The sequence below is a fragment of the Paraburkholderia sp. EG286B genome, assembly GCF_040965655.1.
Lineage (GTDB): Bacteria > Pseudomonadota > Gammaproteobacteria > Burkholderiales > Burkholderiaceae > Paraburkholderia.
The window spans coordinates 452610-509377 of record NZ_JBFRCF010000004.1; the positions used below are offsets into that span (position 1 = coordinate 452610).

Here is a 56768-nt window from a genome sequence, read left to right on the forward strand (position 1 = left end):
CCCGCGCGCAGCGCGATCTCCACGCGCGCGCCGAGCAGCCTGCCTGCGTCGTCGTAGCCCGCTTCGTATGTGTAGAGCGCATCGTGGCGCTTGCCGGTGATCATGAAGTCGTCGTCGCGATCCGCGCGCAGCTTCACGGGGCGCTGCAGCTTGTGTGCCGCGAGCGCCGCGACGCACGCGAACAGCGCCGACTGCGATTCCTTGCCGCCGAAGCCGCCGCCCATGCGCCGGCATTCGCAGGCGACGCGATGCGCGGGCCAGCCGAGCAGATGCGCGACGACCTGCTGCATTTCGCTCGGGTGCTGCGTCGAGCTGTAGACGAGCATGCCGGTCTGCTCTTGCGGGAGCGCGTAGGCCACCTGGCCTTCGAGATAGAACTGCTCCTGGCCGCCCACGGCAAACGTGCCCGCGAGGCGATGCGGCGCAGCGGCGAGCGCCGCATCGGGCGCGCCGCGCACGAGACGCAGCGGCGGCAGCACGTAGTGCTGGCGCGTGCGGGCCTCTTCGATGCTGAGCACGGGCTCGAGCGGCGCGTAGCGCACGACGTCTTCGCTCGCGGCGAGCGCCGCGGCGCGGCGCGCGAGTTCGTGGCTCGTGGCGATCACCGCGAACACGGGCTGCCCGAGATATTGCACGACGTCGCTCGCGAGCACCGGATCGTCGTGCACGACCGGGCCGCAGTCGTTCTCGCCGGGGATGTCGGCGGCCGTCAGCACCGCAAGCACACCCGGCGACGAGCGCACGCGTTCGAGATCCAGCGCGACGATGCGCGCGTGCGCATGGCGCGCAAGGCCGAGCGCCGCGTGCACGGTGCCGTGCAGTTCGGGGATGTCATCGGTGTAGCGCGCCTCGCCGCTCACGTGTGCATCGGCGGATTCGTGCGGCAGCGGCGCGCCGAGCGCGCGCTCGTGGGCGTGCTCATCGCCTTTCCGCGGGCGCATGACGAGCGCTTCGGCCTGATCGTTCATGGCGTGACTCCGGCGGCAGCGTCGACGAGGCCGTCGTCGTCGCTTTCGGTGAAAGCGAACGCGTTGACGTCGCACAGCGCGAGCGGAGCCTCGTCGCGCGTTTCGAGCCAGCAGCGCCACAGCAGATTGCGCGCGACCTTCAGGCGGTACGCGCCGCTCGCGCGCATGTCCGTGAGCGGCTGATAGTCGGTGGCGAGCGCATCCATCGCGCGCTGGGCGCTGGCTTCGTCCCAGCGTGCGCCGGTGAGCGCGGCTTCGGCGTGCGTGGCGCGCTGCGGGATCGCGGCCATGCCGCCGTAGGCGATCCGCGCGCTCGCGAGTGTGCCGTCCTCGCGCACGTCGAGTGCAAATGCGGCGCATACCGCCGAGATATCCTGGTCGTAGCGTTTCGAGACCTTGTAGGTGCGAAAGCGCAGTGTCGGCGCGGGCCGGGGCACGCGGACCGCTTCGACGAATTCGCCGGCTTCGAGCGCGTTCTGCTGGTAGCCCGTGTAGAAGGCCGCGAGCGGCAGCGTGCGCACGCGCGCCGCGCGGCGCAGCACGAGCGTGGCGTCGAGCGCGAGCAGCGCGGGCATCGAGTCGCCGATCGGCGAGCCGTTCGCGACGTTGCCGCCGAGCGTCCCCGCGTTGCGGATGGGCAGCGAGGCGAAGCGCGCCCACAGTTCCGCGAGTTCGGGGTAATCGATGGCGAGCGCGGCGTAGGCCTCTTCGAGCGAAACGGCCGCGCCGATCGTGAGCGTCTGGGCGTCGCGCGAAACGCTCGTCAGTTCCGCGACGTTGCCGGTGTAGATGAGGTCGCCAAGGTCGCGGAACTGCTTCGTGACCCACAGGCCGATATCGGTGCTGCCCGCGAGCACGCGCGCGTCAGGATGCGCGGCACGCAGCGCCGCGAAGTCGGCGAGCGTGCGCGGCGCGTAGAACGTGCTTGCGCCGTGCACGGCGCCTCGCACGTCGGGGCCGCGATATTCGAAGGTGCCGGTGCGCCGCAGCGCGCGCAGCTGCGCCTCGACGCGAGCGCGATCGAGCGCCACGCGTGCATGGCAGGTTTCGTCGAACATGCGCAGCGCCGCTTCGATGATCGGACGGTAGCCGGTGCAGCGGCACAGGTTGCCCGAGAGCGCCTCGTTGATCTCCTCGCGGGTCGGCAGGCCCGCGCCGGCAGGCTGGTTCTCGTACAGCGCCCACAAGGACATGACGAAGCCCGGTGTGCAGAAGCCGCACTGCGAGCCGTGGCAATCGACCATCGCCTGCTGGACCGGGTGCAGTGCGCCGTCCGGCTGGCGCAGGTCTTCGACGGTGTAGAGCGCGCGGCCGTCGAGGGTCGGCAGGAACTGGATACAGGCGTTGACGGCCTTGAGCGTGAGACGGCCTGCGCTGTCGAGTTCGCCCACAACCACGGTGCACGCGCCGCAGTCGCCTTCCGCGCAGCCTTCCTTGGTGCCGCAGGCATGCAGATCCTCGCGCAGATGCTGAAGCACCGTGCGCGTGGGAGGCAGGTCGCGCACTTCGTGCACGGCGCCTCGGTGGAGGAAGCGGATGGTTTGCGTTGTCATGGTGAACCCGGGGACATTGCGGATCAGGCGCGCGTTACGAGAGGGGCGCGCCAACACCGGCCTCGCGCACGTAGATCGCCATCCAGTTCCGAAGATAGCACCGCTTGCCGCAGGAAAGTATTTCCCCCGCAAGATGGGGGTTATGTGAGTTGGGTCATGACGCCGTCACAGCGTGTATGGCCGTGCAAGGCCACCGCGTGCGGCGAGCGCGCCGGAAGGGCGGGGGAAGGTGCGGAAGTCGTGCGCGATTCGAGCCTGCCGTGCGAGCCTGACGCGCAAATCGCGCTGTCGGGGCGCGCCGCCCGATGGCCGGGCGGCGGATGAGGCGGGTGAGCCGGAAGGGCCAGTGGAGCTCGACCAGGCGCGGCGCGCCTGCGCCGTGCGCTCTAGCCGGTCAGCGGCGGATGCCGGGCCACGACACCTGGCGGCGCCGGTTGCGCCACAGGCTCAGGATCACGGCCAGGAACACGATGATGAAGGCGAGCAGCGACCACACCGGCATGGTCAGGCCGAGCGTCGGCGGATAGGTGGTTTCGCAAAGACCCTGGACCTTGAACACGCCGGGCAGCCAGTGCGCGAACGGCAGGCCATCGACGATGGGCTGCAGCGTGTCGAAACCGCAGCTGTAGTTGGGGAACGCCTGCACCCAGACGAGCTTCGCGGACGCAATCGCACCGCCCACCGCCGAAAGCACCACGAGCGCTTCGAGCACGCGCACGCCGCGCCAGCTCGTCATACGCGCGCCGAGAAAGGCGAAGACCGCAATCAGGATCAGGAAATAGCGCCCCAGGATACACAGCGGGCACGGGTCCTGATGTTCGACATACTGGAAGTACAGGGCGCCGCCCAGCAGCGCGAGGCAGATCAGGCCAAGGAGGACCAGCAGGCCGCGCTCGCGGCGCAACAGCGCGTTATCGTCGTTCATGAGGCTCGTTCGTTCGGGTTATCTGGCGCAGCGCACAGGCGGCTGCGACGGCGTGACGGGATTCTAGCGCGAAGGGTGCGCGCGGCGCGGACGTGTCCTCGCCCGCGCGCAGGGCGTGCTCGAGTGACTTCCGCTCAAATCAGCGCAGCGGCGCGAGCACCGCTTCGACGCCGCGGCCGATGGCGAGCAGCGCGTCATCGTTGTCAGGTGCGCCCGCGAGCATCATCCCGACGGGCGCCGCGCCGTAGTGGTGGCATGGCAGCGAGAGCGCGCAGGCGTCGAGGAAGTTGAACGCGCTCGGGTTGCGCAGCACGAGCGCGTTGGTGCGCGCGAAGACATCGTCGTCGGCGGCAAGCGGGGCGACGGGAGGCGGCGCGATGGGGACGGTCGGCGCGATCACAGCGTCGAAGCGCGACCAGAGGGTCGCCTGGGCCTCGGCCATGACCGCTGCGCGCGCGGCGATCAGATCCAGATAGTCGGCGGCCGTGGCGTGCTCGCCCTTCAGGATACGCACCAGCACGCGCGGGTCGTACTGGTCCCGATGCTTCGCAATCAGCTCGCGATGCCACGCATACGCCTCCATCGGCGAGAAGCCGATGCGGTTGATTCCCGCGAAGCGCTCGAAGGCGCCAAAGCGGACTTCGCTCACGATCGCGCCGGCCGCATCCAGATGCTTGAGCGCCGTATCGATCGTTTCCGCGACTTCGGGGTCCACGTCGTCGGTCACGTAGTTGGTCAGCACGCCGAGGCGCACGCCTTCGAGGTGGCGAGCGGCCGGCACGTGCGGCGCGAGCCCGGCGAGCACGCGGTCCGTGAGCGCGCAGCACGCCACCGTGTTGCCGATCGGGCCGAACGAGTCGAGCGTGGGGGAGAGCGGTACGCCGCCCGTTTTCGGAATCCGCCCGGCGGTGGGCTTGAAGCCCGTGAGGCCGCAGAACGCGGCGGGGATGCGGATGGAGCCGCCGGTGTCGGTGCCGAGCGCGACGGCGGCCATGCCGTCCGCGACCGAGGCCGCCGCGCCCGAGGACGAGCCGCCCGCCACGCGCGCGTCGCCTGCCACGCCGCGGCGCCAGGGCGAGAGCGGCGTGCCGTAGTGCGGATTCAGGCCGAGCCCCGAGAACGCGAACTCGCTCATGTTGGTCCGGCCGACCAGCACCGCGCCCGCATGGCGCAGCCGCGCGACGGCGGTGGCGTCCTCTTTGGCGGGCGCGGCGTTCGCGAGCGCCGTGGAACCCGCGCGCGTGACTTCGCCCGCCACGTCGAACAGATCCTTCACCGAGACGGGAATGCCCGCGAGCGGCGAAAGCACCGTGCCGGCCGCGCGCAGGCGGTCGTGCGCGTCGGCGGCGGCGCGCACGCGCGCGGCATCGACGTGCGTGAAGACGGTCGCGCCCTGGCCGGCCGGGTCGGCGATGCGTTCGAGCGCGGCTTCGGCGAGCGCACGGCTCGTCGTGCGGCCCGCGGCGAGATCGGCCGCGAGCTGGGCGAGGGGAGGGAACGGGGTAAAAGCGGTGGTCATGGCGGCGGAAGACTCGGTCAATGCGCGGCGGCGCGCTGCGCGAAGTTCAGCGGAGCAGGCGGGCGGGCCGCCGGCGAAGGGCGCCGAGGGTGGGCGGCGCCTGCAAGGGTCGCATCATTGTAGGTCGGCTTTTTTCCTTGCGTGCGATTTGGCTCACGCCGCGCATCGGGTAACATGCCCAGAATCGATAGCTATTTGTAAGGAAAGATCTTCATGCACCACGGAATCGGCTTCATTCAGGATCTGGCAGTCGTGATGGCGCTCGCAGGCGTCGTCACCGTGCTGTTTCATCGCCTGAAGCAGCCGGTCGTGCTCGGCTATATCGCGGCGGGCGTGATCATCGGGCCGTACACGCCGCCGTTCCAGCTCATTCACGACGAGCAGACCATTCAGACGCTCGGCGAACTCGGCGTGGTGTTCCTGATGTTCTCGCTCGGCCTCGAATTCAGCCTGCGCAAGCTTTTCCAGGTGGGCGCAACCGCCATCGTCGCGGCGCTCTCGGAAATCGTGCTGATGCTGTGGCTCGGCTACGAGATCGGCCGCGCGTTCGGCTGGGCCACGATGGATGCGCTGTTCCTCGGCGCGATTCTCGCCATCTCTTCGACCACCATCATCGTCAAGGCGCTCTCCGATCTCGGCGTGAAGCGCGAGCCGTTCGCGCAGCTCGTGTTCGGCATCCTGATCGTCGAGGACATTCTCGGCATTGCCATGCTCGTGCTGCTGGGCGGCATTGCGCAGACGGGCGAGCTCTCGCCGGGCATCGCGCTCATCACGCTCGGCAAGCTGCTGCTCTTCATGCTGGTCTCGCTACTCGCGGGCATCCTGATCGTGCCGCGCGTGCTCGGCTATATCGCGCGCGTGGGCAACGACGAGATGCTGCTCGTCTCGGTGCTGGGCTTTTGCTTCGGCTTTTGCCTGCTGGTCGTTAAGCTCGACTATTCGATCGCGCTCGGCGCGTTCCTGATCGGCGCGGTGATGGCCGAGTCGCGCCATCTGCATCGCATCGAGCATCTCGTCGCGCCGCTGCGCGACGCGTTTTCCGCCATCTTCTTCGTGACGATCGGGCTCATGCTCAACCCGCTCGTGCTGGTCGATTACGCCTGGCCGATCGCCGTGATCTCGCTTGCCGTGGTGCTCGGCAAGCTCGTGTCGTGCGGCCTCGGCACCTTTCTCGCGGGCCGCGACGGGCGCACCGCCATGCGCGTGGGCATGACCGTCTCGCAGATCGGCGAGTTTTCGTTCATCATCGCCTCGCTCGGTCTCACGCTGAAGGTGACGAGCGGGTTTCTCTATCCGATCGCGGTGACCGTCTCGGCCATCACGACGCTCACCACGCCTTATCTCATCCGCATCGCCGATCCACTCTCGCAGCGCCTCGCGCGCGCCATGCCGCCCGCCGTCTCGAACGTGTTCGGCATGTACGGCCAATGGCTGCGCTGCCTCGTGCCGCGCTCGGACGGGCCCACGATCTTTTCGCTCACGAAGCGCATCGTCGTGCAGATTGCCGTGAATCTCGCACTCGTCTCGGCGATCTTCATCGGCGTTTCGTATGGCGCGCGCTACGCCTCGCCGTTGCTTGCGCACTGGATCGGCGACGAGCGCATTCAGCGCGTCGTCCTGTGGAGCGCCGCGCTCGTGCTCGCGATGCCGTTTCTCGTGGCGGTGTGGCGCAAGACGCAGTCGCTCGCGCTGTTGCTCGCCGAAGTGAGCGTGCAGCCGGAGAAGGCCGGGCGCTTTACGCGCGCGATCCGCCATGTGATTGCGGAACTGGTGCCGGTGGTCTCGATGTTCGGCGTGTTCCTGCTCGTGGCGGCGCTCTCGGGGACCATCCTGCCGCCCACGGGCTTCCTCGTCGGCGTACTGGTGTGCGCGGCGGCGCTCACCATGCTGCTGTGGCGCTGGTGCGTGAAGATCCACGCGTCGATGCAGATTGCGTTGCGCGAGACCTTCGACGAGCGGCCGGATGCCTGACCTGAACGTGTTCGAGGCACCGCTGTGACGGGATGTGAGCAATTGTGTGCGGGGGTGGCGGCGGCGTGCCGTGCGACGGATAATCAAAGCCTGTTCATTCGTTCGCGCGCCGCGCGCCTGACCCCACGTCATGAGCGATAACAAATCAGACCAACCCGAGGTCCCTGACGGCGCAAGCCGTCCTGCCGATGCCGGTCCTGCCGGCGCCCCCGCGGCCTCGTCCTCTCCTCCCGGTTCTCCCGGCGCTTCTGCTGGTTCTCCCTCTGCCTCGCCCTCCGCTTCGCCCTCTGGGGAAGCCGCGCAACGTGCCTCGACCGATGCGCCCGAAAGCGCTTCGACCGTCACGCCCAGCGCCGGAGGGGCGGCAGCGGCTTCCACGCCCGGTGAATTGCCGAAGCAGCCGCCGACGGGGACCACGCCGAGTATTCCGATCAGCGAAACCGCCGAGGCCGGCACGGCCGCGCCCGCGCCGGCCCCGCATACCGAACCGGCCAGCACTGGCGAGGCGGCCGCGTCTGCTGCGCCGCAACGTCCCGGTGCGGCGCCGGCCGGCTTCGGCCAGGCGCCCGACTTCACGGCGCATCACCCGCCGCCGCCCGGCGCCATTCCGCCGGAACCGCCGCGCTATCTGCGCCCGAGCGATTCGGCCTGGGCCGTGTTCGGCCGCATCGTCGCGGCGCGTGCGCGGCAGCTGTTCGACCGCGCCGGTCAGCGCATCACGCAGCGCACGCTGCGCATCGGCGTCTCGGCGCGGATCTTCCACCCGGAGCCGGGCGCACACGGGCTGCGCGGCAAGACGCTGCAATACCTGGAGGAATCGATCGCGCACTGGGTGATGTCCCGGGACGTCATCGTGTTCATGATCCCGACGGTCGGGCACCAGGGGATGCTGCATCCGAGCAATATCCGCCTGCGCGATTACGCGAAGCATCTCGACGGCCTGCTGCTCCAGGGCGGCGCCGATGTCTCGCCGCAGACGTATGCGGAAATCTCGCCGCGCCCCGAATGGCCGGGCGACCGCGTGCGCGACATGTACGAACTCGAACTGCTGCATGAGTTCGTCGAATCGGGCAAGCCGGTGCTGGGCGTGTGCCGCGGCTGCCAGCTCATCAACGTGGCGTTCGGCGGCACGCTCTATCAGGACATCGCGAGCGACGTGCCGACGGCCGGGGTGCACGTGAGCGAGCATTACGACCAGCATCGCCACGCGGTCACGTTCCCGGAGGGCTCGACGTTCGCGACCCTGTTCCCCGGGCGGCGCGAGGCGATCGTCAACTCGATTCACCATCAGGCCGTGAGGAATCTCGGACGCGACCTGACCGTCGAGGCCGTGTCGGCCGGCGACGGGCTCATCGAGGCGGTGCGTTACCGGCGCTCGCCGTTCGTCGTGGGCGTGCAGTGGCACCCCGAGTTCCATCGCGCGGGCGGTCCCGAACTGCTCGACTGCACGCCGCTGCTCGACACCTTCTTGCGAGCCGCGCGCGAAACCCGCTTCTGATTGCCAACCACCGGCGATCACGGCGAATCACAGCAACGCCATCCCGGCCGCGCGCGACCTGCGCGCGGCTTTCTCAATTCGATCTCCTTCCCCGCCGTCCTGCGTGCCTTGCGCCGGCTTTATCCGGCATCTGCCGGGCTTTTTTATGGTGCAACGGCGGGTGGCTCTGCGAGTCACTGTGCGAATCGGTCGGGCACCTCGGTGATGCGACGTTGCGAAACGTGATCGACCCACTCCGTAATGTCGACCGGCACGGCCGGCGAATTCGATGCGCGTGCAGGGACGTACGTTCTCGCATAGGCAAGGACGGACGCATAGTCGTCGGCGGGATTCGCGCCGGTTGGCCGTGGCGCATAGCCTTGCGCTTGCGGGGAGGCGCCATGCGCGCGATGTGACGTTACCGGACGCGCTTCGCGATATGGCGCAAACGTGCGGACGTCGCGACGTTGGTTCGTGCCGGTTTCTGCAACGCGCTGACTGGCACTGCGCTCGACCGCACGCACATTGCTGAGCGTCTCGCGCTCTGCCAGTCTCGCGGGCGCTGCTTGCTGTAAGCGCGCATCGGCCAGGCGCTGCGAGGTGTCTTGAACCGTGCTCGCATTTGCGCGTAGGGTCGCGTTGCTGCTTGCGCGTGCCGACTCACGCGGCGCATGACTCGCGACGATCCATGCCAGCAGTGCGGCGCTGCCAATCGCGACCGCGCCGCCGGTGAGCCTGCGCTGCTCGAACGGCGATGTACGCTCAGGCGCGCTCCCCGCGTCTGCGGCTCGCCCGGCGGGTGCGGCAGCAGGCGCTGCAACGGGCCTGGGAGGCTGCGAAGCCGGACGTTGATCGTCGCCCCAGCCGACCGCGGCACGAAACGCTTCGGCGCTCAGACACACCGTGCGCATGATGGCGGCATAGAGCGCGCGCAGTTCGGCGCGCAGGCTGAAATGGGGAGGCGTAAGCGCCCATTCCCGGCCAAACGACGCGGGCAAATGGGCCAGCGGGCGAATATGCGGCAACGCGAGCGCGCCTTCGACCTGAACGAACTGAAATGTTGACATCGATCTCTCGCAACCCCGGTCTGGCGACGGCGCCGCGCGGCAATGTCATCGATGGGTCGCCTGCGGCGCATGCAATTAAAGGGATGCCGCCGATCATGACCGTCGCCATTTCGCCGTTCCATCGGAAATGGCTTAAAAGCCCGGATTCCTTGCGCTGTGTCTCGCGGATTTCACTGGCCGCCCAGCCGGTACACGTAACGCAGTGCCGTGATGTCGATGCCGCCCATGCGGTCGGGTTCCGAGCCTGAGTAGGTCCAGCCCTGGCGCTCGTAGAACGCAATCGCGGGCGTGTTGCCGTCGAGCACGTACAGATACAGCTGCGTTTCGCCCTGGGCGCGCGCCCAGTCCTGCGCCGCGCGCATGAGCCGCTTGCCGACGCCGGTGCCCTGATGCGCCGGCAGCGCATGAAGATTGTCGAGCAGCACGCCCCAGGGGGAGCCTGGCTGGCGTTCGACGCACACGAAGCCCACGGCCGCACCCGATGCAAGCTCCGCGATCAGCACGAGACGCCGTTCGCCGCCTGGCGCCTCCATGCGCGCGCGCCAGTAAGCCGCTCGCTCGGCGTCGACTTCGCGTTCGAGAAACGCGGCGGGCAGCAGCGCGCGATACGTGGCCTGCCAGCTTGCGGCGTGCATGGCGGCGAGCAAGGGAGCATCGGCGACGGTGGCCGGGCGCAGTGTGAGGGCTGGGATTTCGGTCATGCGGATGGAGGACGTGCGGACGTCCGGATCAGGGCGCGCGTCGGGGGCCGCGCGCCGAGCCCTGCTGCAAAGTATTTTGCCCGATTCGAGGATATTCGCGGCGGGCTTGCCACTCATGAAAGCGTGACGAAGTGTAATCGCAATAAAAATGAAAGAAATGACTTCCGTTGATGTTTTTTGCTAGCCTCTTTTAAGGAAATGCCCGAATATCTGAGTCCCGGCGCGTACCGCACAATAAAATGCCCGCGCGCGCGCCCGCGCGACCCTCGCTGACCGCGAGTGATTGTTTTTCACTGTCCCGCGAGCCGCTCAGGCTTCCCGGACAGTCTCTTCAGAGAGTGTCATGTCTACCGCGTCCCACGCATCCCCAGGCGAATCAAAGTTTCGGACAGTTTTCCGCGTCGTCAGCGGCAACTTCCTGGAAATGTACGATTTCATGGTCTACGGCTACTACGCTTCGGCGATCGCCCGGACCTACTTCCCGAGTGACAATGCGTTCGCTTCGCTGATGCTCACGCTGTCCGTGTTCGGCGCAGGCTTCCTCGTGCGTCCGCTCGGCGCCATCATCCTCGGCGCGTACATCGACCATCACGGCCGCCGCAAGGGCCTCATGCTCACGCTCGGCCTGATGGCGTTCGGCACGCTCGCGGTCGCCGTCGTGCCGGGCTACGCGACCATCGGCATACTCGCGCCCGCGCTCGTGCTGCTGGGGCGCCTGCTGCAGGGTTTCTCGGCGGGCGTGGAATTGGGCGGCGTCTCGGTCTATCTCTCCGAGATCGCGACCAAGGGCAACAAGGGCTTCTACGTCTCGTGGCAGTCGGGCAGCCAGCAGGTCGCCGTGGTGTTTGCCGCGCTGCTGGGCGTGCTGCTGCATCGCCTGCTGCCCGTCGAGCACATGACGAACTGGGGCTGGCGCGTGCCGTTTCTCATCGGCTGCCTGATCGTGCCGTTCCTGTTCATCATTCGCCGCTCGCTCCAGGAAACGGAGGAGTTCGCGAAGAGGAAGCATCGTCCGTCGATGGGCGAAATCATGGCGTCGATGCTGCAGAACTGGGGCGTCGTGATCGCCGGCATGGGCATGGTCATCATGACCACCGTGTCGTTCTACCTCATCACCGCCTACACGCCGACCTTCGGCAAGGAAGTGCTCAGGTTGAACGAACTCGACACGCTGATCGTGACGGTCTGCATCGGCTTGTCGAACCTCTTCTGGCTGCCGGTTTCCGGCGCGGTTTCGGACCGTGTGGGCCGCCGCCCGATGCTGATCACCTTCACCGTACTCACGATCCTCACCGCCTATCCCACCGTGCAGTGGCTCGTGGCGGAACCGTCGTTCGGCCGCCTGCTCACTGTCGAACTGTGGCTGTCGTTCCTCTACGCCTGCTACAACGGCGCGATGGTCGTGGCGCTCACCGAAGTCATGCCCGCCGACGTGCGCACCGCCGGCTTCTCGCTCGCCTACAGCCTCGCGACGACGATCGGCGGTTTCACGCCGGCGATCTCGACCTACCTCATCCACGTGAGCGGCAACAAGGCCGCGCCGGGGGCGTGGATGGGCGTCGCGGGCGTGTGCGGCCTCGTCGCGACGCTCGTGCTCTATCGCACGCCGGAAGCGCGCAATCAGTACAAGGCGGCTTGATTTGCGGATCGGGTGATCCGCGATTTCGCGGCAAAAGCGAAAAGAACGGGGCGCTCAGGCGCTCCGTTTTTCATTGTGCCGCTTACGCGTCGCGCAGTTCGCGCGCGACCGTATCCACAACTTCCGCCCATGCACGCGGGCGCGGCTGACGCACGAGCCGCGCGCGTGGGTACCAGGGGCTTTCGTCAGTGCCCGCAAACCAGCGCCAGTCCGCGGCGAACGGCAGCATGACCCAGAGTTGCGCGCCCAGCGCGCCCGCGAGATGGGCGATCGAGGTATCGATCGACACGACGCCGTCCAGACGCTCGATCACGGCCGCGGTATCCGCGAAGTCCTGCAGCTTGCCGCCGAGCCGGTGGATCGAGCGGGCTCGCGGATGCGCGTCGAGCGCCGCGTGTTCCGCGGCGCTGAGTTCCGGTTGCAGGACGATCCAGTCGATGCCGTCGAGCGCGAAGAGCGGTTCGAGCGTGGCGAGCGCAATCGCGCGATTCTCGTGCTTCTGGATGCGTCCGGACCACGCGAGGCCGATCTTGCGCCGCGCCTGGCCGCCCAGCGAGCCGCGCCACTTGCGCCCGTAGGCCGCGCTGGCGTTGAGGTAGGGCGTGCGCGCGGGCAGTGTGTCGAGGCTCGTGCCGAGTGCGAGCGGCAGCGAGAGGAGCGGGCAGTGCAGGTCGGCGGCGGGCCGGGGCGCGCCCTGCTCGACGAGCGTCACGCGCCAGGCCTCGGCCGCGGGCGCGATGAGCGGGAAGAGCGCGCGCTGCACTTCGAGCACGACGCGCGCGCCGGTTTTCTGTGCGGTTGCGACGACTTGCGGCACGAAGCGCACGAACTGAAGCGTGTCGCCGAAACCCTGCTCGGCCTCGATCAGCAGCGTGCGGCCGTTCAGGGGCTCGCCGTGCCAGCGTGGCAGCGTGCTTTGCGGCGTGCGGGGCGCAATCGGTGCGCTCACCTGCGGGGGCAGGGCGTAGCCAGCGCCGCGCGGTGCGTTGGCGTGCGCCTCGTCGCGCGCGGCCGGATCGAGCCGCCATTCGTACTCGGGCAGTCCGCGCCGAAAATCGCCGAGCGTGAGCCACGTGAGCGCGCGATTCAAATGCGCGGCGGCCAGATCGGGCCGCACGCGCAGCGCTTCGTCGTAGGCCCGCAGCGCGGCCGCATGGCGGCCGAGCGCGTGATGCGCCACGCCGAGCGCGAGCCAGGCGAGGGCGAATTTCGGATCGAAGCCGATCGCGCGCTCGTAGGGTCCGATGGCAGCGTCGTGGCGGCCGAGCGCGGCGAGCGCATTGCCGAGCCCGAAGAGGGCAGGCCCGAAATGCGGCTGCAGCGCAAGCGCCGTTTCGAAGGCGGCCACGGCCTCGCCGTGATGGCCGGTCGCATCGAGCGTATTCGCAAGATTGAAATGCGCGGCGACGAAGCGCGGCTGCACGCGCAGCGCCTTCTGGAAATGTTCGACCGCGCTCGCGCTGTCGCCCAGCGCATTGAGCGACATGCCGAGGTTGTTGTGCGCCCCTGCGTGGCCCGGGCGGATCTTGAGTGCGCGGCGAAACGAGTCGGCGGCTTCGGCATGGCGGCCGAGCGCGTGCAGCGCGTTGCCTAGATTGTTGTGCGACGAGGCGTCGCCGGGCTGCAGGCGCACGGCCTGGCCGAACGCGTACATCGCGTCCTCGTGCCGGCCGATCGCCGCATAGGCGTTGCCGAGGTTGTAATGCGCGAGGGCAAAGGCGGGCGCGAGCGTGAGCGCGTTGCGAAAGCGCTCGATCGCGCCTTCCAGTTCGCCGAGCGCCTTGAGCGCGTTGCCGAGGTTCAGCTGGAGCGCGGCGTCGTCAGGGCGCAAGGCGACCGCGCGGCGCACGAGGTCCGCGGCTTCGGCGTGCTGGCCTCGCTGATGCCGCAGCACACCGAGCAGATGCAGCGCATCGACGTGCACGGGATCGGCGGCGAGCGTCGCGCGGTAGTCGCGCTCGGCGTCGTCCAGCCGGCCGTCGCGATGTGCGGCGTACGCGCGGACAAAAAGCTGTTCCATGACTGAAGAAGCAAAGCGTTCGAGACACAAAGGCGGCATTTTCCCACACTCGCGGACCCGTTCCCGAAGTTGGCCGAATGTTGATCGAAAGTTGACCGGCATCCGTTGCTGAACTAACATTTGAACACTTGTTCATATGTGTAGTGTATCGTCATGACCCCAGTTTCCGATGACGAGCGCGTCGTTCCGCTCGCCGACCTCTTCCGTCTGCTCGGCGACGCCACGCGTCTGCGTATCGTGCTCGCCTGTGTGCAGGACCGGATCGCCGTGGGAGCGATCGCCGACACGCTCGGTTTGTCGCCGTCGCTCGTGAGTCACCATCTGCGGCTGTTGCGCGCCGCGCGCGTCGTGCGCGCCGAACGCGAGGGCAAGCAGGTGTTCTACACGGCCGCGGACGCGCATATCAGCGCGATGATCGCCGGCATGCTGGAACATGTGGCCGAGCCCTCGGCGCAATGGCAGGAGGGCGCATGAGCGCAGCGGATCACGAACACGCCCATGACGCCGAAGACGCCGGGAAGCACGAGGGCGAGCACGGCCACGCCCACGGCCACGCGCACGACGCCCACGCGCCGCACGAACACGCTCACGCCCACGGCCACCATCACCATCATCACGCGCCCGTCGCGGGGCACGGCCGCGCGTTCGCCATCGCCGTCGCGCTGAACGTCTTCATCGTCGTCGTGCAGACGGTGTACGGCGTGCTCGCGCATTCCACCGCGCTGCTCGCCGATGCCGGCCACAATCTCTCCGACGTGCTCGGCCTGCTGCTCGCCTGGGGCGCCGCGTGGCTCGCCACGCGCCGTCCGTCGGCGCGCTTCACATTCGGGTTCGGCAGCTCGTCGATCCTCGCCTCGCTCGCCAACGCCGCGCTGCTCCTGCTCGCGTGCGGTGCGATCCTCGCGCAGGCGCTTGGCCGGCTGTTCCATCCGGCGCCGGTCGCGGGCTTCGACGTGTTCGTCGTGGCGACCATCGGCATGGTGGTCAACGGCTTTTCGGCGTGGCTGTTCATGCGCGGGCAAAAGGACGACCTGAACATTCGCGGCGCCTTCCTGCACATGGCCGCCGACGCCGGCGTTTCCGCCGCCGTGGCCGTGAGCGGTCTGCTGATCCTCGCGACCGGCTGGAGCTGGATCGATCCGCTCATGTCGATCGCGGTCGTGCTCGTGATCGTGTACGGCACCTGGGGACTGCTGCGCGAGTCGGTGCGGCTGGCGCTTGCCGCCGTGCCCGAGAACGTCGACATCGTGCGCGTGCGCAGCTTCCTCGCGCAGCAGGAGGGCGTGCTCGATGTGCACGACCTGCACGTCTGGGCGCTTTCGACCACGGGCTGCGCGCTGAGCGCGCACCTCGTGATGCCGGCGGGGCACCCCGGCGACGCCGCGCTCGATCATATGGTCGAGTCGCTCCAGCTGCGCTTCGGCATGCGGCACGTGACGTTGCAGGTGGATCTCGGTACGAGCGAGCATCGCTGCGCACTGGACATGCCGGACGGCGTGCACAGGCACACGCCAGCGCACGGGCATCCGCACGCGCACTGAAGCGCGGCCATCCGCGCAGCGGCTTCCCGCCCGATTCAGAGCGCATTTGATGCGCTGCCGCGCGACCGGTGCGGGCGCGGGCGATACACTAAGGGCCTGCTCACATGAATAACAGGCTTGCGCTGGCCACCAGAAGGGCCGAGCGCAAGGATTGCGACGAAGCGAATACTCAACGTATTCGTGAGGAGCATGACGCAGCGATCGGCCCTTCTGGTGGCCAGCCCCTGTAATGCAATTAGTTGGTTTGGGGAACGTGCCTTGCCGGCCGCATTGCAGCGTCGCGCGTCGCTTGTTTGGCTCGGCCAAACGGCGCGACGCCCTCCTTGCACTGCAGCCGGCAAGGCGCGTTCGCAAGCCTGTTGTTCATGTGGGCAGGCCCTTGTATCGTGTCGAGCGCATGGAGGTCTGCATGGCCGTGGCTTCTTCTCTCGCGCCCGTGCTCATCGTGGGCGCGGGACCCACCGGGCTCGCCGCCGCGATGAGTCTTGCGCGCGCGCATATCCCCGTGCGGCTGATCGATCGCGCGCCGCAGCCCGGACGCCACTCGCGGGCGATCGGCATTCAGGCGCGCACGCTCGAACTGTTCGAGCAGCATCGCATCGTCGAGCCGTTTCTCGAACTCGGCCACCGCGCCCATATCGCGAATCTCTATTCGAACGGCCAGCGCCGCGCGCGGCTCGACTTCGATCCGCTCTTCACGCGCTATCCCTATCTGCTCTTCATTGAGCAGACGGTTACCGAACGCATCCTCGGCGGGCATCTCGCGACGCTCGGCGTGGAGATCGAGCGCGGCTGCGAGCTGCTGGAGTACACCCAGGGCTCGGCCGGCGCGAGCGCGGAAGTGCGCCGGCCCGACGGGCGCGTCGAGTCGGTGCGCTGCGCTTACGTGATCGCCGCCGACGGCGCGCACAGCACCGTGCGCCATCGTCTCGACATGAAGTTCGACGGCGAGACGATGGCGCAGTCGTTCCTGCTCGCCGACCTGAGCGCGAGCACGCCGTGGTCCGACGACGAGTTCCACATCTTCGCCTCGGGCGACGGTCTCGCCGCGCTTTTTCCGTTCGGCCACGGCCGCTACCGCCTGATCGCCGATCACAAGGCCATGCTGCCCGCCGCGCCCGAAGGCACGATCCCCGTGCCGACGCTGGCGGAATGCCGCGACATCATTCTGCAGCGCGTGCACCATCCGGTGTCCGTCTCGGACATGAGCTGGGCTTCGTACTTCAGCGTGAACAGCCGGATGGTGCGGCAGTTGCGCGTCGAGCGCACCTTCTTTGCCGGCGACGCCGCGCACGTGCACAGCCCCGCAGGCGCGCAGGGCTTGAACACGGGCATTCAGGAAGCCTTCAATCTGGGCTGGAAGATCGCGCGCGTGCACGCGCGCGGCGCGCCCGAGCGCCTGCTCGACACCTATCACGCGGAGCGTTATCCGATCGAGCGGCTGGTGCTGCAGCAGACAAGCTTCATGACGCAACTGGTGGAGGCCGATCACGGCCCGCTCAAGCTGCTGCGCGAGCGCGTGATGCCGGCGCTCGTCGCGCTTGGGCCGTTGCGCGACGCGGCGCGCCAGGCGGTGAGCGAGCTGTCGATCCAGTATCGCCGCAGCCCGCTCACGCTCGAGCGCGTGCTGGACGGCGGCCCGCGCGCGGGCGAGCGCGCCCCGGACGCCTTCGTGCGCGTGGTGGACGGACCGCTCGGCAAGGCGCCGGGCAAGGGGCGCATCTTCGATCTGCACGACCCGGCGTGCTTTTCGTTGTTCCTGCTGGTCGAGGGCGACGCCGACGCGGCAGCGGCGAAAAACGGCGCAGAGGTGAGGGCAACGCTCAAGCGTTTTGCCGAAGCCGTCGAGCGGCTGTTTCCTCAGGCGTTGCGGGTCTGGTGGATCGCCGAGCTGGCCGACGGCGAGACGCCGCTGGCGGGCGAGGGCGCGGCAACGCTCACCGAATCGTACGGGCGCACGCGGCCCGCGTTTTATCTGATGCGGCCCGACGGCTATATCGGCGCGCGGGGGCGTCCCGCGTCGGACCTCAATGCGCTGCTGCGCCACTGCGAGACGTGGTACGCGGCGGCGGGCTTTGGACAGGCGCCGCCGGTCTGAACCGTGCGGCGCCGTGCGTCTCGTGTGACGGGCCGGCTGGCCCAGCTCAAGCCGCCGCGGGCATCAGCGCCTCGCGATGCTTCGTGAGCGAGGCGAGCACGATCTCCGTGAAGCCCGCTTGCTCGCCTTCGCCATCGAGCGCCGCGAGCAGCGTGCGGCGCATGCGCGGCTCCCAGAACTTGCGGATGTGCTCCGCGATGCCCGTGAGCGCCTCCTCGCGATCGGGCAGCGAGTCGAAGAACATGCCTATCTGGTTCGCCATCTCGATCAAGTGATCAGCTTTCATCGCTTTATTTCCCTGAGGTTGTAAGCGGTTCGCGCTTGCTGTGCAGCTCGAGCTGGGTCGTGTTGAAGCGAGAGTATTCGCGCTGCCACTCGGAGGGCTGCTGCACGTGGCTGACCTGCACGGCCGTCACCTTGTACTCGGGGCAGTTCGTGGCCCAGTCGGAGGCATCCGTGGTGATGACGTTCGCGCCCGACTCGGGGAAGTGGAACGTCGTATAGACCACGCCCGGCTGCATGCGCGTGCTGACCTTCGCGCGCAGCACCGTATGCCCCGCGCGCGATTCGATGCCCACCCAGTCGCCGTCGCGGATGCCGCGGTCTTCGGCGTCCACCGGGTGAATCTCGAGGCGGTCCTCCTCGTGCCAGCGCGAGTTCTCGGTGCGGCGGGTTTGCGCGCCCACGTTGTACTGCGAGAGGATGCGGCCCGTCGTGAGCAGGAGCGGGAAGCGGCGCGTGACCTTCTCCGGCGAGGCGATGAACTTCGTGATGACGAACTTGCCCTTGCCGCGCACGAACTCGTCGATGTGCATGATCGGCGTGCCGTCGGGCGCTTCTTCGTTGCACGGCCACTGAATGCTGCCCATCTCGTCGATCTTCTTGTACGAGACGCCGTGGAAGGTGGGCGTGAGGCGCGCGATCTCGTCCATGATCTGCGACGGATGCGTGTAGTCCATCTCGTAGCCGAGCGCGCGCGAGAGCAGGATCGTCGCTTCCCAGTCCGAGTAGCCGGCGATCGGTGGCATGACCTTGCGCACGCGCGAGATGCGGCGCTCGGCGTTGGTGAACGTGCCATCCTTTTCGAGGAACGACGAGCCCGGCAGCAGCACGTGCGCGTACTTCGCCGTTTCGTTCAGGAAGATGTCCTGCACGACGATGCATTCCATCGACGAAAGCGCCGCCGCCACGTGTTGCGTGTTCGGGTCGGACTGGACGATGTCCTCGCCCTGGCAGTAGAGGCCCATGAAGGTGCCGTCGAGCGCTGCTTCGAACATGTTCGGAATGCGCAGGCCCGGCTCGCTTTGCAGCGCGACGTTCCAGGCGTCTTCGAACAGGCCGCGCACGGTCGAGTCGCCCACGTGGCGATAGCCGGGCAGCTCGTGCGGGAACGAGCCCATGTCGCACGAACCCTGCACGTTGTTCTGGCCGCGCAGCGGATTCACGCCCACGCCTTCGCGGCCGATGTTGCCCGTGGCCATCGCGAGGTTGGCGATGCCCATCACCATCGTCGAGCCCTGTGCGTGTTCCGTGACGCCGAGGCCGTAGTAGATCGCCGAATTGCCTTGCTGCGCGTAGAGGCGCGCGGCGGCGCGAACCTGCTCGGCCGGCACGCCGGTCACTTCGGCCATCGCTTCGGGCGAGTTTTCCGGCAGCGAGACGAAATCGCGCCATTGCTCGAACGCGCGCGTTTCGCAGCGCTCCGCCACGAACGCTTCGTTGACGAGCCCTTCGGTGACGATCACGTGCGCGATCGAGTTGATCATCGCGACGTTGGTGCCCGGGCGCAGTTGCAGGTGATGCTCGGCCTTCACGTGCGCGGTATCGACGATGTCGATGCGGCGCGGGTCGACGACGATCAGCTTCGCGCCCTGACGCACGCGGCGCTTCAGGCGCGAGCCGAACACGGGGTGACCGTCGGTGGGGTTCGCGCCCACGACCATGATCACGTCGGAGTGGTCGACGGAAGCGAAGGTCTGCGTGCCCGCCGATTCGCCGAGCGTCGTCTTGAGACCGTAGCCCGTGGGCGAGTGGCACACGCGTGCGCAGGTATCGACGTTGTTGTTGCCGAACGCGGCGCGCACGAGCTTCTGCACGAGATAGGTTTCCTCGTTCGTGCAGCGCGACGACGTGATGCCGCCGATCGAATCGCGCCCATACTTCGCCTGGATGCGGCGGAACTCGCTCGCGGCGTAGTTGATCGCTTCGTCCCAGCTCACTTCGCGCCACGGATCAGTGATCTTCGCGCGGATCATCGGCTTCTTGATGCGGTCCTTGTGCGTGGCGTAGCCCCACGCGAAGCGGCCCTTGACGCAGGCGTGGCCTTCGTTCGCCTGGCCGTTCTTGTGCGGCACCATGCGCACGACTTCGTTGCCCTTCATCTCGGCCTTGAACGAGCAGCCCACGCCGCAATAGGCGCAGGTCGTCACGACCGAGTGCTCGGCCTGGCCCAGCATCACGACGGTCTTTTCCTGCAGCGTCGCGGTCGGGCACGCGGCGACGCAGGCGCCGCACGACACGCATTCCGAGTCCATGAACGATTCGCTCGCGCCGGCGGCCACGCGCGATTCGAAACCGCGCCCGGCGATGGTCAGCGCGAACGTGCCTTGCGTCTCTTCACAGGCGCGCACGCAACGATTGCAGACGATGCACTTCGACGGGTCGTACGTGAAGTACGGATTCGATTCGTCCTTCTTGTCTTTCAGGTGATTCGCACCGTCGAAACCGTAGCGCACTTCGCGCAGGCCCGTCACGCCGGCCATGTCCTGCAGCTCGCAGTCGCCGTTGGCGGGGCAGGTGAGGCAGTCGAGCGGGTGATCGGAGATGTACAACTCCATCACGTTGCGGCGCAGCTTCTGCAGCTGGTTGCTTTGCGTGCGTACCTTCATGCCCGCTTCGACGGGCGTCGTGCACGAGGCCGGATAGCCGCGGCGGCCTTCGATCTCCACGAGACACAGGCGGCACGAACCGAACGGTTCGAGCGAATCGGTGGCGCAGAGCTTGGGCACGTTGATGCCGGCCTCGATGGAGGCGCGCATCACCGACGTGCCGGCTGGCACGGTGACGGACTGGCCGTCGATTTCGAGCGTGACGTCCACGTCGGCGTGCACCAGCGGCGTGCCGAAATCGGTATCGTCGAACGGCGAGCGTTGCTTCTTTGCCTGGGACTTGCAGGCGCAATTGCCGGAACCGCAACCGCCGGCCTGGTTCATGAGCATGTCGGACATGGTGGTTCCTCGTTCAGGCGGCCGCTGGTTGTTGGGCGACGGGTTCGAGACCGAAATCTTCAGGGAAATGGTTGAGTGCGGAGATCACGGGGTAGGGCGTCATGCCGCCCATCGCGCACAGCGAACCGGACACCATCGTGTCGCACAGGTCGCGCAGCAGCGTGACCTGCTTTTCGGACGTGTCGCCCTTGCGGATTTTCGCGATCACCTCGACGCCGCGCGTCGAACCGATGCGGCACGGCGTGCACTTGCCGCACGATTCGAGCGTGCAGAACTCCATGGCGTACTGGGCGAGTTCGGCGAGATTCGACGTGTCGTCGTGGACGACGAGGCCGCCGTGACCCACGACCGCGCCAACCGCCGCATACGCCTCGTAGTCCATGGGAATGTCCCACTGGCTTTCGGGCAGATAGGTGCCGAGCGGGCCGCCCACCTGCACGGCGCGTGCCGGCCGGCCGCTGGCGGTGCCGCCGCCGTAGTCGACCATCAGCTCGCGCAAGGTCACGCCGAACGCAAGCTCGACGAGCCCGCCGCGCGCGATATTGCCCGCGAGCTGGAACGGCAGCGTGCCGCGCGAGCGGCCCATGCCGAAGTCCTTGTAGTACGACGCACCCTTCGCAAAGATGATCGGCACCGTGGCGAGCGTGATGACGTTGTTGATGACCGTGGGCTTGCCGTAGAGGCCGGCGAGCGCGGGCAGCGGCGGCTTGGCGCGCACGATGCCGCGCTTGCCTTCGAGCGACTCGAGCAGCGCCGTTTCCTCGCCGCACACGTAAGCGCCCGCGCCCTTGGCCACGAACAGCTCGAAGCGCCTGCCGCTGCCGAGCACGTCGTCGCCGAGCCAGCCCGCTGCGCGTGCGCGGCGAATGGCTTCTTCGAGCGCTTCGATCGAATGCGGATACTCGCTGCGCACGTAGATATGGCCAACGGTCGCGCCCACCGCGATGCCCGCAATCGTCATGCCCTCGATCAGCACGTACGGATCGCTTTCCATCACGAGGCGGTCGGAGAACGTGCCCGAATCGCCTTCGTCGGCATTGCAGACGATGTACTTCTGGTCGGCTTGCGCATTCGCGACCGTGCGCCACTTGATGCCGGCCGGGAACGCCGCACCGCCGCGGCCGCGCAGGCCCGACTCGACCAGCGCTTCGCAGATATCGGCGCCGGTCATCTTCAACGCATTGCGCAGTCCTTCGAGGCCACCGTGGGCGACGTAGTCGTCGGTGGAAAGCGGGTCGGTGATGCCGATGCGCGCGAACGTGAGGCGCTGCTGCTTGCGCAGATACGGAATCTGCTCGACGAGGCCGACGCTGCGTGCGTGCTGGCCGCCTTGCAGGAAGCCGGCGTCGAAGAGGGCGCCGACTTCATCGGCGTCGACGTTCGCGTAGCCGACGCGGCCGTCCGGCGTTTCGATTTCGACGAGCGGCTCGAGATAAAGCAGGCCGCGCGAGCCGTTGCGCACGAGCTCGATGCTCGCGCCGCGCGCGGCGGCTTCGCGTTCGATGGCCTCGGCGATGGCATCCGCGCCGAGCGCAAGCGCCGAGGAGTCGCGGGGAACGTAGACGCGTGTCATGCGGCCTCCTCGGTGCGCACGGTCGCGAGCGCGGCAGCGTAGAGCTTGTCGAACTTCTGCGGGGTCACTTTTGCGTGCAACGTGCCGTTAATCATCATGGTGGGCGAGAGCGCGCATTGCCCTAGGCAATAGACGGATTCGAGCGCGACCGGGCCTTCATGCGCGTGCGCGTGTTCGGTGTCGTGTCCGTGCTGTTGGAACCGGCAGCCGGTATGCGCCTCGACGTGCTGCGCGAGCGCCTCGCTACCCATGCTGCGGCAGGCCTCGGCGCGGCACAGCTGGACCGTGACCGGCGCGGGCGGCGCAGTGCGGAAGTGGTGATAGTAGGTGATCACGCCGTGGACCTCGGCGCGCGAGAGATTCAGCGCCTTCGAGAGCGGCACGACCGTGGCCGGCGGCACGAAGCCGACTTCGTCCTGGATCGCATGCAGGATCGCAAGCAGTGTGCGGCCTGGTTGCGCGTGACGCAGGACGAGATCGTCCGGCGCGCTAACTGTTGTCTCTTCCATCATGGGGCTTCTCCTGGGCATATATGCACTTGTTATTCATAAAGTGTGCATCTATGCTGCGGTTGTCTTGTTGTCTGACCGAACAATAGGCCCGTGGAAAGGCGGACGCAATAGGAAGGAATATTTCATAATGATCAAGGTCGAGTGCCATGCGCAGCTAGTCGTGCGCGACGCGGAAGGCCGCGAGGCAAGCCTGACGGACGTTGTGCCGTTGCTTGCGCTCGTCGCCGAGGAAGGAAGCATTGCGCAGGCTGCGCAGCGTAAGGGTTTGTCCTATCGCCATGCGTGGGGTGTTTTGCGTGAAGTGGAGGAGCGCCTGGGGGGCGCGCTGATCGCGAAAGCGCGCGGCCGCGGGTCCGTGCTCTCCGAACTGGGCGAGGCTGTGCTGCGCTCGCAGCGCCTGTGCGGGGAGCGGCTGCAGGGCAACCTCGAGGCGCTGGCCAGTGAAGTGGCCAGCGACCTGAACCGCTGGCTCGCGCCCGATGCGCAGGATCTGCGCATCCATGCTTCGCACGGCTATGCGGTGGCGGCGCTCGTGACGGCGCTCGTCGCCGACCAGGTGCCCGTGGAGATCAAGTACCGCGACAGCGTCGACGCAATCACGGCACTCGCGCGTGGCGAATGCGATCTCGCAGGCTTTCACCTGCCGCGCGGCGACTTTCGGGCCGCCTGCGCCAACGCCTACCGCGGCTGGCTCGATCCGCAGCGGCACGTGCTCATCCATCTCACGCAGCGCAAGCAGGGACTCCTGGTCGGGCGCGGCAACCCGAAGCAGGTCACGGGTCTCGCCGACCTCGCGCGCGGCGATATCCGCTTCGTGAACCGGCAGCCGGGTTCGGGCACCCGCATGCTGATCGATCTGCTGCTGACACGCATCGGCGTCGATCCCGAGCGCGTGAACGGCTACGCGTCGTCGGAACTCACGCATTCGGCGATCGCCGCGTTCGTGGCCAGCGGGATGGCCGACGTGGGCTTCGGCGTGGCGCCGGCTGCGCACCATTTCGGGCTCGATTTCATCGAGATCGCCGATGAAGACTACTACTTTGCGTGCGATCGCGGCCATCTTACGCACGAGCCGCTGGCGACCGTGCTGGGTTTGCTGCGCGGCGCGGGGTTCCGTGCGTCCGTTGCGCAACTGGAGGGATACGATCCGGCGTCATGTGGCGACGTGGTGGAACTCGAAGCCGCGTGGGGCGGGCCGCTCGAGGGCGAGGCGCGGCCGTTGTAATAGAAGGCAACGGATAGGCCAGACTACGCTGCAGACTGAGGCGCTTTTTGTGATACTTTCAGTTTGTATTCGCTCTCACGTTTCAGTTGCGCGCCCGTCGCGCCGATCGACCATGAAATTTGTCCTCAAAGTTGGTGCTGCTGCCGCTACGGCGGCAGCGTTGTTGGCTACATTCAACGTTGCCTTTGCGCAGAACTCGCCAGGCGTGCCGGGTGGCATTCTGAGCGATCAGTTCAAGTTCAACGAGCATCCACAGATGCAGTTCGCCGCTTCGGCGCCGTCGGCCAAGTATCAGCATGGCAAGCCGAGCGCCGCACGCAAGCGTGGCGATCTGGGTGATCAGAACGGCTGTAATCTGCAGTGCCCGCAGGACAATTGATGACCCTGGAGGCGCGCGCGAAAGTTGCGCGGCCTGTGGAGCAAAGAAAAACTCGCGAAGCCCGAACGGGCTGTCGCGAGTTTTTTTGTATGCGCTGTGCAGGCGCGGCCGGCGTCGGGACCGTGGCAAGCAAAAAGCCCCGACAGCCTTGCGGCGCCGGGGCTCGAGTCCGATCGTCGTGGACGACCGGAAATATCTGGTGGAGCCGGCGGGAATCGAACCCGCGTCCAGAAGCAGTCCATAACCAGTTCTACATGCGTAGTTCTGTCATTTGATTTAACCGCAGCGACGCGGACGAACACGCTGCGCTACGGCGATTCACTAGATTTTCGACCTTGGCGTCGTGACGCCACCAAGGCTTAACTGACGTAAATGACCTCTGGCGGTATTGCTACCGGTCTTGCGACGCTAGCCCGTCAGTGAGCCAGGCAGAGGACGGCGGCCGTTAGGCTGCCAGTGCGAACGTATCGTCGTTTGCAGTTACGTTTTTCCCATTGATTAACGAGGTGACGGGTCCTCGGCATGCCCTGATTACTTCATAACCCCTGTCGAAACCAGGTCGGCCCCAGAGGTAGGAACAATTATCCCATAGTTCGCCATATGAGGCGAACCGCGCCCGGTTCAAGGGCGCGCGGGCTGTTCGCGATCAAAAGCCGTTTTTACGTCGCCTCAGGCCGGCTTGCGGATGTGCTGAAGCAGGGCGAACAGCGTCGCCGTGGTGTCGGCGACATATTGCGCGTTCCACTGCGAGGGCGGCACGTCGTTGCCGCAGTAGCCGTACGCGGCGGCGATCGTCGCCATGCCCGCCGCGGCGCCCGCCTGCACGTCGCGCAGATCGTCGCCGACGTAGACCACGCGCTGCGGCGCAATGCCGAGCGCCTCGGCCGCGTGCAGCAACGGCGCCGGATGCGGCTTGGAATAGGGCGTCGTGTCGCCGCTCACCACGCAGCTTGCGCGCGTGTCCAGGTGCATCAGCTTCACGAGCGGCTCGGTGAGACGGGCGACCTTGTTGGTCACGATGCCCCAGCGTACGCCGCGGCCGTCGAGGTCGTCGAGCACCGCGTCGATGCCGGCGAAGAGCGCCGTCTCGATGCGCAGATTCGCCTCGTAGTTGGCGAGAAACTCCTCCCGCATGGCGGCGAACTCGCGATCGTCGGGGCCGATCCCGAACGCGCCGCCAATCAGGGCGCGCGCGCCCGCCGAAGCGAGCGGACGCAGCTTCTCGAGCGGCGTGGGCGCGAGGCCGCGCGCGTGGCGCATCTGGTTGACGGCGGCGGCGAGGTCGGGGGCCGTATCGGCGAGCGTGCCGTCGAAGTCGAACAGCACGGCGTCGCAGGCGGCAAGCGCTGCGGCGCTGTCCGCGGCAGGTTGGGCGTTCGTGGGTGAGTTCATGTCTGGAAGCAATGGCGCGGCGCGCCGGTGTGCAGGAAATACCGCCGGAGCAGGGGGAACCGGCGGCGCCGCTCGTGCATATGCGGTCAGGCGTCGCGCCGGCAGGCGATCATGTAATTGACGCTGGAGTCGTTCGAAAGCGCAAAGTGCCGCGTGAGCGGGTTATACGTGATGCCCTTGATCTCGGCGACGTGCAGGCCGGCGCCGCGCACGAACGCGGCAAGCTCCGAGGGGCGGATGAAGCGCGCGTAGTCGTGCGTGCCCTTGGGCAGCATCTGCGCGATGTATTCCGCGCCGATTACGGCGAGCAGATACGACTTCACGTTGCGGTTGAGCGTCGAAAAGAACACCCAGCCGCCAGGCTTCACGAGCGTTGCGCAGGCCTTCACGACCTCGGCGGGCTGCGGCACGTGTTCGAGCATTTCCATGCAGGTCACGACGTCGAACGACGCCGGTTCGCGCGCGGCGATCGCTTCGGCCGCGATCAGCTCGTAGTCCACCGTCACGCCGCTCTCGAGGCTATGCAGGTCGGCCACGCCGAGCGCCTCGCGCGACAGGTCGATGCCTTTTACGGTTGCGCCAAGCCCCGCCATCGATTCGGAGAGGATGCCGCCGCCGCAGCCGATGTCGAGCACGCGCTTGGACGGCAGATGCGCATGGCTGTCTATCCAGCCCAGGCGAACGGGGTTGAGTTCGTGCAGCGGCTTGAATTCGGCGTTCGGGTCCCACCAGCGATGAGCGAGATCGCTGAATTTCTGCAGCTCGTGGGGATCGGCATTCGTCATGTCGTGGCAGCCTGAAGCGCGGTGCGGGTCGGAAAGAATAAGCCCCGAGTATACAGGCGGGTGCACAGGGCAGCAAAATGCCGCGCCGTGCCGTCAGGCTTTCCGGAACGATCACGCCGCGCGGAGACAGGCGAAATGAAAGAAGGATAAAACGCGGGATAAAAAAAGCCCCGCCGAAGCGGGGCTTTTGAGACTTGCGGTCGAGAGCTCGCGATTACTGCTTTTGCGTGCCGACGACTTCGACTTCCACGCGACGGTCCGGTGCGAGGCAGGCGATGAGAGCCTTGCGGTTCTTCTGGTTGCAGCCCGTCGTAACCGGGTTGCGCTTGCCCTTGCCTTCCGTGTAGATACGCTCTGCCGGAACGCCCTTGCTGACCAGGTACGACTTGACGGCTTGCGCACGGCGCAGCGACAGACGGTCGTTGTAGGCAACCGAGCCGATACGGTCGGTGTAGCCCGTCGCGACGACGACTTCGAGGTTCAGAGCCTGGATCTTGCTTGCCAGGTCGTCCAGCTTTTCCTTGCCAGCCGGCTTCAGGATGGCCTTGTCGAAGTCGAACAGGGCGTCAGCCTGGTACGTGATCTTCTGGCTGGTGATGGCCGGCGGCGGCGGAGCGACCGGCGGCTGCGGTGCCTGGGCGACCAGGGCGCCATCGCACTTAGCGTTGGCGGTGGCCGGCGTCCAGAATGCATCGCGCCAGCAAAGCTCGTTCGTGCCGTTCATCCACACGTATTCGCCGGTACCATTCACCCAGTTGTCATTGACGGCTTGTCGCGACGCCGGCACCGATTGTGCCTGAGCGGATGCAGCCACAACTGCGGTAGCTGCAATGAACGCGAGCTTTGAAAGTTTATTCATATTTCTCCTCTCGAAATTGAGATTACCGCAGGTTTACTGCGAGCCATATGACGAAGACAAGTCATACATTGCTCGAAGTATAACATTGGCAAGTTGTGGGGAACGCTTTGCGTTGTGTAGACTTCGAGCAGTGTCTAACTTTGTGCGTTGGCATTTTGCCATATCGTTCCCCTCCGACGATAAAAAAAATCCGCCCCTTTCACTGCGGCTGGTCGAACGTGGTACGCCCGCAACAAAAAAGTTCCCTTAATTTTACCTGGTATTGCGCCTGGGTAGCGTGAGCGTCACACATTGTCATCCAAATCGGTGGCGATGCATCTGATTCCGGTTCGCACTGCGGCGTTTGCGCCACGCTCAAGGCGCTTTTGAGCCGTTCGGCTTCACTCCTCTAATAGGTATACGCAGGCGGCGGGCGAGGGTGTCGTGCATGGTAGAATCGCGTGATGCGCTGCGTCCGCGGCGTCCATGCGACAGCTGGGCGTCCCGCGGTGACTGCGGCGACCTGCGCTCTTCCAGCTGGGGCGAGGCGCTAGCACACCGCGTGCCCAAATAAGACATCGATAATGGATCAATTCGCCAAAGAGACTCTGCCAATCTCCCTCGAGGAGGAAATGCGCCGCTCGTATCTCGATTACGCGATGAGCGTGATCGTCGGGCGAGCACTTCCGGATGTTCGTGACGGCCTGAAGCCTGTCCACCGGCGCGTGCTCTATGCAATGCACGAGCTGAATAACGACTGGAACCGCGCTTACAAGAAGTCGGCGCGTATCGTCGGCGACGTCATCGGTAAGTACCACCCACACGGCGACACGGCTGTCTACGACACGATCGTGCGGATGGCGCAGAACTTCTCCCTGCGCTACATGCTGGTCGACGGCCAGGGCAACTTCGGCTCCATCGACGGCGACAACGCCGCCGCCATGCGATACACCGAAATCCGCATGGCGAAGATCGGCCACGAGCTGCTGGCCGACATCGACAAGGAAACGGTCGACTTCGGGCCGAACTACGACGGCAGCGAGAGCGAGCCGCAGATCCTGCCCGCGCGCATTCCGAACCTGCTCATCAACGGTTCGTCGGGTATCGCGGTCGGCATGGCCACGAACATTCCGCCGCACAATCTCAATGAAGTCGTCGACGCTTGCCAGCATCTGCTGAAGAGCCCGCAGGCAACGGTCGACGAGCTGATCGAGATCATTCCCGCCCCCGACTTCCCGACCGCCGGCATCATTTATGGCGTCGCGGGCGTGCGCGACGGCTATCGCACCGGCCGCGGCCGCGTCGTGATGCGCGCGGCCACGCACTTCGAGGAAATTGATCGCGGTCAACGCATGGCGATCATCGTCGACGAACTGCCGTATCAGGTGAACAAGCGTTCGTTGCTCGAACGCATCGCCGAGCTCGTCAACGAGAAGAAGCTCGAAGGCATCTCCGATATTCGCGACGAATCCGACAAGAGCGGCATGCGTGTCGTGATCGAGCTCAAGCGCGGCGAAGTGCCCGAGGTCATCCTCAACAATCTGTACAAGGCGACGCAGCTGCAGGACACGTTCGGCATGAACATGGTCGCGCTGGTGGACAACCAGCCGAAGCTGCTGAACCTGAAGGAAATGCTCGAGCATTTCCTCTCGCATCGCCGCGAAGTGCTCACGCGCCGCACGGTGTACGAACTGCGCAAGGCGCGCGAACGTGGCCACGTGCTCGAAGGTCTCGCCGTTGCGCTCGCGAACATCGACGATTTCATCGAACTCATCAAGGCCGCGCCCACGCCGCCCATCGCGAAGCAGGAGTTGATGAACCGCTCGTGGGACTCGTCGCTCGTGCGCGAGATGCTCACGCGCGCGGAGCAGGACAACGCGGCGGCGGGTGGGCGCGAAGCCTACCGTCCGGAAGGGCTGAACCCGCAATATGGTATGCAGTCCGACGGCCTCTACCGTCTGTCCGACACGCAGGCGCAGGAAATCCTGCAAATGCGCCTCCAGCGCCTGACCGGCCTGGAGCAGGACAAGATCATCGGCGAGTACCGCGAAGTGATGGCGCAGATCGCCGACCTGCTCGACATCCTTGCGCGCCCCGAGCGCGTAACTGTCATGATCTCCGACGAACTCACCTCGATCAAGAGCGAATTCGGCGACGCCCGCCGCTCGAAGATCGAGATGAACGCCACCGAGCTCAACACCGAAGACCTGATCACGCCGCAGGACATGGTCGTGACCATGTCGCACGCCGGTTACGTGAAATCGCAGCCGTTGTCGGAATATCGCGCCCAGAAGCGCGGAGGTCGCGGCAAGCAGGCGACTTCGATGAAGGACGACGACTGGATCGACACGCTCTTCATCGCCAACACGCACGACCACATCCTGTGCTTCTCGAATCGCGGCCGCGTGTACTGGGTGAAGGTGTATGAAGTGCCGCAGGGTTCGCGCAACTCGCGCGGCCGTCCGATCGTCAACATGTTCCCGCTGCAGGACGGCGAGAAGATCACGGTCGTGCTGCCGGTCAAGGAGTTCTCGGCCGACAAGTTCGTCTTCATGGCCACGGCGCTGGGCACGGTAAAGAAGACGCCGCTCGAAGCCTTCAGCCGCCCGTTGCGCAAGGGTATTATTGCGGTCGGTCTCGACGACGGCGACTACCTGATCGGCGCTGCGATCACCGACGGCGAACACGACGTGATGCTGTTCTCCGACGCCGGCAAGGCGGTGCGCTTCGACGAGAACGACGTGCGCCCGATGGGCCGCGAAGCGCGCGGCGTGCGCGGCATGCAGCTCGAAGACAATCAGCAGGTCATCGCGCTCCTCGTGGCGGGCGACGAGCAGCAGTCGGTGCTCACCGCGACCGAGAACGGCTATGGCAAGCGCACCCCGATCACGGAGTACACGCGCCACGGCCGCGGCACGAAGGGCATGATCGCGATCCAGACTTCGGAGCGCAACGGCAAGGTGGTTGCGGCCACACTCGTCGACTCCGAAGCGCAGATCATGTTGATCACCACCACGGGCGTTCTGATTCGCACCCGCGTGTCGGAAATCCGCGAAATGGGCCGTGCAACGCAAGGTGTTACACTCATCAGCCTTGACGAAGGTACGAAGCTTTCCGGGCTGCAGCAGGTCGCCGAAGCGGACGCAGAAGTGGACGCCGAAGGTGAGGGCGAAGCAGGCGAAAGCGAAGAGTGATGCGTTATCCGGGCCCGCACAAGCGTGTTCAATCGATGCGCTTACGCGGGCTTTAAGGTGGGTTTCAGCGAACCTTGTTAGTGTCAGTGAAATGAATGGTGTGCCGGGCGGACCAGTGAGCGGGCGCAGAACGCAATGCGGCGCCCCGCAGTCCGCGCGGCAGTGCAAATCGATTAATTTCTCAAAGGGAGTAATGATGCAAAAACGATTCAAGCAGGTGATGTTGCTGGCCGCTCTCGTGCCGACGTTTGCCATGGCTCAGGCGCTCCAGAACCAGGCGCCCGCCCAGGCACCGGCAGCGGCTGCAGCACCCGTCGATCCGGCCAAGCAAGCCGCGATCAAGGACCTGCTCGACGCGATCGACGCACAGAAGCTCGTCGGCGCAATCGGCAACAGCGCCCAGATGCAAGCCAAGCAGCTCGTCCCGGCCATCCTCTCGGACGCGCTCTCGGAAAACAAGACGATGACGGACAAGCAGAAGCAAGCTGCCGTTCCGTCGCTGCAGAAGAACGCCGTGCCGAAGCTGGTTGACTCGGCAGGCCAGGTCTTCGCGACCGACTCGTTCAAGACGGACGCCATGCAAGCTCAGTACGACGCCTACGCGAAGTACTACAGCACGCAGGAAATCAAGGACCTGACCACGTTCTACCGCAGCCCGACCGGCCGCAAGTTCATTCAGGTTCAAGACCAGGTTGGCCGCGACGTCGTGAACAGCCTGATGCAGAAGTACATGCCGCAGTCGATCAAGGCAACGCGCGACCAGGCCGACAAGGAAGTCGCTTCGGTCAAGGTCGGCAAGTAAGTCTGGCGTCACGCGCCCTCTGGCCCGCAGCCATGATGTACGGCAGCGGGGCCGGATCGGCCGCGTAGACCGGGAAGCCCGTCGCCACGCCGTGCGTGGCGGGTTCCCGGCGACAATGCGATAATGGTCGTTTGCGCGATGAGCGCAAGCGGCCATTTTCTTTTTTCTGGCGTGTTTTCCGGCGGTTTTTGCCACAGCGCCTGCCTCGGGGATCCCTTTACGATGCGCGTCTACAACTTCTCAGCTGGGCCGGCAGCGCTGCCAGAAGAAGTCCTGCGTCAGGCCGCTGACGAAATGCTCGACTGGCACGGCAGCGGCATGGGTGTGATGGAAATGAGCCATCGCGGCCCGGAATTCATGCAGATCCACGCCGAGGCGCTGCTCGATCTGCGCGAGTTGATGCAGGTCCCCGCAAGTCACCAGATCCTGTTCCTGCAGGGCGGCGGCATCGGCGAAAACGCGATCGTGCCGCTCAACCTGTTCGGCTCGAAGCCGCGCGCCGACTTCGTCATCACCGGCTCGTGGTCGCAGAAGTCGCAGAAGGAAGCGCTCAAGTACGGCGCAGCGCATATCGCCGCGACGGGCCGCACCGAGGCCGGCTTCACGCATTCGCCGCCGAAGGGCGAGTGGCAGCTCTCCGACGACCCCGCCTACGTGCACCTGTGCACGAACGAGACGATCGACGGCGTCGAGACCTTCGAGATTCCCGACCTCGGCGACATTCCGCTCGTGGCCGACGCCTCGTCGCACATCTTGTCGCGCCCGATGGACATCGCCAAGTACGGCGTGCTCTACGGCGGCGCGCAGAAGAACATCGGCATGGCGGGCGTGACGGTCGTGATCGTGCGCGAAGACCTGCTCGACCGCTCGATGCCGATCTGTCCTTCGGCGTTCGAATGGAAGACCGTGGCCGCGAACAACTCGATGTTCAACACGCCGCCCACCTACGCGATCTATATCGCCGGGCTCGTGTTCAAGTGGTTGAAGCGTCAGGGCGGTCTCGAAGTCATCGAGGCGCGTAATGTGGAAAAAGCGAAGCTGCTCTACGACACGATCGACGCGAGCAGCTTCTATATCAACAAGGTGGAGCGCCGCGCGCGCTCGCGGATGAACGTGCCGTTCTTCCTCGCAGACGAAACACGTAACGCAGATTTCCTCGCCGGCGCCAAAGAGCGCGGGCTGTTGCAGCTGAAGGGCCACAAGTCCGTCGGCGGCATGCGGGCATCGATTTACAACGCGGTGCCGCTCGAAGCAGTGAATGCGCTGGTCGAGTACATGAAGGAATTCGAGGCGAAGCACGCGTAAGCGCTCCTCGCTCACTGGGCGAAGCGGCGCCGCGCGCATCCTTTCAGATTGCCGGTTTCACGCATGGACGACGAACTCAACTCCCAACTCAAACCGCTGCGCGAACGCATCGATGCAATCGACGCGCAGCTCATCGCGCTCCTGAACCAGCGCGCCTCGGTCGCGCTCGAAGTAGGCGAGGTCAAGAAGCATTTCAACGCGCCGGTGTTTCGCCCGGAGCGCGAGCAACAAGTGATCGAGCGCCTGCAGAACATGAGCGACGGCCCGCTCGGCAACGATCACATCAGCGCGATCTGGCGCGAGATCATGGCCGCGAGCCGCTCGCTCGAAAAGACGATTTCGGCTGCGTTCCTCGGCCCGGTCGGCACCTATAGCGAACAGGCGATGTACCAGTACTTCGGTCAGTCGATCGAAGGCCTGCCGTGCCCGTCGATCGACGAGGTGTTCCGCTCGGTCGAGGCGGGCGCCGCCGAGTTCGGCGTCGTGCCGGTCGAGAACTCGACCGAGGGCGCCGTTTCGCGCACGCTCGACCTGTTCCTCGAAACGCAGCTCGTCATAGGCGGCGAAATCGCCTTGCCGATTCAGCACAATCTGATGACGCAAAGCGGCAACCTGCAAGGCGTGACGCGCGTGTGCGCGCACCCGCAGGCGCTCGCACAGTGCCAGCACTGGCTGACGGCGAACGCACCGCAGCTCGAGCGTCAGCCGGTGTCGAGCAACGCCGAGGCCGCGCGCCTCGCCGCCGCCGACCCGACGGTCGCCGCGATTGCGGGCGATCGCGCCGCCACGCACTACGGTCTGCTGATCGCGAACGCGCTGATCCAGGACGACCCGCACAACCGCACGCGCTTCGTCATGATAGGCAAGCAGCCGGCGGGCGCGACGGGGCGCGACCAGACCTCGATGATCGTGTCGGTGAAGAACGAGCCGGGCGCTGTGTACAAGCTGCTCGAGCCGCTCGCGCGCCACAGCGTGTCGATGACGCGTTTCGAGTCGCGGCCGGCGCGCCTTGGCAGCACGTGGGAGTACTACTTCTACATCGACTTCGAAGGTCACCGCGACGAACCCGCCGTGGCCGCCGCGCTCGACGAACTCAGCAAGAAGGCCGCGTATCTGAAGATCCTCGGCTCGTATCCGCGCGCACGCTAACGCGCGGAAGGCGCGGGCGGCCCGCCGCCAACCGCCGCCCGCCGCATGAATGTGCCGGGCGGCGCGCCTTTCCCGATCCGTCTGGATGAGACCGTTGTACGCCCGGCGCCTTGAGCCCTGGAGAGACGCATGACCACGCAATTCGGCCCCTCGTATGTGCGCGCCATCGCGCCTTACATCGCCGGCAAACCGATTTCCGAAGTCGCGCGCGAATTCGGGCTCGACGAAGCGCGCATCGTGAAGCTCGCCTCGAACGAGAATCCGCTCGGCATGCCCGAATCGGCGCAACGCGCGATCGTGCAGGCCGCGAGCGAACTGGGCCGCTATCCCGATTCGAACGCGTTCGAGCTGAAGGCCGCGCTGGCCGCGCGCTACGACGTGCCGTCCGAGTGGATCACGCTCGGCAACGGCAGCAATGACATTCTCGAAATGGCCGCGCATGCGTTCGTCGAGCGCGGTCAGGCGATCGTCTATTCGCAGTACTCGTTCGCGGTCTATGCGCTCGCGACCCAGGGCCTCGGCGCGCGCCATATCGTGACGCCGGCGGTGCGCTACGGCCACGATCTCGACGCGATGCTGGCGGCGATCGACGAAGATACGCGTCTCGTGTTCGTGGCGAACCCGAACAACCCGACTGGCACGTTCGTCGACGGCGCGACGCTCGAGGCGTTCATCGCGAAGGTGCCCGCGCATGTCGCGGTCGTGCTCGACGAGGCGTACACGGAATACCTCGCGGCCGGGAAGCGCTATGACTCGATCGCGTGGGTGCGCCGCTTTCCGAACCTGCTCGTTTCGCGCACGTTCTCGAAGGCCTACGGACTCGCCGGCCTGCGTATCGGCTTCGCGATCGCGCAGCCTGAACTGACCGATCTGCTCAACCGTCTGCGCCAGCCGTTCAACGTCAACACGCTCGCGCAGGCCGCTGCGATTGCCGCGCTCGGCGACACGCCGTTCCTCGAGCGCAGCGCGGCGCTCAATGCAGAAGGCTATCGCACGCTCACCGCGGCGTTCGAGCGCCTCGGCCTCGAATACGTGCCGTCGGACGGCAATTTCGTGCTGGTGCGCGTGGCGAAGGACGCAGCGGACGACGGCGCCGGCGAGCGCGTGAATCTCGCGCTGCTCAAGCAAGCCGTGATCGTACGTCCGGTGGGCAACTATGGCCTGCCGCAATGGCTGCGTGTGACGATCGGCTTGCCCGAGGAGAACGCGGCATTCGTCGCGGCCCTCGAGCGAGCGCTTGGCGCGCCGTGAGCGCGCAACCTTTACTTTTTCGGTGACGTCGTGAGTGCGTTTTCGTTTAACAAACTGGTGATTTTCGGCGTGGGCCTGATCGGCGGGTCGCTCGCGCGCGCGTTGCGCGAGCGCGGTTCGCACGGCGGCCAGGGCGCGCAGGTGATCGGCGTGGGCCGCAGCGCAAAGTCGGTAGCGCGCGCGCTCGAACTGGGCGTGATCGACGCCGCCGCGACGCTCGACGACGAAGCGGCGCTCGCCGCCGCGCTCGCCGGCGCCGACATCGTGCTGATCGCGGCTCCCGTCGCGCAAACCCAGGCGCTGCTCGAGCGCATCGCGCCGCACCTGGGGCAAGCCACCATCGTCACCGACGCCGGCAGCACCAAGAGCGACGTGATCGCCGCGGCCCGTGCCGCGCTCGGGGCGCGCATCGCCCAGTTCGTGCCGGGGCATCCCATCGCCGGGCGCGAGTCGAGCGGCGTCGACGCCGCGTTGCCCGATCTCTACGTGGGCCGCAACGTCGTGCTGTGCCCGCTCGCGGAAAACGCGCCGGCAGCGGTCGAGCGCATCGCTGCGATGTGGCGCGCCACAGGTGCCGTGATCGGCGAGATGCCGGCCGAGCAGCACGATCGCGTGTTCGCGTCGGTGAGTCATCTGCCGCATGTGTTGTCGTTTGCGCTCGTCGACCAGATTCTCGCGTCGCCGGACGCCCAGCTGAAATTCTCGTTCGCCGCGGGCGGCTTCCGCGACTTCACGCGCATTGCCGCGTCGAGCCCCGAAATGTGGCGCGACGTGTGCCTCGCGAACCGCGCCGCGCTGCTCGCCGAACTCGACGGCTACACTGAGGTGCTGGCCAGGCTGCGCGCGGCCATCGACGCCGGCGACGGCGCGGCGCTCGAAACCGTGTTCGCGCGTTCGCGTGCGGCGCGCGAGGCGTGGCAGGAGCGCGGCGGCAAGGGCGCGGCAGCGCCCATCGATGTGGCACCAGGCAAATAAGCAAGCAGGACCCAGCCCGACGGCGCGCGCGCCGCGACCTCAGGCAACACCAGGCAACCCCAGGTACCACCAGGCATTCTCAGGACACGCTCATGGAACACCTCGATCTCGGACCGTTCACCCGTGCGTCCGGCACGATCCGTCTGCCCGGCTCGAAGAGCATCTCGAACCGCGTGCTGCTGCTCGCGGCGCTGGCCGAGGGCGAAACGACCATCACGAACCTGCTCGACTCCGACGACACGCGCGTGATGCTCGACGCGCTGGAAAAGCTCGGCGTGAAGCTCAAGCGCGAAGACGACACCTGCGTCGTACAGGGCACGCGCGGCGCGTTCCAGGCGGTGCGCGCGGATCTCTTTCTGGGCAACGCAGGCACGGCGGTGCGTCCGCTCACGGCCGCGCTCGCGGTGAACGGCGGCGACTACCGCATTCACGGCGTGCCGCGCATGCACGAGCGGCCGATCGGCGACCTCGTCGATGGCCTGCGCCAGATCGGCGCGAAGATCGACTACGAAGAAAACGAAGGCTACCCGCCGCTGCGCATCCGGCCGGCGCCGATTTCGGTCGAGGCGCCCATCCGCGTGCGCGGCGACGTGTCGAGCCAGTTCCTCACGGCGCTTCTGATGACGCTGCCGCTCGTGCGCGCCAAGGACGGCGTCACGATCGTCGAGGTGGACGGCGAGCTGATCTCCAAGCCCTACATCGAAATCACGATCAAGCTGATGGAGCGCTTCGGCGTGAAGGTCGAGCGCCACGGCTGGCATCGCTTCGAGATTCCCGCGGGCGTGCGTTACCAGTCGCCGGGCAAGATCATGGTCGAGGGCGATGCGTCGAGCGCGTCGTATTTCCTCGCCGCCGGCGCGATCGGGGGCGGCCCGCTGCGCGTGGAAGGCGTGGGGCGCTCGAGCATCCAGGGCGACGTCGCGTTCGCCGCGGCGCTCATGCGCATGGGCGCGAACGTCACGGTCGCCGACGACTGGATCGAGGTGCGCGGGATCGGCAACGATCACGGCAAGCTCGACCCGATCGACATGGACTTCAACCTGATTCCCGATGCGGCCATGACGATCGCCGTGGCGGCGCTCTTCGCCGACGGCGCGACCACGCTGCGCAACATCGCGAGCTGGCGCGTGAAGGAAACCGACCGCATCGCCGCGATGGCCACGGAACTGCGCAAGGTGGGCGCGAACGTGGAAGAGGGGCCCGATTACCTGATCGTGCGTCCGCCTGAGACACTCACGCCGAACGCCGCGATCGACACGTACGACGATCACCGCATGGCGATGTGCTTCTCGCTCGTGAGCCTCGGCGGTGTGCCGGTGCGCATCAACGACCCGAAGTGCGTCGGCAAGACGTTCCCCGATTACTTCGAGCGCTTCCTGGCGCTCGCGCAACCTTGATTCAAATGAAGCCGACTATCTTTGCCGCATGAAATCGACCCGTCCCTTTTATCCGACGCCCGTCATCACGATCGACGGCCCGACCGCCTCCGGCAAGGGCACGGTGGCCGCGCTGGTCGCCGCGCAACTCGGCTTTCACCTGCTCGACAGCGGCGCGCTGTATCGGCTGGCGGCGCTCGCGAGCGTGCGCTACGCGATCGCGGCCGATGACGCCGAGAGCCTTGCGAAGCTGATCGACGATCTCCATATCACGTTCCGCGAGGGGCTTGCGCAGCTCGATGGCGTTGACGTTTCGAACGAAATCCGTGCCGAGGAAGTGGGCAACCGCGCCTCGATGATCGCTGCGCATCCGGCCGTGCGCACCGCGCTCGTGGCGCGCCAGCGGGCGTTTCGCAAGCTTCCCGGGCTCGTTGCGGATGGCCGCGACATGGGCACCGTGATCTTCCCGGACGCCGTTCTGAAGGTGTTTTTAACGGCCAGCGTGGAGGCCCGTGCGGCCCGCCGGCATAAGCAATTGATCCAAAAAGGTTTTTCTGCTAATATGGATGACTTGCTTCGGGATTTGCGTGGACGCGACGCGCGCGACAGTAACCGCGCGGCCGCACCGCTCAAGCCTGCAGCAGATGCGCAGCTTCTCGATACTTCGGCGCTCTCCGTCGACCAGGCGGTCGAACAGGTGGTGCAGTGGTATCAGGAGTCTAGCCAACTGCGGCCCGTACGGTAATCCGCGAACGGGGCAAAGCGCAGTAAAGAAAGCAGTAAGCAGTACGAGTAGGTGCCCTGGAAAGCAACAGGGCGTGTGTTAAACCCTTTAACCCCGTATGGCTTTTGCATCTGCGCCGCGAGCATCGTGTTCCGGCCTCAACGCCCGGCAGTCAAGACCGACTGGCGAGGTAGCGAAAACCATGCAAATCCAGATTTTTATGTCCGACCTGCAAACCTCCACCCCGAATACCGAATCTTTCGCGGCTCTGTTCGAAGAGTCGCTGACCCGCCAGGACATGCGCGCCGGCGAAGTGATTTCCGCCGAAGTCGTGCGCGTCGACCACAACTTCGTGGTCGTCAATGCTGGTCTCAAGTCCGAAGCCTATATTCCGCTCGAAGAATTCCTGAACGACGCGGGTGAAGTGGAAGTGCAGGCGGGTGATTTCGTTTCCGTCGCGATCGACGCGCTGGAAAACGGCTACGGCGACACCATCCTGTCGCGCGACAAGGCGAAGCGTCTCGCTTCGTGGCTGTCGCTGGAAAAGGCTCTCGACAACAACGAACTCGTGACCGGCACGATCACGGGCAAGGTCAAGGGCGGCATGACCGTCATGGTCAACGGCATCCGCGCGTTCCTGCCGGGTTCGCTCGTCGACACGCGTCCGGTCAAGGACACGACGCCGTACGAAGGCAAGACCCTCGAATTCCGCGTCATCAAGCTCGACCGCAAGCGTAACAACGTCGTGCTGTCGCGCCGCGCAGTCATCGAAGCCACGCAAGGCGAAGAGCGCGCAAAGCTGCTCGAAACGCTCAAGGAAGGCGCGATCGTCAACGGCGTGGTCAAGAACATCACCGACTACGGCGCGTTCGTGGACCTCGGCGGCATCGACGGCCTGCTGCACATCACCGACATCGCATGGCGTCGCGTGCGTCACCCGAGCGAAGTTCTCTCGGTTGGCCAGGAAGTCACCGCGAAGATCCTCAAGTTCGACCAGGAAAAGAACCGCGTTTCGCTCGGTATCAAGCAACTGGGCGACGATCCATGGGAAGGCATCTCGCGCCGTTACCCGTCGGGCACGCGCCTGTTCGGCAAGGTCACGAACATCACCGACTACGGCGCGTTCGTCGAAGTCGAATCGGGCATCGAAGGCCTGGTTCACGTGTCGGAAATGGACTGGACCAACAAGAACGTTGCTCCGTCGAAGGTTGTCCAGCTGGGCGACGAAGTCGAAGTCATGGTCCTCGAGATCGACGAAGACCGCCGCCGCATCTCGCTCGGCATGAAGCAGTGCAAGCCGAATCCGTGGGATGACTTCAGCCGCAACTTCAAGAAGGGCGACAAGCTCCAGGGCGCGATCAAGTCGATCACCGACTTCGGCGTGTTCATCGGTCTGCCTGGCGGTATCGACGGTCTGGTTCACCTTTCGGACCTGTCGTGGTCGGAAACCGGCGAAGAAGCCGTTCGCAAGTACAAGAAGGGCGACGAAGTCGAAGCCGTGGTTCTGGGCATCGACGTCGAGAAGGAACGCATTTCGCTCGGCATCAAGCAGCTCGAAGGCGACCCGTTCAGCAACTTCGTTGCTGTCAACGACAAGGGTTCGATCGTCGACGGCGTGGTCAAGTCGGTTGACGCCAAGGGCGCAGTCGTGACGCTGAACGCCGACGTCGAAGGCTACCTGCGTGCTTCGGAAATCGCGCAAGACCGCGTGGAAGATGCTCGCAACGTGCTGAAGGAAGGCGACAAGGTCAACGCGATGATCATCAACATCGATCGCAAGTCGCGTGGCATCAACCTGTCGATCAAGGCGAAGGACTCGGCTGAAACGCAGGAAGCCCTGCGCAGCATGTCGGCTGATTCGGGTCAGGCTGCCACCGGCACGACCAACCTCGGCGCGCTGCTGAAGGCCAAGCTCGACGGCCAGAACCAGTAAGCCTCAAACGGGGGCAAGCTGAAGTATGACCAAATCTGAATTGGTCGCGCAGCTGGCTACGCGATTTCCGCAACTTGTTCTCAAGGACGCGGATTTCGCGGTCAAGACGATGCTCGATGCGATGTCCGAGGCGCTTGCCAAGGGCCATCGCATCGAAATTCGTGGCTTTGGCAGCTTCGGCCTGAATCGTCGGCCGTCGCGCGTCGGTCGCAATCCCAAGTCGGGTGAAAAGGTGCTGGTGCCTGAGAAGTTCGTGCCGCACTTCAAGCCGGGCAAGGAACTGCGCGAGCGCGTGGACCGTAATTCGGGCGAGCCGCTGAGGGCGGACGAGCCGGACGACGACCTGTAAGCGTTGGATCGTTTTCGATCGGGCGGTTGCGGTCGTCGGCGGTCAATGCCAGATGGCCAGAATGCATGGACCGGTAAAAAGCGCTGGGGTGAACAACCCCGGCGCTTTTTTTTCGTCTGCGCCTTTTCGACGCGGTTAGTTCCGGCAAGCCAGGTTGCCTGGCTCAGTGCTCGCTCACACGTGTCGGCCCGCGAGCCGTTCAATTACAATACGGGACACTTCGGCGCGGCTTGTGCTGCGGCGCAGCATGTCCGCCGTGCCGGCGCCTTTCTCAACTGCCAAGAGAATCCTTCAATGAGATTGATCGCCTGGGTGCTCCGTGTGCTGGTGTTCGTACTGCTGCTCGTCCTTGCGCTCGCCAACACGCAAACCGCGACGCTGAACTTTCTGGCCGGATATTCGTGGCAGGCCCCGCTGATCCTGATCGGCCTCGCGTTTTTTGTCGTGGGGCTGCTGGCGGGGCTGCTTTCCGCGCTGCCCGGCGTGTTCCGGCTGCGCATGGAAAACGGCCGCCTCAAGCGCGACTTGCGGGTGGCGCGTGAAACGCCCACGCCGAGCGTCGAGCCGCCGCTGCCGCCGCTTATCTGATTTGTATTGCCGTGCCGCGCGCCTGAACGCGAGCGGCTGATTTTCCGCTCATACCATCGCTCGCATGGATCTCGATTTTTGGTGGCTCCTCGTCATTCCCGTGGCTTTCGCGCTCGGCTGGATGGCGTCGCGCTACGACCTGAAGGCACTGCTTTCCGAAAGCGCCAACCTGCCGCGCTCGTATTTTCGCGGCCTGAATTTTCTGCTCAACGAGCAGCCGGACAAGGCCATCGACGCGTTCATCGAGGTCGCCAAGCTCGACCCCGAAACCGTCGAGCTGCACTTCGCGCTCGGCAATCTGTTTCGCCGCCGCGGCGAGACCGACCGCGCGATCCGCGTGCATCAGAACCTGCTCTCGCGCTCCGACCTGCCCGTAAACGAGCGCGACCACGCGCTCTATGAACTCGGCCAGGATTTTCTGAAGGCCGGCATGCTCGACCGCGCAGAAGAGACCTTCGGCAAGCTCAAGTCGGGCGACTTCGCGCTCGGCGCTCAGCGTGCACTGCTCGCGATCTACGAGATCGAGAAGGACTGGAACCGCTGCATCGACACGGCACGTCATCTCGAAACGATGGGCGCGGCGTCGCTCGACCTCGAGATCGCCCAGTTCCACTGCGAACTCGCGCAGGAAGCGCTCCAGCAGAAAAAGCCCGACGAAGCGCGCCGTCAACTGGCGCTCGCGCTCAAGGCCAATTCGCAGAACGTGCGCGCGACGATCCTCGCAGGCGACGTCGATGCGGCAAGCGGCGATTGCGAGACTGCGCTTGGCCACTGGCGCGATGTCGAAGCGCAAAACCCCGCTTATCTGCCGCTCGTCGCCGAAAAGATCATGAAGGCCTACGAGACGCTCGGCCGCGCCGAAGAGGGCGCACAATTGCTCACGACGTGGGTCGACGCGTATCCGTCGAACGATCTGCTCGACGTCGCCTACAAGTATGTCGCCGCGCTGCGCGGCCCCGATGCGGCGCACGCGCTGGCCCGCACGCAGATGCAGAAGTCGCCGAACCTCGCCGGCATGGCGCGCCTGCTCGAAGCGCAGCAGGCCACGGCCGAAGAGCCGCGCCGCAGCGAACTCGAGCTGATGCGCAAGCTGCTCCAGCAGCGCACCAAGAACCTGCCTCGCTACACCTGCCAGAACTGCGGATTCCGGGCGCGCCTGTTCTACTGGCAGTGTCCGGGCTGCAGCGGCTGGGAAACCTATGCGCCGCGCCGTGTCGAGCCGGTTCCCGCGTCGAGCTGAGCCTTAGGGGCGCGCGTGCCCAGCCCGGCATCAGCCGGCCGCGCCCACAATCATTCCAACATCCGCATCTGTCACCGGAGCGCCTATGAAGATCACCATTGTCGGTACCGGCTACGTCGGCCTCGTCACCGGTGCGTGTCTTGCCGAAATCGGCCACGACGTGTTTTGCCTCGATGTCGATCCGCGCAAGATCGATATCCTGAATGGCGGCGGCGTCCCGATTCACGAGCCGGGCCTGCTCGAACTCATCGCGCGCAACCGCGCGGCCGGGCGCATTACCTTTTCCACCGACATCGCGGCGAGCGTCGAGCACGGCGAGGTGCAGTTCATCGCCGTGGGCACGCCGCCCGACGAAGACGGCTCGGCCGATCTCCAGTACGTGCTCGAAGCGGCGCGCAGCATCGGCCGCCACATGAACGGCTTCAAGGTGGTCGTCGACAAGTCGACGGTGCCGGTCGGCACGGCGCAGCGCGTGCACGGCGTGCTGGCCGAGGAGCTGGCAAAGCGCGGCCTCGCACAGAGCGTGGATCACCGCTTCTCGGTCGTCTCGAACCCCGAGTTTCTGAAAGAGGGCGCGGCGGTGGACGACTTCATGCGCCCGGACCGCATCATCATCGGCCTCGACGAGGACGAGAACGGGACCGCCGCGCGCGAGAAGATGAAGCGCCTCTACGCGCCGTTCAACCGCAATCACGAACGCACGATCTACATGGACGTCCGCTCCGCCGAATTCACGAAGTACGCGGCCAACGCCATGCTCGCGACGCGCATCTCGTTCATGAACGAGATGGCGAATCTCGCCGACCGCGTGGGCGCCGACATCGAGTCGGTGCGCCGCGGCATCGGCTCCGATCCGCGCATCGGCTATCACTTCCTCTATGCCGGCTGCGGCTATGGCGGCTCGTGCTTCCCGAAGGACGTGCAGGCGCTGATCCGCACGGCCGCGGAGTCGGGCCAGAACCTGCGCGTGCTCGAAGCCGTCGAGGAGGTCAATCACGGCCAGAAGGAAGTGCTCGTGAAGAAGATCGCCAGCGTGTGCGGCGACGACCTCACCGGCAAGCACTTCGCCGTGTGGGGCCTAGCGTTCAAGCCGAACACCGACGACATGCGCGAAGCGCCGAGCCGCCGTCTGATCGCCGACCTGCTCTCGCGCGGGGCCACGGTGGCGGCGTGGGACCCAGTCGCAGCCGAAGAGGCGCAGCGCGTGTTCGCGCTCGATCTCGCACACGCGCCTGAGCAGCACACGCGCCTCACGTTCGCATCGAGCCAGGACGACGCACTCACGGGTGCCGACGCGCTGGTGATCGTCACCGAATGGACCGCCTTCAAGGCGCCCGATTTCGCGCATTTGAAGAAGGTGCTCAAGGCACCGCGTATCTTCGACGGACGCAACCTCTACGAGCCCGACGCCATGGCCGAGCTCGGCATTGACTATCATTCGATTGGGCGGCCCCATGTCAATCTCGCAAAATCCGCAGCCTGAAGCCGCGCCCGTCGCCGCGCTTGCTGCTGCCATCGCGCCGGAAGTGCGCGTCGTGCCGCGCGAGAAGCTCGCGACCTCGCGCGTGCTGGTGGTGGGCGACGTCATGCTCGACCGCTACTGGTTCGGCGACGTCAACCGCATCTCGCCGGAAGCGCCGGTGCCGGTCGTGCATGTGCAGCGCAAGGAAGACCGTTTGGGTGGCGCGGCGAACGTCGCGCGCAACGCGGCGGCGCTCGGCGCTCACGCGGGCCTCCTGTGCGTGGTGGGCCATGACGAACCCGGCGAGCGTATCGTCGAGCTGCTCGACGAAAGCAACGTGAACGCGTATCTCGAGCGCGATCCCGCGTTGCCGACCACCATCAAGCTGCGCGTACTGTCGCGCCAGCAACAGTTGTTGCGCGTGGACTTCGAAAACACGCCCGCGCACGAGATCCTGCTCGCCGGCCTCGCGCGTTTCGACGCGCTGTTGCCTACGCACGACGTGATTCTCCTCTCCGACTACGCGAAGGGTGGGCTCACGCATGTCACGCAGATGATCGCGAAGGCGCGCGCCGCGGGCAAGGCGGTGCTCGTCGATCCGAAGGGCGACGACTGGGAGCGCTATCGCGGCGCGAGCCTCATCACGCCGAACCGCGCGGAGCTGCGCGAAGTGGTGGGCACGTGGAAGTCCGAGGAGGACCTGCACGCGCGCGTGACGAAGCTGCGCCACGAACTGCAGTTCGATGCGCTCCTGCTCACGCGCTCGGAAGAGGGTATGACGCTCTTTTCCGATGACGGCGCGCTGCACGCGGCGGCCGATGCGCGCGAAGTGTATGATGTCTCGGGCGCCGGCGACACGGTGATCGCGACCGTCGCGGTCATGCTGGGCGCGGGATTGCCGCTCGTCGAAGGCGTCGCGCTCGCGAATCGCGCGGCCGGCATCGTGGTCGGCAAGCTCGGCACGGCCACCGTCGACTACGACGAACTCTTTCAATAACGTTGTGCACGCGAGCGCGCAGCGCTCGCAACCCGGCCGGAATTTCCGCAGCGTTTTTCCGGCGGGGCATCAACCTCGCGTGAACCTCGTCACCGCAGACCTATCATGACCCTCATCGTCACCGGCGCGGCCGGCTTCATCGGCAGCAACATCGTCAAGGCGCTGAACGAACGCGGCGAAGACCGCATCATCGCCGTCGACAATCTCACCCGCGCGGACAAGTTCAGGAATCTCGTCGATTGCGAGATCGACGACTACATCGACAAGACCGAGTTCGTCGAGCGCTTTGCGCGCGGCGATTTCGGCGACGTGCGCGCGGTGTTCCACGAAGGCGCCTGTTCGGACACGATGGAAACCGACGGCCGCTACATGATGGACAACAACTTCCGCTATAGCCGCGCCGTGCTCGACGCGTGTCTCGCGCAGCGCGTGCAGTTTCTGTATGCGTCGTCGGCGGCGATTTACGGCGGCTCGACGCGCTTCGTCGAAGAGCGCGAAGTGGAAGCGCCGCTCAATGTGTACGGCTATTCGAAGTTCCTGTTCGACCAGGTGATCCGCCGCGTGCTGCCCACGGCGCAAAGCCAGATTGCGGGCTTTCGCTACTTCAACGTGTATGGTGCGCGCGAAACGCACAAGGCGCGCATGGCGTCGGTGGCGTTCCACAACTTCAACCAGTTCCGCGCCGAAGGCCGCGTGAAGCTGTTCGGCGAATACAACGGTTATGCGCCTGGCGAGCAGACGCGCGACTTCGTCTCCGTCGAGGACGTGGTGAAGGTGAACCTGTTCTTCTTCGATCATCCGGAGAAGACGGGCATCTTCAATCTGGGCAGCGGCCGTGCCCAGCCGTTCAACGACATCGCCACGACCGTGGTGAACACGCTGCGTGCGATGGAAGGCAAGCCTGCGCTCTCGCTCGCGGAGCAGGTCAAGGAAGGGCTGATCGAGTACATCCCGTTCCCGGACGCGTTGCGCGGCAAGTATCAGTGCTTCACGCAGGCGGACCAGTCGAAGCTGCGCGCGGCGGGCTACGACGCGCCGTTCCTGACGGTGCAGGAAGGGGTGGATCGTTACGTACGTTGGCTTTCTGGCCAGGTGTAACGCAAAGCCCTGACTTCATAAACTGGACTCTCCTCGCCGGCGATGGTCGCCGGCGTTTTGAGGGAGATCCAGCATGTTCCGAAAAGTCCTTGCGGCGGCCGCGCTTCTGGCCGTATTCAGCCACGCCTTTGCGGCCGTGGACGTCAACACCGCCAACGAAGACGCGCTTCGCGGCATCAAGGGCGTGGGGCCCGCGCGCGCCAAGGCCATTCTCGACGAGCGCAGCGCGCACGGCCCGTACAAGGATGCCAGTGACCTCGGCAAGCGCGTGAAGGGCATGGGCGGCCATACCGTCGAACGTTTGCAGGCCGAAGGATTGGCGATCGGTCCCGCGAATGCCCATGCAGCACAGGCGAAGGTTGCGCAGGCAACGCCCGCGAAGGCGGGCGCGCCTCAGGCTGCCGTGGCGGTCAAGAAGTAGCAGGCCGCTTGCGCTCGTGTGTTACCCCGCGCGTCGTGCTGCGCCGTCGCGGGGCGCAGTTTCCTTCAGGTGTCGCTCAGGTGATGTCGACCCGCGACGTTGACCCGCGGCCCGGGCCGCGGGCTTTTTGCAGCCCATGATGGTCGAGTCGCCAGCCGGCGTCCATACCGGCGTCATGGGTCCCCTGCGGTCGCTGCCCGCGTGGTTTAGAATCGACGGGTCACGTCATCGCGCCTCACTGCCATCCCCATGCCCTACAAGACCATTGAAGATACGATCGGCAATACCCCGCTCGTGCAACTCGTCCGCATGCCGGACGACGAAATCCGCGCCCGCAACAACGTCGTGCTGGCCAAGCTCGAAGGCAACAACCCGGCTGGGTCGGTGAAGGACCGCCCGGCGCTCTCGATGATCCGTAAAGCCGAAGAGCGCGGCCGCATCAAGCCGGGCGACACGCTCATCGAAGCGACGAGCGGCAATACGGGCATCGCGCTCGCCATGGCGGCGGCTATTCGCGGCTACAAGATGGTGCTCATCATGCCGGAGGACCTCTCGGTCGAGCGCCGCCAGAGCATGGCGGCTTACGGCGCCGAAATCATGCTTACGCCGGTCAAGGGCGGCATGGAATATGCGCGCGACCTCGCCGAACAAATGCAGCGCGACGGCAAGGGCATCATCCTCGACCAGTTCGCCAATCCCGACAATCCGCTTGCGCATTACGAGGCCACCGGCCCGGAAATCTGGCGCGACACCGAAGGGCGTATCACGCACTTCGTCTCGTCGATGGGCACGACCGGCACGATCATGGGCACGTCCCAGTTCCTGAAGGAAAAGAATCAGGCGATCGAGATCGTCGGCGCGCAGCCGGAAGAAGGCTCGCGCATTCCGGGCATTCGCAAGTGGCCCGAAGCGTATATGCCGAAGATTTTCGACCGCAGCCGCGTGGATCGCGTGGAGAACGTGAGCCAGGCCGCCGCCGAGAACATGGCGCGCCGTCTTGCCTCGGTCGAAGGCATTTTCGCGGGTATTTCGTCGGGCGGCGCATGCGAGGTGGCGATGCGTCTTGCGCGCCAGCTCGAGAACGCGACGATCGTGTTCATCGTCTGCGATCGCGGCGACCGGTATCTCTCGACGGGTGTGTTTCCCGCCTGATTGAAGCGTGGACGCAAAAAACGGCCTTCAATGAAGGCCGTTTTGCTTTGTAGCGTTGAAATCAGTTTTGCTGGGCGGGCGGCGTCGTGCCTGTACCATTCGGGGCGCTGTTCATCCCGTTGCCATTGCCATTTCCGTTGCCGCCGTTGATGCCGCCGTTGTCGCCATTTCCGTTCGCGGGGCCCACACCCACGCCCGGCTGCGTCGCCAGCATCTGTGCCTTCACGCGCATGCCCAGCTGATACACCGCGAGCGCATAGAAGAAGCTGCGGTTATAGCGCGTCAGCACGTAAAAATTCTTGAGGCCGAGCTTGTACTCGGTGCCGCGGCCAGGCGAGGGCAGGTCGATCACCGTGACAGGCGTGCTTGCCTCGGCGGCGATATCCACGTCCGGCTGGTCGAGCACGAGGCCCGAGCGCAGCAACTGGCTCAGCGGCCAGCGCGGTTCGGGCTTGCCGTCGGCGGCGGCCTGGGCGATGCCGAGGCTGCCCGCATCGGTGGCGATGTTCCACACCACGGGCCGTCCCGATTCCCAGCCGTTCTGCCGCAGATAGTTCGCCACGCTGCCGATCGCGTCGGCCGTGCTCGCGCGCAGGTCGATGTGATTGTTGCCCTCGTAGTCCACCGCGTACTGCACGATGCTGCTCGGCAGGAACTGCGGAATGCCGATCGCGCCGGTGTACGAGCCTTGCACCGACGACGGATCGATCTGCGCGTCACGCGTCCACACGAGGTAGTCCTCGAGGTTCTTGCGGAACGTCGCCATGCGCTCGGCGCGGTTCGGCGTGTTCGGGTAATCGAAGGCGAGCGTGGTGAGCGCATCGAGCACGCGGAAGTTGCCCATGTAGCGGCCGTAGATCGTCTCCACACCGATGATGCCGACGATCACCTCGGGCGGCACGCCGAACTCTTCCGATGCGCGCTGCAGCGTGGCCTGGTTCGCGCGCCAGAAGCGCACGCCGGCATTGATGCGCACCGGGTCGAGGAAGCGCGCCTGATACGCGCGCCAGTTCTTCACGCCCGGCACGGGCGAGGGCGTGACGAGCTTCACCGCCGTTGCCGAATAGTTCGCGCTCGAGAACAGCGCATGCAGTGCGGTGGGATCGAAGTCGTAGCGCGCCACCATGTCGTTGATGAAACCGTCGACGTCCGGATTGTTCGCGTAGCGCTGCGGGACGATTTCCTCTTCGAACGTCTGGCCCTGCGTCGGCGCTTGCGGCTGTGCCTGCGCGAGCGTGAGCGGCGTCTGTCGCGATTTCGGCGCGGCAGTTTGCGCGCGCGCCGCGCCGGTGCACAACGACGCCGCGACGCAAAGCGCGAGTGCGAGGGTCGTGCGACGTGGACGGCTGGAGGCGGACAGAGCGGTCTTGAGGGTCATGAGAGAGCGGGGGGAGAGCGGTCCAGGAAGAACCCGGGCAGTATAACCGAGCGCCTTACGCGAATTGGGCCGTTGCGCGCCGGCGTGGCGCGTGAGCACCAGGTCGCTGTGGTAACGTGGTGTCTGTTCGCGCGCCAGCCGGCGTGCCGCCAGACTAAAGACAGAAGGAGACCCGCGGCCGCGCGCATGCGCGAAGCCCGCGGCGAGAGCGACTCATGACGACCGGTTTCTTCTCTCACCCCGATTTTCTGCTGCACGAGATGGGCGAATGGCATCCCGAATGCCCCGCGCGTCTGCAGGCCATCGAAGACCAGCTGATCGCGGGCCGCATCGACGCGCTGGTCGAGCGCGACGAATCGGCGCCGCTCGCGACCGAGGTGGACCTCCTGCGCGTGCATACCCAGGCGCACGTCGACTTCATCCGCAACATGGCGCCCAAGGAAGGCTACGCGAGCATCGACCCCGACACGCTGATGAATCCGCACACGTGGCAGGCGGCGCTGCGTGCGGCGGGCGCGGCGATCGCGGCCACCGACGCGGTGCTCGCCGGGCGCTACGAGAACGCATTCTGCAGCGTGCGCCCGCCCGGCCATCACGCGGAGCCCGCGCGCGCGATGGGCTTTTGCTTCTTCAACAACATCGCGATCGCGGCGCGCCATGCACTCGAAGTCCATGGCCTCCAGCGCGTGGCGATCGTCGATTTCGACGTGCATCACGGCAATGGCACCGAGGCGGCGTTCGCGGGCGACTCGCGCGTGCTGATGTGCAGCTTCTTCCAGCATCCGTTCTATCCGTACTCGGGGGCCGAGAATCCGGCGCCGAACATGGTCAATCTGCCGATTGCGGCGCGCACGAAAGGCATGGAAGTGCGCGAGGCCATCGACATCATGTGGCTGCCGCGGCTGCACGAGTTCAAGCCGGAGATGGTGTTCGTTTCGGCGGGCTTCGACGCGCATCGCGAAGACGACCTCGGCAACATGGGGCTCGTGGAGGACGACTTCGCGTGGATCACGGAACAGATTCGCGAGATCGCAGGCCGCTATGCGAAGGGGCGCATCGTGAGCAGCCTCGAAGGCGGCTATAACCTCTCGGCGCTCGGCCGCAGCGTGGTGGCGCATCTGCGCGTGCTGGCGGATATCTAGGCTTTCGGTGCGGCCCTGAGCGCAGACCCGTATCGCACCCATTCGAACGAAGGAGACACGCAACGTGAGTGCCATTCCCTCTTCATCGCCGTCGCTCGTCGAGGTCACACGCGATGCGTACGGTGTGCCAGGCGTCGTGCGCCTCACGCTGAACCGCCCGGATGCGTTCAACGCGCTTTCCGAGGCGCTCATCGATGCATTGCAGGGCGAACTCGCCGCGCTGGCGCAATCCGACGCGCGCGTGGTCGTGATCGCAGCGGCGGGGCGCGCGTTCTGCGCGGGCCACGACCTCAGGGAAATGCGCGCGGCGCCCTCGCACGAGTACTACGCAAAACTGTTCGAGCGCTGCTCGAAGATGATGCTCGCGATTCAAAAGATGCCGCAGCCCGTCATCGCGCGTGTGCAGGGCGTGGCGACGGCGGCGGGCTGCCAGCTCGTCGCGATGTGCGATCTGGCGGTGGCGGCGGACTCGGCGCGCTTTGCGGTATCAGGCATCAATCTGGGGCTCTTTTGCTCGACGCCCGCCGTGCCGCTCTCGCGCAACGTCTCGCGCAAGGCGGCCTTCGAGATGCTGATGACGGGCGAATTCATCGATGCGCAAAAGGCGTTGCGCGAAGGCCTCGTGAACCGCGTGGTTCCCGCCGACGAACTCGACGCCGCCGTGACCGCGCTGGCCGCGAGTATCTGCGCGAAACCGCGCGAGGCGGTCGCGGCAGGCAAGGGGCTCTTCTACCGGCAGCTCGAAATGGGCATCGACGCCGCGTATCAACTGGCCGGGCAGACCATGGCCTGCAACATGATGACCGACCCCGCGCTCGACGGCGTGCAGGCGTTCATCGAGAAACGCGGCGCGAAGTAACACGCCTGGCCGGTCAGCCGTGCCGGTCGATCCAGTCGATCAGCGCGCCAATCACGCGCTCCCGATCGAGGTCGTTGAGCGTTTCGTGGAAGCTGCCTTCATAGAGCGTGAGCGTGCGATCGGGCGATCCCACGTTCGCGCCGAACGCGCGGCTGCCTTCGGGCTCGGTGAGCTTGTCCTCGGTGCCATGCCAGATCAGCACGGGTAGCCGCAGTTGCGCGCGTCCCGCCTCGATGCGCTTCATCGCTTCCAGCAATTGCGCCCCCGTGCGGGCGGGAATCGCGCCGTGATGCACGAGCGGATCGGCGCGATTGGCTTCGACCACGTCGCGCACGCGCGCGAGCAGCGCCGCGTCGATCTTCATCGCCGGAAAGGTCGGCCAGACCGCGCTGATCACGCGGCTCGCGGCGATTTTCCACGCGGGCACGTCGCGGCCCGGCGCGAGTGCCGCGCTCGAAAGCAGCAGGCCCGCGAGCGGCATGCGCGATTGCGGCAGGCGCTCCACGGCGTAGAGCGCGGCGATTGCGCCGCCCATGCTGTGCCCCATCAGGAAGAGCGGAGTGCCCTGTGTGGCGCATTGCGCGCTCGCGTGGGTGAGGAGCGCCTCGGCGTCGTCGAGATATTCGTCGAAGTGTGCGACCCAGGTGCGGCGGCCGGGGGCACGCCCGTGACCGCGCAGATCGATTGCGTAAACATCGATGCCTGCGGCATTCAACCGCGCGGCGAGCGCCGCATAGCGGCCCGCATGTTCCGCCAGGCCATGAACCAGCGCGATGGCCGCGCGCGGCGTCGCGCTCGCGCGCCAGACGTGGAGCGGCAGGTCGACGCCGTCACGCGTACGCAGCGTCGCTTGTCCGGTGTGTTTGGCGGCTTGCGCCATGGCGATGTTCTGACTGGTCTCCATCTCGCTCCCTGTTTGCGCAATTTTCGGCATCAGCCTGTCGGCAGCAGTGTAGCGGCCGTGCGGGCGGCCTCGCGCCGCCAGAACCCTCTAATGCAAACGAGTTATGAAATTATCGAAATTGATTATTAAAAGGAATTTTGCGTGCCAGGGTAAAATGCGCGGCTATATCCAGTCCATCAAACGGCGGCTGTCTGCCGGCGCGACGCGTTTTCCGCTCCTCAAAAGGTGCGGCCTGCGCGAGCGGCGCGCGGCACATCCGCCGTTTTGCTTTTTTCCATGATCGAAATTCGAAACGTGTCCCAGCGCTTCGCCGGCCCACAAGGCTGGATCGAGGCGCTGCACAACGTCAATCTGACGATTCCGCCGGGCGAAGTGTTCGGCATCATCGGGCGCAGCGGCGCAGGCAAGAGCACGCTCGTGCGCACCATCAACCTGCTCACGCGGCCCACCGAAGGCGACATCGTCGTCAACGCTCGCACGCTCACGTCGCTCTCGTCGGCCCAGTTGCGCGAAGCGCGCCGCGAGATCGGCATGATCTTCCAGCACTTCAACCTGCTGTCGTCGCGCACCGTGTTCGACAACGTCGTGCTGCCGCTAGAACTGGCCGGCGTGAAGCGCGCCGAGATCGAAGCGACGGTGCTGCCGCTGCTCGAACTCGTCGGCCTCACCGCCCAGAAAGACCGCTATCCCTCGCAGATCAGCGGCGGCCAGAAGCAGCGCGTGGGCATTGCGCGCGCGCTCGCGAGCAAGCCGAAGGTGCTGCTTTCGGATGAGGCGACCTCGGCGCTCGACCCCGAAACCACGCGCGCGATTCTCGACCTGCTGCGCAAGATCAATCGCGAACTGAACCTGACCATCGTGATGATCACGCACCAGATGGAAGTGATCAAACAGGTCTGCGACCGCGTGGCCGTGCTCGACGCGGGCCGCGTGGTGGAAAGCGGTCCCGTGATCGACGTGTTCCTGCAGCCGCGCCACGAAGTCACGCGCGCGCTGCTCGGCGACGTGATCGCCCAGGAGCTGCCGCCCGCGCTCAAGGCGCGCGTGGCCGAGCATCTCGCGAAGGGCAGCGGCCACTTGCTGCGCCTCGCGTTCAAGGGCACGGGCGTCGACCAGCCGGTTCTCTCGGAGACGATTCGCCGCTTCGAACTCGATTTCAACATCCTGCACGGCCAGATCGACGAGATCCAGGGGCAGGCGTTCGGCTCGCTCGCGGTGCTCGCGGGCGGCGATCCGGTGAAGGTGGCGCAGGCCATGGCGTGGCTGCGCGAACAAGGCGTCGTGGTGGAGGAACTGTCCCATGTGGAGTGAAATGTTCGACATGTTCGTCCAGTCGTTCTGGGAGACGCTCGTCATGGTGGGCATCTCGGGACTCGTGGGCGCGGCCATCGGCCTGCCGCTCGGCGTGCTGCTCTATCTCACCGATCGCAACGGCGTGCTGCAGAACGTCGCCGCGAATCGCGTGATGGGCGTGATCGTCAATGCCGTGCGTTCCACGCCGTTCATCATCCTGCTCGTTGCCGTGATTCCGTTCACGCGTCTCGTGGTGGGCTCGTCGATCGGCACGGCGGCCGCCGTCGTGCCGCTCACCATCGCCGCTGCGCCGTTCATCGCGCGGCTCGTCGAAACGGCGCTGCGCGAAGTCGATCGCGGCCTGATCGAAGCGGCCCAGGCCATGGGCGCGAGCACGAGCCAGATCGTCTTCAAGGTGCTGCTGCCTGAGTCGCTGCCGGGCGTGGTGGCGGGGCTCACCATCACGTTCATCTCGCTCGTCGGCTATTCGGCGATGGCCGGCGCGATCGGCGGCGGCGGTCTTGGCGACCTCGGCATCCGCTACGGCTATCAGCGCTTCGAACCCGAAGTCATGCTGATCGTGGTCGTGATCCTGATCGTGTTCGTGCAGCTCGTGCAGTCGTTCGGCGACTGGCTCGTGCGGCGCCTGAGCCACAAATAAGCCTTAAAACAGGCAGTTTTTCGATCAACATAAAACACAAGACAAAGGTTGGGTATGCAACGTCGTTTCATGATTCGGCTCGCGGCGGCGTTTGGCGCGGCTTCGCTCATCGCACCGCTTGCTGCGCATGCGGACGAAACCATCAGGGTGGGCGTGACGGGCGGCCCGCACGAGCAGGTGATGGAAGTCGTGAAGAGCGTGGCCGCGAAGAACGGCCTGAACATCAAGATCATCGAGTTCTCCGACTATGTGCAGCCGAACGCGGCGCTCGCGGGCGGCGACCTCGACGCCAACAGCTACCAGCACGCGCCGTATCTCGACGCGCAGGTGAAGGATCGCGGCTACAAGCTCATCAAGATTGCGGACACGGTCACGTTCCCGATGGGCATCTACTCGAAGAAGATCAAATCGCTCGCCGAACTGAAGCCGGGCGCCCGCATCGCGGTGCCCAATGATCCGACGAATGGCGGCCGTGCCTTGCTGCTGCTGCAGAGCCAGGGTCTCATCAAGTTGCGCGCCGAGGCAGCGTTGAAGGCGACGCCGCTCGACATCGTGGAAAACCCCAGGAAGCTGAAGATCGTCGAGCTCGACGCCGCACAGATTCCGCGTTCGCTCGACGACGTGGACGCCGCCGCGATCAACACGAACTTCGCCATGCAAGCGGGCCTGAAGCCGAAACAGGACGCGATCGCAATCGAAGACCCGAAGGGGCCGTACGTGAATATCCTCGCGATCCGCGAGGCCGACCGCAACAAGCCCTGGGTGGCGAAACTGGTCGCCGCGTACCACTCGCCGGAAGTGAAGCACTACGTCGAAACGACGTTCGGCGGGGCGGTCATTACCTCCTGGTAAGACCCTCCAGGCCGTGGAATTAGAGATTTTTTCGGCGCCCGGGCTTGATGCCCGGGTTTTTTCCACCGTAAAATCGCACGATCGTTCGCTACTGACGACCGGGGTGCGGCAGCGGTGGTTCGTGAAAATTGCTGGTGGCAGATCGGCCCGACAGGGCTATCGCTATAATGTCCGCCAGGTTGACGTATTCGTAACTTCGGAGCATGTGAATGAAAGTCCTTGTGCCAGTCAAACGCGTAGTCGATTACAACGTGAAGGTTCGTGTGAAGTCGGATGGCACGGGCGTCGACATCGCCAACGTGAAGATGTCGATGAACCCGTTCGACGAAATCGCCGTGGAAGAGGCGGTGCGTCTGAAGGAAGCGGGCGTGGCAACGGAAGTCATCGCCGTTTCGGCGGGCGTGACGCAAGCGCAGGAAACGCTGCGCACGGCGCTGGCCATCGGCGCGGATCGCGCGATCCTCATCGAGTCGAACGAAGACCTGCAGCCGCTGGCTGTGGCCAAGCTGCTGAAGGCGCTGGTCGACAAGGAACAGCCGCAACTGGTCATCCTCGGCAAGCAGGCCATCGACGACGATTCGAACCAGACCGGCCAGATGCTCGCTGCGCTGGCGAACCTGCCGCAGGCTACGTTCGCTTCGAAGGTGGTCGTGGCCGACGGCAAGGCTACTGTGTCGCGCGAAGTGGACGGCGGTGCGGAAACGCTGTCGCTCAAGCTGCCCGCGGTCGTGACGACGGATCTGCGCCTGAACGAGCCGCGCTACGTCACGCTGCCGAACATCATGAAGGCGAAGAAGAAGCCGCTGGAAATCGTGAAGCCGGAAGACCTGGGCGTCGATGTCACGCCGCGTCTGAAGACGCTGAAGGTTGCCGAGCCGCCGAAGCGTAGCGCAGGCGTGAAGGTGCCGGACGTGAAGACGCTGGTCGAGAAGCTGAAGACGGAAGCCAAGGTGCTGTAAGGGGAGCGAAACAAAATGACGAATCTGGTTATTGCCGAACACGACAATCAGTCGATCAAGGCCGCGACGCTGAACACGGTCGCCGCAGCACAGAAAATTGGCGGCGACGTGCACGTGCTGGTCGCGGGCCACAACGCGCAGGCTGCTGCCGACGCCGCCGCGAAGATCGCAGGCGTTGCAAAGGTGCTGCTGGCCGACGCGCCGCAACTCGAGCAGGGTCTCGCGGAGAACGTCGAAGCGACGGTCCTCGCTATTGCGAAGAACTACACGCACATCCTGGCTCCGGCAACGGCAGCGGGCAAGAACGTCACGCCGCGTATCGCCGCGAAGCTCGACGTCGCGCAGATCAGCGATATCACCGCCGTGGATTCGCCGGACACGTTCGAGCGTCCGATCTACGCGGGCAATGCGATCGCAATCGTCCAGTCGAGCGACCCGATCAAGGTGATCACGGTCCGCACGACCGGTTTCGATCCCGTCGCAGCAGAAGGCGGCAGCGCGGCAGTCGAGAAGATCGAAGCCGCAGCAGACAGCGGCCTCACGCAGTTCGTCGGCCGTGAAGTCACGAAGCTCGACCGTCCGGAACTCACGAGCGCGAAGGTCATCGTCTCGGGTGGCCGGGGTCTGGGCAGCGGCGAGAACTACACGAAGGTTCTGGAGCCGCTCGCCGACAAGCTCAACGCCGCCCTCGGCGCCTCGCGCGCAGCCGTCGACGCGGGTTACGTGCCGAACGACTATCAGGTCGGCCAAACCGGCAAGATCGTCGCGCCGCAACTGTACGTTGCAGTCGGCATCTCGGGTGCGATCCAGCATCTGGCCGGCATGAAGGACTCGAAGGTCATCGTCGCGATCAACAAGGACGAAGAAGCACCGATCTTCAGCGTGGCCGATTACGGCCTCGTGGGCGACCTGTTCACGGTCGTGCCGGAACTCGTGAAGGAACTCGGCTGAATCCGGCCGGTGTATCGAGCGACGAGCGCCGCGTATCATGATTGGACGCGTGGCGTGAGACGAAGCAACAAAGGGGCGCCGCGGCGCCCCTTTGTCATTTGAGGAACCGCATACCGACAGGAGGAGACTGAAATGTACCAGGCGCCCACGAGCGACATGCTGTTCGTCATGAAGGAACTGGCCGGCCTCGAAGAAATCGCCAAATTGCCGGGCGGCGAAGACGCCACGCCCGAAACGGTCGAAGCGGTGCTGCACGAAGCCGCGAAGCTATGCGGCGAAGTGCTCGAGCCGTTGAACGCCGAAGGCGACCGCAATCCGAGCCGCTGGGAAAACGGCAACGTGC

The 56768-nt window shown here is 65.8% G+C and carries 49 protein-coding genes and 1 other RNA gene (2 of these 50 cut by a window edge); 33 read left to right on the forward strand and 17 right to left on the reverse strand.

Going from position 1 to position 56768, the window contains the following annotated elements:
• From xdhB to AB4Y42_RS10995, 4 genes are all read right to left on the reverse strand, one after another.
• On the reverse strand, positions 1–968 hold the 5' portion of the coding sequence (gene xdhB / locus AB4Y42_RS10980) for a xanthine dehydrogenase molybdopterin binding subunit (protein ID WP_368694155.1). 1417 nt of this gene lie to the left of the window's left edge; the window shows 968 of its 2385 coding nt (coding positions 1–968); the start codon lies at positions 966–968; its stop codon lies beyond the left edge, outside the window.
• A complete protein-coding gene (xdhA, locus tag AB4Y42_RS10985; RefSeq protein ID WP_368694156.1) occupies positions 965–2521 on the reverse strand; it encodes a xanthine dehydrogenase small subunit in 1557 nt (518 codons plus the stop codon). Before xdhA ends, xdhB begins: the two co-directional genes overlap by 4 nt.
• Before the next feature lie 394 nt (positions 2522–2915).
• Positions 2916–3446 carry a disulfide bond formation protein B gene (locus tag AB4Y42_RS10990; RefSeq protein ID WP_342924131.1) on the reverse strand — a complete coding sequence of 177 codons (531 nt, stop codon included), beginning with the start codon at positions 3444–3446 and terminating at the stop codon, positions 2916–2918.
• 139 nt (positions 3447–3585) lie between these two features.
• Positions 3586–4965 (reverse strand): amidase, encoded by a 1380-nt coding sequence (locus tag AB4Y42_RS10995; RefSeq protein WP_368686692.1) that lies wholly within the window; start codon positions 4963–4965, stop codon positions 3586–3588.
• A gap of 213 nt (positions 4966–5178) precedes the next feature.
• Here AB4Y42_RS10995 and AB4Y42_RS11000 point away from each other — a divergent pair, with 213 nt between their 5' ends.
• Positions 5179–6936: a cation:proton antiporter gene (locus AB4Y42_RS11000; protein WP_368694157.1), complete on the forward strand. Its 1758-nt coding sequence runs from the start codon at positions 5179–5181 to the stop codon at positions 6934–6936.
• Positions 6937–7066: 130 nt separating this feature from the next.
• Positions 7067–8434: a gamma-glutamyl-gamma-aminobutyrate hydrolase family protein gene (locus AB4Y42_RS11005; RefSeq protein WP_368686690.1), complete on the forward strand. Its 1368-nt coding sequence runs from the start codon at positions 7067–7069 to the stop codon at positions 8432–8434.
• Positions 8435–8607: 173 nt separating this feature from the next.
• On the opposite strand, the gene AB4Y42_RS11010 is transcribed toward AB4Y42_RS11005, so the two are convergent.
• Entirely contained in the window at positions 8608–9480 is an 873-nt protein-coding gene (locus tag AB4Y42_RS11010) for a hypothetical protein (RefSeq protein ID WP_368694158.1), read from the reverse strand.
• Between the two features lie 170 nt (positions 9481–9650).
• Positions 9651–10181: a GNAT family N-acetyltransferase gene (locus AB4Y42_RS11015; RefSeq protein WP_342924999.1), complete on the reverse strand. Its 531-nt coding sequence runs from the start codon at positions 10179–10181 to the stop codon at positions 9651–9653.
• 343 nt (positions 10182–10524) lie between these two features.
• Here AB4Y42_RS11015 and AB4Y42_RS11020 point away from each other — a divergent pair, with 343 nt between their 5' ends.
• Entirely contained in the window at positions 10525–11820 is a 1296-nt protein-coding gene (locus AB4Y42_RS11020; protein WP_368686688.1) for an MFS transporter, read from the forward strand.
• Between the two features lie 82 nt (positions 11821–11902).
• Here AB4Y42_RS11020 and AB4Y42_RS11025 read toward each other — a convergent pair whose 3' ends face one another.
• Positions 11903–13840: a tetratricopeptide repeat protein gene (locus tag AB4Y42_RS11025; RefSeq protein WP_368686687.1), complete on the reverse strand. Its 1938-nt coding sequence runs from the start codon at positions 13838–13840 to the stop codon at positions 11903–11905.
• 153 nt (positions 13841–13993) lie between these two features.
• Here AB4Y42_RS11025 and AB4Y42_RS11030 point away from each other — a divergent pair, with 153 nt between their 5' ends.
• From AB4Y42_RS11030 to AB4Y42_RS11040, 3 genes are all read left to right on the forward strand, one after another.
• On the forward strand, positions 13994–14314 hold the full coding sequence (locus tag AB4Y42_RS11030) for an ArsR/SmtB family transcription factor (protein WP_368686686.1): 321 nt from the start codon (positions 13994–13996) through the stop codon (positions 14312–14314).
• Positions 14311–15381: a cation diffusion facilitator family transporter gene (locus tag AB4Y42_RS11035; RefSeq protein WP_368686685.1), complete on the forward strand. Its 1071-nt coding sequence runs from the start codon at positions 14311–14313 to the stop codon at positions 15379–15381. Before AB4Y42_RS11030 ends, AB4Y42_RS11035 begins: the two co-directional genes overlap by 4 nt.
• A gap of 409 nt (positions 15382–15790) precedes the next feature.
• The gene (locus AB4Y42_RS11040) at positions 15791–17479 is read left to right on the forward strand and encodes an FAD-dependent monooxygenase (RefSeq protein ID WP_368686684.1); all 1689 of its coding nucleotides are present in this window, start codon (positions 15791–15793) and stop codon (positions 17477–17479) included.
• A gap of 46 nt (positions 17480–17525) precedes the next feature.
• Here the strand turns inward: AB4Y42_RS11040 and AB4Y42_RS11045 are convergent, their stop codons facing one another.
• The 4 genes from AB4Y42_RS11045 to AB4Y42_RS11060 are packed head-to-tail and all read right to left on the reverse strand — an operon-like array spanning position 17526 to position 22788.
• Positions 17526–17765 (reverse strand): formate dehydrogenase subunit delta, encoded by a 240-nt coding sequence (locus AB4Y42_RS11045; protein ID WP_254316108.1) that lies wholly within the window; start codon positions 17763–17765, stop codon positions 17526–17528.
• A gap of 4 nt (positions 17766–17769) precedes the next feature.
• The gene (fdhF, locus tag AB4Y42_RS11050; RefSeq protein ID WP_368694159.1) at positions 17770–20706 is read right to left on the reverse strand and encodes a formate dehydrogenase subunit alpha; all 2937 of its coding nucleotides are present in this window, start codon (positions 20704–20706) and stop codon (positions 17770–17772) included.
• A 13-nt stretch (positions 20707–20719) separates the two neighbouring features.
• Positions 20720–22279 (reverse strand): formate dehydrogenase beta subunit, encoded by a 1560-nt coding sequence (locus AB4Y42_RS11055; protein ID WP_368686682.1) that lies wholly within the window; start codon positions 22277–22279, stop codon positions 20720–20722.
• Entirely contained in the window at positions 22276–22788 is a 513-nt protein-coding gene (locus AB4Y42_RS11060) for an NAD(P)H-dependent oxidoreductase subunit E (RefSeq protein WP_368686731.1), read from the reverse strand. The genes AB4Y42_RS11055 and AB4Y42_RS11060 overlap by 4 nt, the downstream gene beginning before the upstream one ends.
• A 130-nt stretch (positions 22789–22918) precedes the next feature.
• Between AB4Y42_RS11060 and AB4Y42_RS11065 the strand changes: the two genes are divergently transcribed.
• Complete coding sequence (locus AB4Y42_RS11065; protein ID WP_368686681.1) at positions 22919–24016, forward strand: substrate-binding domain-containing protein; 1098 nt, start codon at positions 22919–22921, stop codon at positions 24014–24016.
• Positions 24017–24128: 112 nt separating this feature from the next.
• Positions 24129–24395: a hypothetical protein gene (locus tag AB4Y42_RS11070; RefSeq protein ID WP_342924989.1), complete on the forward strand. Its 267-nt coding sequence runs from the start codon at positions 24129–24131 to the stop codon at positions 24393–24395.
• Positions 24396–24592: 197 nt separating this feature from the next.
• Here the strand turns inward: AB4Y42_RS11070 and ssrA are convergent.
• The 4 genes from ssrA to ompA form a co-directional block, all read right to left on the reverse strand.
• Positions 24593–24962: a transfer-messenger RNA gene (ssrA, locus tag AB4Y42_RS11075) on the reverse strand.
• A 102-nt stretch (positions 24963–25064) separates the two neighbouring features.
• Complete coding sequence (locus AB4Y42_RS11080; protein WP_368694160.1) at positions 25065–25787, reverse strand: HAD-IA family hydrolase; 723 nt, start codon at positions 25785–25787, stop codon at positions 25065–25067.
• Positions 25788–25873: 86 nt separating this feature from the next.
• Entirely contained in the window at positions 25874–26572 is a 699-nt protein-coding gene (gene ubiG / locus AB4Y42_RS11085; RefSeq protein WP_368694161.1) for a bifunctional 2-polyprenyl-6-hydroxyphenol methylase/3-demethylubiquinol 3-O-methyltransferase UbiG, read from the reverse strand.
• 214 nt (positions 26573–26786) lie between these two features.
• Positions 26787–27431, reverse strand: a complete 645-nt coding sequence (gene ompA / locus AB4Y42_RS11090; protein ID WP_042260999.1) for an outer membrane protein OmpA — start codon at positions 27429–27431, stop codon at positions 26787–26789.
• 563 nt (positions 27432–27994) lie between these two features.
• On the opposite strand from ompA, the gene gyrA reads away from it, so the two are divergent.
• The 17 genes from gyrA to cysM all read left to right on the forward strand — a co-directional run bounded on the left by gyrA (position 27995) and on the right by cysM (position 47426).
• Positions 27995–30604, forward strand: coding sequence for a DNA gyrase subunit A (gene gyrA, locus AB4Y42_RS11095; RefSeq protein WP_368686678.1), 2610 nt, complete (start codon positions 27995–27997; stop codon positions 30602–30604).
• A gap of 196 nt (positions 30605–30800) precedes the next feature.
• Positions 30801–31406 (forward strand): DUF2059 domain-containing protein, encoded by a 606-nt coding sequence (locus AB4Y42_RS11100; protein ID WP_028208183.1) that lies wholly within the window; start codon positions 30801–30803, stop codon positions 31404–31406.
• A gap of 222 nt (positions 31407–31628) precedes the next feature.
• A complete protein-coding gene (gene serC / locus AB4Y42_RS11105) occupies positions 31629–32711 on the forward strand; it encodes a 3-phosphoserine/phosphohydroxythreonine transaminase (RefSeq protein WP_368686677.1) in 1083 nt (360 codons plus the stop codon).
• A 63-nt stretch (positions 32712–32774) separates the two neighbouring features.
• Positions 32775–33860, forward strand: coding sequence for a prephenate dehydratase (gene pheA, locus AB4Y42_RS11110; protein ID WP_368694162.1), 1086 nt, complete (start codon positions 32775–32777; stop codon positions 33858–33860).
• A gap of 129 nt (positions 33861–33989) precedes the next feature.
• Entirely contained in the window at positions 33990–35111 is a 1122-nt protein-coding gene (hisC, locus tag AB4Y42_RS11115) for a histidinol-phosphate transaminase (RefSeq protein WP_368686675.1), read from the forward strand.
• A 30-nt stretch (positions 35112–35141) separates the two neighbouring features.
• Complete coding sequence (locus AB4Y42_RS11120) at positions 35142–36086, forward strand: prephenate dehydrogenase (protein WP_368694163.1); 945 nt, start codon at positions 35142–35144, stop codon at positions 36084–36086.
• Between the two features lie 92 nt (positions 36087–36178).
• On the forward strand, positions 36179–37483 hold the full coding sequence (aroA, locus tag AB4Y42_RS11125; protein ID WP_368686673.1) for a 3-phosphoshikimate 1-carboxyvinyltransferase: 1305 nt from the start codon (positions 36179–36181) through the stop codon (positions 37481–37483).
• 28 nt (positions 37484–37511) lie between these two features.
• Positions 37512–38207: a (d)CMP kinase gene (cmk, locus tag AB4Y42_RS11130; RefSeq protein ID WP_368694164.1), complete on the forward strand. Its 696-nt coding sequence runs from the start codon at positions 37512–37514 to the stop codon at positions 38205–38207.
• A gap of 181 nt (positions 38208–38388) precedes the next feature.
• Positions 38389–40119 carry a 30S ribosomal protein S1 gene (rpsA, locus tag AB4Y42_RS11135; RefSeq protein WP_158758332.1) on the forward strand — a complete coding sequence of 577 codons (1731 nt, stop codon included), beginning with the start codon at positions 38389–38391 and terminating at the stop codon, positions 40117–40119.
• A 25-nt stretch (positions 40120–40144) separates the two neighbouring features.
• Entirely contained in the window at positions 40145–40468 is a 324-nt protein-coding gene (locus AB4Y42_RS11140; RefSeq protein WP_368694165.1) for an integration host factor subunit beta, read from the forward strand.
• 294 nt (positions 40469–40762) lie between these two features.
• Positions 40763–41056, forward strand: a complete 294-nt coding sequence (locus AB4Y42_RS11145) for a lipopolysaccharide assembly protein LapA domain-containing protein (protein WP_368616247.1) — start codon at positions 40763–40765, stop codon at positions 41054–41056.
• A gap of 64 nt (positions 41057–41120) precedes the next feature.
• Positions 41121–42296: a lipopolysaccharide assembly protein LapB gene (gene lapB / locus AB4Y42_RS11150; protein WP_368694166.1), complete on the forward strand. Its 1176-nt coding sequence runs from the start codon at positions 41121–41123 to the stop codon at positions 42294–42296.
• A gap of 85 nt (positions 42297–42381) precedes the next feature.
• The gene (locus AB4Y42_RS11155) at positions 42382–43779 is read left to right on the forward strand and encodes a UDP-glucose/GDP-mannose dehydrogenase family protein (protein WP_368694167.1); all 1398 of its coding nucleotides are present in this window, start codon (positions 42382–42384) and stop codon (positions 43777–43779) included.
• On the forward strand, positions 43751–44755 hold the full coding sequence (gene rfaE1, locus AB4Y42_RS11160; RefSeq protein WP_368694168.1) for a D-glycero-beta-D-manno-heptose-7-phosphate kinase: 1005 nt from the start codon (positions 43751–43753) through the stop codon (positions 44753–44755). Before AB4Y42_RS11155 ends, rfaE1 begins: the two co-directional genes overlap by 29 nt.
• 105 nt (positions 44756–44860) lie before the next feature.
• Entirely contained in the window at positions 44861–45853 is a 993-nt protein-coding gene (rfaD, locus tag AB4Y42_RS11165; RefSeq protein ID WP_368616012.1) for an ADP-glyceromanno-heptose 6-epimerase, read from the forward strand.
• A gap of 73 nt (positions 45854–45926) precedes the next feature.
• Positions 45927–46274 carry a helix-hairpin-helix domain-containing protein gene (locus AB4Y42_RS11170; protein WP_069262634.1) on the forward strand — a complete coding sequence of 116 codons (348 nt, stop codon included), beginning with the start codon at positions 45927–45929 and terminating at the stop codon, positions 46272–46274.
• Between the two features lie 249 nt (positions 46275–46523).
• A complete protein-coding gene (cysM, locus tag AB4Y42_RS11175) occupies positions 46524–47426 on the forward strand; it encodes a cysteine synthase CysM (RefSeq protein ID WP_368686668.1) in 903 nt (300 codons plus the stop codon).
• A 61-nt stretch (positions 47427–47487) separates the two neighbouring features.
• Here cysM and mltB read toward each other — a convergent pair whose 3' ends face one another.
• The gene (mltB, locus tag AB4Y42_RS11180) at positions 47488–48804 is read right to left on the reverse strand and encodes a lytic murein transglycosylase B (protein WP_368686667.1); all 1317 of its coding nucleotides are present in this window, start codon (positions 48802–48804) and stop codon (positions 47488–47490) included.
• A 215-nt stretch (positions 48805–49019) separates the two neighbouring features.
• Between mltB and AB4Y42_RS11185 the strand changes: the two genes are divergently transcribed.
• Complete coding sequence (locus tag AB4Y42_RS11185; protein ID WP_368694169.1) at positions 49020–49946, forward strand: histone deacetylase family protein; 927 nt, start codon at positions 49020–49022, stop codon at positions 49944–49946.
• Between the two features lie 64 nt (positions 49947–50010).
• A complete protein-coding gene (locus tag AB4Y42_RS11190; RefSeq protein WP_368686665.1) occupies positions 50011–50805 on the forward strand; it encodes an enoyl-CoA hydratase in 795 nt (264 codons plus the stop codon).
• 13 nt (positions 50806–50818) lie between these two features.
• Here AB4Y42_RS11190 and AB4Y42_RS11195 read toward each other — a convergent pair whose 3' ends face one another.
• Positions 50819–51649, reverse strand: coding sequence for a lysophospholipase (locus AB4Y42_RS11195; protein ID WP_368694221.1), 831 nt, complete (start codon positions 51647–51649; stop codon positions 50819–50821).
• A 336-nt stretch (positions 51650–51985) separates the two neighbouring features.
• On the opposite strand from AB4Y42_RS11195, the gene AB4Y42_RS11200 reads away from it, so the two are divergent.
• From AB4Y42_RS11200 to AB4Y42_RS11225, 6 genes are all read left to right on the forward strand, one after another.
• Positions 51986–53020, forward strand: coding sequence for a methionine ABC transporter ATP-binding protein (locus AB4Y42_RS11200; protein WP_368694170.1), 1035 nt, complete (start codon positions 51986–51988; stop codon positions 53018–53020).
• Positions 53010–53663, forward strand: a complete 654-nt coding sequence (locus AB4Y42_RS11205; protein WP_324149911.1) for a methionine ABC transporter permease — start codon at positions 53010–53012, stop codon at positions 53661–53663. Before AB4Y42_RS11200 ends, AB4Y42_RS11205 begins: the two co-directional genes overlap by 11 nt.
• A 54-nt stretch (positions 53664–53717) precedes the next feature.
• Positions 53718–54515 (forward strand): MetQ/NlpA family ABC transporter substrate-binding protein, encoded by a 798-nt coding sequence (locus AB4Y42_RS11210; protein ID WP_368694171.1) that lies wholly within the window; start codon positions 53718–53720, stop codon positions 54513–54515.
• 209 nt (positions 54516–54724) lie between these two features.
• Positions 54725–55474 (forward strand): electron transfer flavoprotein subunit beta/FixA family protein, encoded by a 750-nt coding sequence (locus AB4Y42_RS11215; protein ID WP_368686662.1) that lies wholly within the window; start codon positions 54725–54727, stop codon positions 55472–55474.
• 15 nt (positions 55475–55489) lie between these two features.
• Entirely contained in the window at positions 55490–56425 is a 936-nt protein-coding gene (locus AB4Y42_RS11220) for an electron transfer flavoprotein subunit alpha/FixB family protein (protein WP_368694172.1), read from the forward strand.
• A 132-nt stretch (positions 56426–56557) separates the two neighbouring features.
• Positions 56558–56768 carry the 5' portion of an acyl-CoA dehydrogenase gene (locus AB4Y42_RS11225; protein ID WP_368694173.1) on the forward strand. It continues 1577 nt past the right edge of the window, so only the first 211 of its 1788 coding nucleotides appear in the window; it begins with the start codon at positions 56558–56560; its stop codon lies beyond the right edge, outside the window.

Excerpts from the sequence above, each read along its gene's own strand:
- xdhA (WP_368694156.1), bottom strand. The coding sequence starts at position 2,521 with ATGACAACGCAAACCATCCGCTTCCTCCACCGAGGCGCCGTGCACGAA.
- AB4Y42_RS10990 (WP_342924131.1), bottom strand. The coding sequence starts at position 3,446 with ATGAACGACGATAACGCGCTGTTGCGCCGCGAGCGCGGCCTGCTGGTC.
- AB4Y42_RS10995 (WP_368686692.1), bottom strand. The coding sequence starts at position 4,965 with ATGACCACCGCTTTTACCCCGTTCCCTCCCCTCGCCCAGCTCGCGGCC.
- AB4Y42_RS11000 (WP_368694157.1), top strand. The coding sequence starts at position 5,179 with ATGCACCACGGAATCGGCTTCATTCAGGATCTGGCAGTCGTGATGGCG.
- AB4Y42_RS11005 (WP_368686690.1), top strand. The coding sequence starts at position 7,067 with ATGAGCGATAACAAATCAGACCAACCCGAGGTCCCTGACGGCGCAAGC.
- AB4Y42_RS11010 (WP_368694158.1), bottom strand. The coding sequence starts at position 9,480 with ATGTCAACATTTCAGTTCGTTCAGGTCGAAGGCGCGCTCGCGTTGCCG.
- AB4Y42_RS11015 (WP_342924999.1), bottom strand. The coding sequence starts at position 10,181 with ATGACCGAAATCCCAGCCCTCACACTGCGCCCGGCCACCGTCGCCGAT.
- AB4Y42_RS11020 (WP_368686688.1), top strand. The coding sequence starts at position 10,525 with ATGTCTACCGCGTCCCACGCATCCCCAGGCGAATCAAAGTTTCGGACA.
- AB4Y42_RS11025 (WP_368686687.1), bottom strand. The coding sequence starts at position 13,840 with ATGGAACAGCTTTTTGTCCGCGCGTACGCCGCACATCGCGACGGCCGG.
- AB4Y42_RS11030 (WP_368686686.1), top strand. The coding sequence starts at position 13,994 with ATGACCCCAGTTTCCGATGACGAGCGCGTCGTTCCGCTCGCCGACCTC.
- AB4Y42_RS11035 (WP_368686685.1), top strand. The coding sequence starts at position 14,311 with ATGAGCGCAGCGGATCACGAACACGCCCATGACGCCGAAGACGCCGGG.
- AB4Y42_RS11040 (WP_368686684.1), top strand. The coding sequence starts at position 15,791 with ATGGCCGTGGCTTCTTCTCTCGCGCCCGTGCTCATCGTGGGCGCGGGA.
- AB4Y42_RS11045 (WP_254316108.1), bottom strand. The coding sequence starts at position 17,765 with ATGAAAGCTGATCACTTGATCGAGATGGCGAACCAGATAGGCATGTTC.
- fdhF (WP_368694159.1), bottom strand. The coding sequence starts at position 20,706 with ATGTCCGACATGCTCATGAACCAGGCCGGCGGTTGCGGTTCCGGCAAT.
- AB4Y42_RS11055 (WP_368686682.1), bottom strand. The coding sequence starts at position 22,279 with ATGACACGCGTCTACGTTCCCCGCGACTCCTCGGCGCTTGCGCTCGGC.
- AB4Y42_RS11060 (WP_368686731.1), bottom strand. The coding sequence starts at position 22,788 with ATGGAAGAGACAACAGTTAGCGCGCCGGACGATCTCGTCCTGCGTCAC.
- AB4Y42_RS11065 (WP_368686681.1), top strand. The coding sequence starts at position 22,919 with ATGATCAAGGTCGAGTGCCATGCGCAGCTAGTCGTGCGCGACGCGGAA.
- AB4Y42_RS11070 (WP_342924989.1), top strand. The coding sequence starts at position 24,129 with ATGAAATTTGTCCTCAAAGTTGGTGCTGCTGCCGCTACGGCGGCAGCG.
- AB4Y42_RS11080 (WP_368694160.1), bottom strand. The coding sequence starts at position 25,787 with ATGAACTCACCCACGAACGCCCAACCTGCCGCGGACAGCGCCGCAGCG.
- ubiG (WP_368694161.1), bottom strand. The coding sequence starts at position 26,572 with ATGACGAATGCCGATCCCCACGAGCTGCAGAAATTCAGCGATCTCGCT.
- ompA (WP_042260999.1), bottom strand. The coding sequence starts at position 27,431 with ATGAATAAACTTTCAAAGCTCGCGTTCATTGCAGCTACCGCAGTTGTG.
- gyrA (WP_368686678.1), top strand. The coding sequence starts at position 27,995 with ATGGATCAATTCGCCAAAGAGACTCTGCCAATCTCCCTCGAGGAGGAA.
- AB4Y42_RS11100 (WP_028208183.1), top strand. The coding sequence starts at position 30,801 with ATGCAAAAACGATTCAAGCAGGTGATGTTGCTGGCCGCTCTCGTGCCG.
- serC (WP_368686677.1), top strand. The coding sequence starts at position 31,629 with ATGCGCGTCTACAACTTCTCAGCTGGGCCGGCAGCGCTGCCAGAAGAA.
- pheA (WP_368694162.1), top strand. The coding sequence starts at position 32,775 with ATGGACGACGAACTCAACTCCCAACTCAAACCGCTGCGCGAACGCATC.
- hisC (WP_368686675.1), top strand. The coding sequence starts at position 33,990 with ATGACCACGCAATTCGGCCCCTCGTATGTGCGCGCCATCGCGCCTTAC.
- aroA (WP_368686673.1), top strand. The coding sequence starts at position 36,179 with ATGGAACACCTCGATCTCGGACCGTTCACCCGTGCGTCCGGCACGATC.
- cmk (WP_368694164.1), top strand. The coding sequence starts at position 37,512 with ATGAAATCGACCCGTCCCTTTTATCCGACGCCCGTCATCACGATCGAC.
- rpsA (WP_158758332.1), top strand. The coding sequence starts at position 38,389 with ATGCAAATCCAGATTTTTATGTCCGACCTGCAAACCTCCACCCCGAAT.
- AB4Y42_RS11140 (WP_368694165.1), top strand. The coding sequence starts at position 40,145 with ATGACCAAATCTGAATTGGTCGCGCAGCTGGCTACGCGATTTCCGCAA.
- AB4Y42_RS11145 (WP_368616247.1), top strand. The coding sequence starts at position 40,763 with ATGAGATTGATCGCCTGGGTGCTCCGTGTGCTGGTGTTCGTACTGCTG.
- lapB (WP_368694166.1), top strand. The coding sequence starts at position 41,121 with ATGGATCTCGATTTTTGGTGGCTCCTCGTCATTCCCGTGGCTTTCGCG.
- AB4Y42_RS11155 (WP_368694167.1), top strand. The coding sequence starts at position 42,382 with ATGAAGATCACCATTGTCGGTACCGGCTACGTCGGCCTCGTCACCGGT.
- rfaE1 (WP_368694168.1), top strand. The coding sequence starts at position 43,751 with ATGTCAATCTCGCAAAATCCGCAGCCTGAAGCCGCGCCCGTCGCCGCG.
- rfaD (WP_368616012.1), top strand. The coding sequence starts at position 44,861 with ATGACCCTCATCGTCACCGGCGCGGCCGGCTTCATCGGCAGCAACATC.
- AB4Y42_RS11170 (WP_069262634.1), top strand. The coding sequence starts at position 45,927 with ATGTTCCGAAAAGTCCTTGCGGCGGCCGCGCTTCTGGCCGTATTCAGC.
- cysM (WP_368686668.1), top strand. The coding sequence starts at position 46,524 with ATGCCCTACAAGACCATTGAAGATACGATCGGCAATACCCCGCTCGTG.
- mltB (WP_368686667.1), bottom strand. The coding sequence starts at position 48,804 with ATGACCCTCAAGACCGCTCTGTCCGCCTCCAGCCGTCCACGTCGCACG.
- AB4Y42_RS11185 (WP_368694169.1), top strand. The coding sequence starts at position 49,020 with ATGACGACCGGTTTCTTCTCTCACCCCGATTTTCTGCTGCACGAGATG.
- AB4Y42_RS11200 (WP_368694170.1), top strand. The coding sequence starts at position 51,986 with ATGATCGAAATTCGAAACGTGTCCCAGCGCTTCGCCGGCCCACAAGGC.
- AB4Y42_RS11205 (WP_324149911.1), top strand. The coding sequence starts at position 53,010 with ATGTGGAGTGAAATGTTCGACATGTTCGTCCAGTCGTTCTGGGAGACG.
- AB4Y42_RS11210 (WP_368694171.1), top strand. The coding sequence starts at position 53,718 with ATGCAACGTCGTTTCATGATTCGGCTCGCGGCGGCGTTTGGCGCGGCT.
- AB4Y42_RS11215 (WP_368686662.1), top strand. The coding sequence starts at position 54,725 with ATGAAAGTCCTTGTGCCAGTCAAACGCGTAGTCGATTACAACGTGAAG.
- AB4Y42_RS11220 (WP_368694172.1), top strand. The coding sequence starts at position 55,490 with ATGACGAATCTGGTTATTGCCGAACACGACAATCAGTCGATCAAGGCC.